Source organism: Actinomyces dentalis DSM 19115 (genome assembly GCF_000429225.1).
Lineage (GTDB): Bacteria > Actinomycetota > Actinomycetes > Actinomycetales > Actinomycetaceae > Actinomyces > Actinomyces dentalis.
On record NZ_AUBL01000013.1, the window covers coordinates 1 to 57,671 of the forward strand.

Sequence of the window (57,671 nt, forward strand, 5' to 3'; positions counted from 1 at the left end):
GCCCTTGCCGTGGACGTACAGGGGGTGGGCTGGAGTGGTCTCCAGGTCGCCGTTGCTGGTGCGGATCCGGATGGTGGGCGTGTGCTCGTGGGTGAAGGTCCTGGTGACCGTGGAGGTGGTGGGTTGGCCGGTGTCGGGGTCGGTGCAGGCGACGTGGTCGCCGACGGCCACGTCCTCGATGGGCCTGGTGGTGCCGTCGGCCATGAGGACGGGTGTGCCGGCGGGGAAGCACGCGTCACGGCCCACTGAGGAGACGGCTCCGACGCCGGCTCCCATGGTCCCGCCCATGGCGGCTCCCCGGCCGGTGGCGCCCAGGAGGCCGCCGACGGTGTGGGGGCCTGGTCCCAGCATGTAGCCGGCGCCGCCATCGAAGGCCCCGCCAGCCGCCCCGGAGGCCCCGCCGATGAGGGTGTTGCGGCCCATGGCACCCATGGCGGCCAGGCGGCTGCCGATGGCGCCGGTGCCGCTGGCGGCGGCCCCCAGCAGTCCTTGAGCGACCCCGCCCCCGATGGCGCCTGCGGCGGCTCCCACCAGCCCGGCTCCCAGGACCTGCCAGGGGTTGACGCCCTGGCCGGAGGCGGCCTGCTGGTCGTAGTTCTGCCAGGCGCCGATGACGGCTCCGGTGATGGCCCCGCCCGCGACCGGTCCCAGGAACGCAGTCGCCAGGCCCCCGATGACGATGCCGGCGGCGACATACTTCCAGTTATTGGCCAGCCAGCTGCCGGCTGCGGCCAGGCCGGTGGTGTGCGCCTCGTTCCACGCCTGCAGGTCCGCGTCGCTCAGCGGCCTCAGGCCGGTGGGGTCGGACAGGTTGACCGGGTCGTTGCCGGCGTAGGAGTACGGGTTGCCCGCCCAGCCGGCTCCCAGGACCGGCTCGAGCGGGTCGGGTGAGAGCAGGGAGTGTGTGGACGGGTCGTAGACGCGTGCGCCCAGCCACGACAGGCCGGCCCCGCCACCGGGCCGGCCGCCGCCAGCTCCGCCGGGGCCCGGCTCCCCGGGCAGGGTCAGGGTCCCGGTGCTGGTGACCCCCAGGCCGCCCAGGCTGGGGCCCGGCGCACCGGTGCCCCACGGGGAGGCGGCGGCGTCGTGACCGGCGCGCTCGGGCAGCAGCCACCCGCCGCCGGGCCCACCGGTGCCGGTGCCGACCCCGGCGACGGCGGTGACGGGCACGTGCCCGACCTGCGCCAACTCACCCCAGGCGGTGTCCCACATGACGCCCTGCCCATCGACGCCAGCCAGCTCACCCAGGGTGTCGACGTCCAGGGTGTGGGTCGACCCGGGCGCCCCGCCGCCGTCGGTCGTATCGGTGTAGGCGGCCAGGAACCCGCGCGGGTCCCAGGTGAACTCTCGCCTGCTGGTCCCGTCGTCCTGGCTGACCCGCCGCCCCGCAGCGTCGTAGGTCAGGACCTGTCGACGCGCCCCACCACCGTCGGCGCCCGCGCCAGCGCGACCGGTGGCGCCGGCATTATGCGCCGGGTCGTTCCCAGCGTCGGTGATGGGGTTCTTGGTGTCGGTGGTCGTGGTGGTCAGCAACTGACCGGCCGCGTCATAGGTGTAGGTGGTGACGATCCCGTCGCTGTCGCCGGCCTCCAGGCGGCCCAGGGCGTCCCAGGTGTAGGTGGTGGTGATGCCCTCGTCGGTGACGGCACGGGTCAGCTGGCCGGCCGCGTCGTAGGCGAAGGCGGTGCGGATCCCGTCCACGCTCTGGGCGGTCACGCGCCCCTGCTCGTCGTACTCCAGGGCGGTGGTGCGCACGAACCCGTCCCGCACCACCTTGTGAGCGACCACGCCGTGGGGCCCCAGGTCCAGGTGGCCTCCACCCCGGGCGCGACCGCCCGCGTCACACGCCCCAGCCAGTCCCGCTGAAGGTCCAGGCGCCCCAGGGCCGGGTGCTCGACCGCCGCCAGCATCTCGTCGGCGTCGTAGACGTAGCGGGTCACGGACCCGTCCGGGTGGGTCATGGATGTGCGCAGCCCGTCCGCGTCATAGGTCCACCTGATGGTCTGGTCCCCGCGGCTGCGGGAGACCAGGTGTCCCATGGCGTCCCAGGTCAGGGTGTCCGTGCGGCCGCCGGGGCCCGTGGCGCTCCAGGTCCGCCCGGCTATGTCCCGCACGATGCTGGCGATGGTCTCCGCCCCGGCGTCCTGCCCGACGGCGTCGCCTCCCTGGTCCTCCAGCCCGCCGGCTGGTCTGCTGATGACTCGTTCCAGGCGCCCGGCGCTCCCGTAGGCCCAGTCCAGGATCCCGGTGGCGTCCGCGCGGCTGGTCACGCGTCCGGCCGCGTCGTACGTGTAGCGGGTGGTGCGCCCCACCTGGTCCGTCATCGCCCTCACACGGCCCATGGAGTCATAGGTGCAGGTGCGCCTGCCCCCGGCCGCGTCGACCATCGCCACCCGGTGGCCCATCCGGTCGTACTCGAAGCGCGTGACCGCCCCCAGGGCGTTGGTCACCGACACGAGCTGTCCGGCGTCGTCGTAGGTGAACCTGCGCAGCCCGTACCAGGCGTCGCGCACCGAGGAGATGCGCCCGCACTTGTCGTAGGTGAACCAGGTGGTGCCCCGGCCCGGTTCCACCCTGCGGGTGATCCGCCCGCACACGTCGAAGGTTGTGGACACCTCCTGCCCATCGGGCCAGGTCTCACCCACCAGGCGGGAGTCGGAGTCGTAACGCATCTCGTAGCGGCGCCCACCCGTGGAGATCGTCGCCACCCACCGGCCCAGGTGGTCGTACTCGTAGGAGAACGACGCCCCCGACGGCTGGGTCACGCGCACCACGCGACCCGCGGCGTCGCGCTCCAGGCGCGTGCACCCGCCGTGCTCATCGACGCGCTCGACCACACGACCGCACGCGTCACGCACCAGCGTCGAGGTGGTGCCGTCCGCGTTGACCGCCCCCACCATGCGACCCAGGGCGTCCCAGGTGGCACCGACCTGCGAGTCGGCGTCGCGCGCCAGCGTGGGCAGGCCCAACGGCCCGGACTCGAAGTCCTGGACCACACCCGTGGGGTCCACCGTCCGGGCCAGGTCCCCATTGGCCGTGTACTCCAGGACCGCCCGCGCTCCTGTCGGGTCCGTCACGGAACGCAACCGCGACAGCGCGTCCCACCCGAACTGCCAGGACGACCCGTCCGGCAGTGTCGCACCGGCCTTGAGCCCCAGGTCGTCATAGACCGTTGAGATCACCCGGCCCACCGCGTCAGTCGTGGACTCCTCAGCCCCGTGGTCTCCATAGGCGACCTCGGTACGGCCCCCGGCCGGGTCCACCAGCGTGCACAGGCGCCCACCGGGCGTGTACTCCCACCGCCACAGGGCGCCGTCGGGGTCGCGGCGGTGGGTGAGGTTGCCCGCCTGGTCGTAGCGGTACTGCGTGCGGTGGCCCAGGGGGGTGGTGGCGGCGGTGATCTGTCCCCGGGCGTCGCGTTCCAGGCGCGCGGTAGCCCCGTCGGCGTTGGTGGTGGCGATCAGGTCGCCGCGGTGGTCGTAGGTCAGGTCCAGGCTCACGCCCACCGGGTCGACGACCCGCACCAGCAGCCCGTGGTCCCATTCCAGGTGGGTCAGGCCGCCGCACGGGTCCGTGATGGTTGTGGGGTTGCGGTCAGCCCCCTGGTAGGCGAATGTCGTGACGCTGGGGGCGGCGTCCGGCTCGGGGGCGACAGTCACTCGCACGACCCTGTCGGCCTGGTCGTAGTCATAGGTGGTCCGAGCCCCGGTGGGCTCGACCCGCATGGTCAGGCGGGACCGCTGGTCGTACTGGTTGATGGTGCGCTGCTTGTCGCGGGCGGTGACCATGACCTTGTTGCCCCACCGGTCCCAGATGACCGACTGGCGTGCCCCGTCGGCGTCGACCATGCCGACCAGACGGCCCCACCGGTCGTAGATCCACGTGTTGGCCCGGCCCCCGTCCTCATCGGCGACCTGCGTGACCCCACCGGGCAGGTAGGTGTAGTGGCTGACCCGCCCGAAGGGGGAGCGCTGTGTGAGGACCTGGCCGGCCTGGTTGTAGGTGTTATCCACCTCCACCACGCCGTCGGCGTCCACCACCCGGCGCACCCGCCCGCCCTCGTCCCACTCATAGCTGCGGCGCCCGCCCTCGCGCTCCACACCCACCAGCCGCCCCGAGGCGTCATAACGGTACGACACCTGCCGCCCGTCGGAGGCCTCCAGGCCCGCGATCCGGTCGGCCTCCTGGTCCCACACCACGGTGACGCGCCCGCCGCGCTCATGGGCCAGGCCCACCAGCCGCCCCGCCTGCCAGACGTAGTCCACCCGGCTCCCGGCCCCCGTGCACGTCCATGCCAGGCGCCCCGAGGCGTCGAACACCCACCGGCCGCCGGCGTTGTCCGACACCACCAGCCACTCGTCGCCGGCCGGCCCAGCGGCGTCGCCTGGCCCGCCGTCGTCACCGCCGGCACCGGCAGCGTCGCCGGTGCCGGCGCGACCGGCGTCGCTGGTGCCGTCGTCGGCCGGCTTCAGGTGCTCGAGCCACAGGGCGTCACCCGTGGCCCGCTCCCAGCCTGTTCCCAGGCGGGGGAAGACCACGTGCCGCCCTGAGGGGCGCACCCACCTCGCCCCCTCCTCGTCCAGGACCAGGCGCTCGTCAGCGCACGAGGCCCACCCCGGCCCCAGGGCCCCCACACCGTCCAGCACCGAGTTGTAGGTGCGCGCAAACCCCAGCGAGGCCAGGCCGCCGGTGAAGCCCAGGTCCACCTCACGCTCCACGAAGTTGCCCGTCGTGGTGTTCACCGGGTCATCGGCGTACCCCGAGGTCTGCGGGTCCCCCGCGATCCGCGGGGACGCCACATCCAGCGGCCTGCGACCACCCACGACCCCCTGGGCCGTCAGGGAGGCCTCCATCGCGGCGTCCGACACGCTCACGATCCCATCGCCACCAGCGGCCTCGAAGGCGGAGGCGACCGCCCCCACCCACGTCACCTCACCAGAGTTGTTCGAGATGAATGACGCCAGGGCGCTGGTGATCCCCGAGGCGTCCACGGAGCACCACGAGCACAACGACGCGAACGAGTCCAGCGCCGACTCCAGCCTCCCCTTGCCCGTGGACACGTTCTCGCTGGCCCCCGATAGGTTCGAGGCGTACGTGCGCAGGTCCGACGGCCTGGCCGACGACACCGCACCAGCCGCCCCCGGCGCCGGCTCCGCCCACGTCGAGACCACCGGCTCATGAGGCTCGGGCAACGGTACCGGAGCCGGGCCGGCAGGCGGCTTGTCCCCGTCGGTCAACCAGTCCCACCCCTGCTTGAACAGGTTCTCCTCGTCCTGACGGTCCGCCCACTCCTTGGCCACCGCCCGACGCCTCCGCTCAGTCGCGGCCGCACTCTTCAGCGCCCGCACCTCACTGACCAGGTCATCCAGAGCGGCCGAGATATTCGTACAGTCCTCCTGGCCCGCCTTGGCGCCAGAGTCGAACACGTCCCCGTAATGACCCTCAAAATCAGCCGACGCCGTCGACGCCCACACTCCCACATCCGACCCCATCGTCGAGATCGTCGACGACAAGCCCGACGCCGCCGTAACCAGAGCATCCGCCGTCGCGTCGTCAAACACCACCGGCTCGTTATACGCCCCCAGATCATCCTTGCACGAACCCACAACAACCCCCAGGGACCAGACCAGGACAGGACGAGAGCCACCCGCACCACAGCGGGATGACCTGCCACACTCTACGCCCACAATGGCTCTGCCGCCAGCATGAGCACGAGACGACGCCACCCCGGGTAGGCCGGCAGCGGGTGGGCGCGCAGCGCCCCGCGGTCGGCCGGCTCGCTCTCGTGCTCGGCGCACCTGGCCACCAGCCGCGGGTGCGCCAGCAGCGCCACCGGGTGGTTGACCCCGGCCGGGGAGTCCCGGACCAGGCGCAGGCGGTCGACGTCGTCGGTGTTCTCCGCCCGGTGGATCATGGCCGGCGAGTAGGAGCCCGCTTCCAGGCCCAGCCCGGCGGCCACCTGCGCAGGGGCGAGCATGGGCGGTGAGCTCGAGGGGCCGGTGCTGCCCGGCGGCCACCTGCGCGGGGGCGAGCAGCAGGTTGGCGGCGTGGTCGGTCGGGACCCGGTTGATCTCCTCGGGCATCTGCCGGCTGAAGGAGTGCGGCCCCGCCTCACCCCGGCCCGCAAGCCATCGGACCCTGCTCTCATACGGCCTGGACTGATCTCGGCGAAGGGGAGGAACTGACCGACCTCGTCGACGGTCTCGACTGAATCGTGAACGTACCTTTCCCGCTTCAACGAACCTCCGTTGACGTTGCCGACTGCCGTCAACCCATGTTGACGGCTGGGGTGCGGCCCGCGCCTCCCGCCGGTACCAGTCCGGAACCAACCGTCCGGCCCATGCCGTTCCGCCGGCGTCGGCCCCGGGACGGAAGACCGCTCCCCGGTCCGCCCGGCGGCCCCGTAAACAGCCGCCGTTCTCCGCACCTGTGAGTGATGCGCGCCATAAGATGGGGGCGGCGTCGCACGTGACGCCAGAAGGAGGAACCATGAAGATCCTGCACTCGCAGTTCACCGCCAAGCCCGGCTTCGAGGACGAGGTCGCCAAGATGATCTGCGGCTTCGCCGACAAGGTCCGCAGCGAGCCCGGCAACCGCGTCTTCGACGTCTACCGTCACAGCGACGACCCCGCGAAGTTCTTCGTCATGGAGGCCTACGTCGACGAGGACGCCTTCCAGACCCACCTGGGCATGCCCTACGGCGGGCCCTTCAACGCCCGTCTGGAGGAGATTATCGAGGAGCCCCACTCCATCCTCACCTTCCTCGACAAGATCGCCTGACGGAGTCCGCCGCGGCGCGCGTTCTCAAGGACGGGGTCCTCAGGGAGCGCGCGCCCCGGACCCGGGACGAGGGCCGGGCGTCCCGGGTCCGGGGATGATGACCAAGACCAAGACCAAGGCCACGGGCGGCGGCCCCCGCCCGTTCCCGTCCGCACCGTTCCGGCGCGGGCGCCGTCGGGCGGGTGGACGGCTCGATCAGTGGTTGGGGCCGCCCGCGCCCTCGTTGAGGCGCTCGGTGAGGATGCGGTTGAAGGACGCGGCGTCGCGGGTGGAGATGTAGTCCTTCACGGCCTGGAAGAAGCCGTCCTGCATCGCCGGGGAGATCACCTCTCCGTAGGAGATCGAGTTGAGGACCGTCTGGCTCCGCAGAGCGTCGGCCGTCTGCTGCTGGTAGGGCGTGAGGGAGGAGACGTCGGCGTCGTTGCGCACCGGGACGCATCCCTTGACCTTGCAGAAGTCGGTCTCGACCTGGGGGTCCAGGGCGGTGGTGAGGAAGGCGTTCGCGCTGTCGCGGTTGTCCGTCGAGGAGGAGGCGACGAACGAGTCGACGACCATGAGGAACATCCCCTCGGTCCCCGGGAAGACGGTCGCGGCCACCGGCGAGGCGCCGGTGCTCGGGGCGTCGGCGCTCGCGCTGGCGCTGGGGGCGGCGCTGCTCGGAGTGTCGACGTTCGTGCCGGCGCTGGGGGCGGCGCTGCTCGGAGTGTCGACGTTCGTGCCGGCGCTGGGGGCGGCGCTGCTCGGAGTGTCGGTGTCCGTGCCGGCGCTGGGGGCGGCGCCGGCGGTGGCCCCTGAGTCGTCGTTGAGGGCGGTGGACTCGGCGAAGGCGCTGTCGTTCATCTGGTAGAAGCCGCACTCGCCCGCCGCCAGACGGCCGGAGGCCTCGGACCACGTGTTGTTCTTGCCGGTCGCGTCCGTGTAGTCAATGAGGCGTCCGAAGGTGTTGAGGGCGGTCTGCACCTCCTGACCGCTCCAGTCGAAGCGGTCGGCCTCGATCCTCTCCCAGCCCTCCTTGCCGACGGTGGCCAGCAGGACCGCCTCGAAGAGCCCCGCGGTGCTGATGGAATCGGCCCCGCCGATGCACAGCGGCGTCGTCCCCTTCGCCTTCAGGGCGTCGAGGTCGGCGAGGAACTGGTCGAGGGTGTAGCCCTCGCCCGGCTCGGCGATCCCGGCGCCCTTGAGGACGTCGCGGTTGTACATCAGGACGTTCGCGCGGTGCGCGGACAGTGGGGCCGCGTACTGCTTGCCGTCGACCGAGACCGAGGACAGGACGTTCTCGGGCAGCTGCGCCTTGACCTCGTCGGTGAAGAGCGAGGAGACGTCGCCGACGGCGCCGGCGTTGTGCCAGGCGGTGATGTTCCCGCCGACGAGGCTCTGCCAGACGTCGGGCGGGTCCCCGTGCGCAATGCGCGTGGCCAGGACGACGTGGGCCTGGGAGCCCCCGCCGCCGACGACGGCGGTCTCGTCGACGGAGGTGCCGGGGTTCTGCTTCTCGTAGCGGTCGACGAGGACGTTGAGGGCGGAGGACTCGGAGGTGGACGTCCACCATGAGAGGACGTCGATGGAGCCGTTCGCGGTGGGGGTCGATCCACCCGAGCAGGCGGTGATGGCGAGGGCGGTCGTCGCGGCGGTGAGAAGGGCGACGACGCGTTGTCTCAGGGTGGTCATTACTGGGCCTTCCTCTTGTCTGAGGTCGTAGCGATTACTCGCGGAGTGGGTGTGCGCAGGTCGTAGATCGCGTAGAGCGTGACCATGGCGAAGCAGAACGCCGGGACGACGAAGGAGGTCGCCGCGCTCGTCATGTCCATGACCCGGCCCTGGACCATCGGCATGATCGCCCCGCCGACGATCGCCATGACCAGGCCCGCGGCGCCGAACTTCGTCGCCTCGCCGAGCCCGGCGAGGGCGACGCCGTAGATCGTGGGGAACATGAGGGACAGGCACAGGGAGATGGAGATGACGGCGATCACCCCGGTCATGTCCGGGCGGAGCACGGCGTAGAGGCACAGGCACACGGCGAGGGTGCCCAGGAGCGCCATGACCTTGGTCGCCCGGATGCGCGCGATGACGGCGGTCATGACGAAGCGGGCGATGAGGAAGACGACGAGGCTGATCTGCAGCATCTGCGAGCCCAGCTGGAGGGAGCCGTCGATCGCCTGCTGCGTGTACTGGATGATGTACGTCCAGCAGCACACCTGGGCGGCCACGTTGAAGAACTGGGCCAGGACGCCGTATCGGTATCTCTTCGAGCGCCACAGGACGGCCGCCGGGTTGGCGGGCCCGGCCGTGGACTCCTCGTCCGGGGCGGCCGAGGGCGGCGCCTTCTGGACGAAGATGATGACCAGGATGACGGCCAGCAGGATCCCGAGCCCGATGTAGGGGCCGGTGACGGCGCGCAGCTGCTCGGCGCGGATCGCGCGCTCCGTCTCGGCGCTGACGTCGGCGAGGTTCACCGGGGTGTCGAGCTTGGGCAGGATGAGGGTCGAGGCGATGAGGACGCCGATGTTGGTTCCCAGCGGGTTGAACGCCTGGGCGAGGTTGAGGCGCCGCGTGGCCGTCTTCTCCGGCCCCAGGGAGATGACGTAGGGGCTGGCGGAGGTCTCCAGGAGGGAGCATCCGGCGGCGATGGCGAACAGGGCGGCGAGGAAGGCCCCGTAGGTCATCACCCGGGAGGCCGGCCAGAATCCGAAGGCGCCCAGCGAGGCGAGGGCGAGGCCGGAGACCATCCCCGCCTTGTAGCCCCACCTGGAGTTGATGAAGGCGGCGGGGATGGCCAGGAGGAAGTAGGCGCCGTAGTACGCCATCTGGACCAGGGAGGCCTGGACCGAGGACATGTGGAAGATGCGTTTGAAGCCCGAGACCATGGGGGTCGTCAGGTCCGCGGCGATGCCCCAGGCGGTGAAGCACCCGATGACCGCGATGAGGAGCATGACGGTTCCCGGGAAGAGGATCCTGGTCTCGGACTCGGAGGGCGGGGCGGTGGGTTCTTTGTCTGTGGTGGCTGGGGCCGTCATGGGTTCTCCGTGGATCTGGTCCGGCGGCGCGGAAGCGGGTCCCGCGCCGGAGTGTGTGCAGCGCGTCACTGCGATGGTACCCGGACTGCGGCGCGCCGTCCGGCTTTACGCGAAAGACTGTGAACGAAGGGCGTCCCGAGAGGGGCGCTCCGCCGTCGGAGGGCCCCGCCCTCACCGCCCTGCGCGCCGGGCGCGGCGCCGTCTGCGGCGCTCCTGGCACCACTGCGCGACGGCGAGGCTGCTCAGGCCGTAGATGCCCAGCACGTACATCGACGTCGTCGCCAGCTCAGGCAGGGACAGGCTGCCCGCAGGCAGGGCGGCCCACTGCCACAGCTGCCCCGTCAGCTGGAGGCACAGCAGCCCGAGCAGGGCGAAGCGGGCCCGGTCGTGACCGCGGAAGGTGAGTGCGATGAGGGCCCCCAGACCCAGGTAGATCACCGCCAGCGAGCCCCAGACGACCGCGTCGAACCGCCCGGCGGGGAGCGGATGGCCCAGTTCCGCGACCATCAGGTCGACGAGCTGGGAGACGTGCGGCAGGTAGGACAGCGCGTCCAGGACGGTGCCGCACACGATGGCCAGCATCGCGCACACCAGCGCCGTGGGGCGGGAGGCCGCCCGTCGCGCCGCCTTCGACGTCGCCGTCACGATGTCGTCGCCGGGGGCCGGCGCCCCGGCGTCGCCGTCGGGCAGGACCGGGGCGGGCGCGGCGCTCAGATCGGCGCCGTCGAGCTCGAGGATCGGCAGGTTCCCGTCGGTTCTCACCGCGTCCCCGCCGCCGTTGCGCGAGTGGTACCCGGTGGAGAAGCGCTCCAGCACCGTTGCGCCGACCGCGGGGACCGCGTCGCGGACCGTCGCCAGGACGTGATCGCGCTCGGCGTCGGTGTCGGCGTCGATCTTGTGGGTGACCTGTCCGGTGAACAGCGACAGGCCGACGGCGCGGTCGTAGGTGCCGGCCGCGAGCCAGTCGACGCGCGCGCCGCCGGGCAGCAGCCAGCCCCCGGGGGTCGGCCAGAACCGGATGTGGTGGCGCCGGGAGGGGCTCCCCGCGACCTCCTGCTCGTAGGCGAAGGCCTGGGGGCGGCCGAAGAGCATGAGGGTGCTCACCGGCGCGGCCCGGTAGGAGCGCCTGGTCAGCGCCGCGCCCACGATGCGCATCGAGCTGCCCAGGCTCAGGGGGTCGGCGAGCGTCCAGCCCGCCGCCTGCATGACCCGGTGCAGGTCCTCTCCGGTTCCGCGCACGGCCAGGTTGATCGGGTCCCCGAGCATGCCGTTGGTGGTGCGGGCGCGCCCGATGAAGTAGTCGGGCACGTAGATCGCCGTGAGGATGCGGTGCACCCGGGGCAGGGCCAGGTAGGACGTCAGCAGCCAGAACCCCAGGAGGTAGGCCAGCTGCGGGGCCGGCCGCCAGCCCTGGCGGGCCAGCGCGAGCGCGAGCAGGGTCACGTACACCAGCGCGATGCCGAAGAAGACCAGGTCCAGACTGTGCCAGCTCAGCAGGCGCCGCCGCACGGGGCGCGGGGCCGCGTCCGGGTCCGCGCGCCCCCGCGCGTCGTCGGACGGGCCGCCGGTGGTCACGCCCCGCACCCTACGCGTCCGCCGGCGGGACGGCCCGCCGCCGGGGCGGGGCGTTTCCGCGCGGCCGCTGCCCGAGCGCGGTCCGGTCCGCGGTCCGGCCCGGGCCCCGGCGCGACCGGGGGACTCGCCTGTGCCGAGCCTCATTTTCCGAGTCAAAGGGGCCGTGCCCTAGGATGGCACGGATCGACGCCACCGATCGGCGTCCGTCGGGGCGCCGTCGCGCCCCGTGCGCCTCACCAGCATCCATGCATCGGAGTAGACCCCCGTGAAGAGCACTGTCGAGAACCTTGACCCCGCGCGCATCAAGCTGACCGTCGAGGTCCCCTACGAGGAGCTCAAGCCCAGCCTGGACGCCGCCTACAAGGAGATCGGCTCCCAGATCCAGGTCCCCGGCTTCCGCCGCGGGCACGTCCCCGACCAGATCATCGACCGGCGCGTGGGCCGCGCCACCGTCATCCAGGAGGCCGTCAACAAGAAGCTCGCCGACCTCTACCGCGAGGCCATCGAGGAGTCCGGGCGCGCGCCGATGATCCAGCCCGAGGTGGAGATCACCGAGCTGCCCAACGTCACCGGCGCCCAGGGCGGGCGGCTCGTCTTCACCGCCGAGGTCACGGTCCGCCCCGAGATCGACCTGCCCGATCTGTCCGGCGCCGAGATCGCCATCGACGCCGTCGAGGTCTCCGACGAGGACGTCGACGCCGAGCTGCAGAACCTGCGCGCCCGCTTCGGCTCGCTCAAGTCCGTCGACCGCGAGGCCCGCACCGGCGACTTCGTCACCATCGGCCTCAAGGCCGTCATCGACGGCGAGGAGGTGGACAGCGCCTCCGGCGTCTCCTACGAGATCGGCAAGGGCAATATGCTCCAGGGGCTGGATGCCGCCCTGGAGGGGCTCAGGGCCGGGGAGTCCGCCGTGTTCACCACCACCCTGGCGGGCGGCGAGCACGAGGGCGAGGAGGCCGCGGTCACCGTCGACGTCGAGGCCGTCAAGCAGCGCGAGCTGCCCGAGGTCGACGACGACTTCGCCTCGATCGCCTCCGAGTTCGACACGGTGGAGGGGATGCTCGAGGACCTGCGCCAGCAGGTGGTCGAGCGCAGGACCGAGGACCAGGCCGTCACCGCCCGCGACGCCCTGCTGGAGCACCTGCGGGCCGAGATCTCCTTCGACGTGCCCGCCGACGTGGTGGACAACGAGATCAAGCAGCACCTGGAGGCCGAGGGCAAGGCCGACGACGCCGCCCACGCCGATGAGATCCGCGAGGACATCACCAACGGCGTGCGCGACCAGATCATTCTCGACACCCTGGCCGAGGCCCTCGAGGTGAGCGTGGAGCAGGAGGAGCTGTTCGACTTCCTCTTCCACACGGCGCAGCAGTACGGCATGGAGCCCGCCCAGTTCATGCAGGGCGCCCAGCGCGCCGGCCAGATCCCGGCCTTCGTCTCCGAGATCGCCCGCAACAAGTCCCTCGCCCTGGCCCTGCGCCAGGTGACGGTCAAGGACTTCAACGGCGAGGTCGTGGACCTGACGAAGTTCATCGGCTCCGACGAGCTCGACGCCGAGGCCCTGGTCTCCGAGGTCGAGGAGGCCGCTGCCGACGACGGCGGTGACGACGGCGCGCCCGCCTCCGGGGACGACGCGACCGGCGCCGGCGATGACGCCGCGCCCGCCGGCGGCGCCGATGACGGGCCCGCGGACGACGTCGCCTTCGTCGCCTCGGCCTTCTCCCTGGCCGACCCGACGTCCTCCCCGGACTCCGCCGACTCCCCGGCCTCTCCGGCCTCCGCGGGTTCCGCCGGCAGCGCGGCCTCCGCCGGCAGTGCGGACTCCCCGGCCTCCGCCGGCAGCGCCGAGTGAGAACGAGCGGGCCGGTCGGCCGGTAGCCCGTGCGCCGGGCCAGCCGCGACGTCGTCCGAGGCTCAGTCGCTTGTGCGAGCGGGCCGCCGCCCTTCGGGGCAGGCGGCCCGCTCGCGCGTTGGATGATCGTTGACGCCGGACGCGCGGACGCCTACCCTATGACTGATCAGTCATATGACTGATCAGTCATAGGAGGTCGTCGTGCCCCGCCCCACCTTCTTCAACCTCCCCGAGGACAAGCGCGCCCGCGTCGTCGAGGCCCTCAAGGCCGAGTTCGCCGCCCGCCCCTACGCCCGGGCCTCGGTCGACCGCGTCATCGCCGCCGCCGGCGTGTCCAAGGGCAGCTTCTACCAGTACTTCGAGAACAAGGACGACGCCTACGCCCACCTGGTGCGCGAGCTCATGAGCGCGCGCGTCGGCCTGATGGGGGCGCCCGCGCCCGATGCCCCCTTCGAGGAGGTGCTCGCCGCCATCGTGCGGGGGAGCCATGACTTCCATCTGCGCGACCCGCTGGGCTGGGCGGTGCTCGCGCGCGCCCTGGCCGACGACGCCCCGCCGGTGCTCGGCTCCGACCAGTCGGTCTCCGGCGGCGTGCACCGGTGGGCGGTCGCCGCCATCGTCGCGGGGCAGGCGTCCGGCGAGCTGCGCGGGGACGTCGACGCCGAGACCGCCGCCTGGATGATCGAGCGCGTGCTGCTGGGAACGCCCCACTACGTCATGACCCGTTTCAACGTGGACCCCGAGCGCGCCGCCGTCGACGGCAGCGCCTTCGACCGGCCCGAGATCGCCCGGGTGGCCGACGTCGTCGTCGCCCTGCTGGCGGCCGCCCTCAGGGCGCCGCGCGCGGACGGTGACGGGGACGGTGACGGGGGCCGGGACCGCGCCCGCGGGAGCCGGGGCGCGCGTGCGGTGCGGGGCGCGGGGCAGGGCCGTCGGGACCGCATTCGTGGGGGCGGGGACCGTGCCTGAGGCGATCGCGGCCCGCGGGCTCTCCTTCACCTACCGGGGCTCGGCCCGCCCCGCCCTGGACGACGTCGAACTGAGCGTCGCCGCCGGCGAGATCATCGGCCTGCTGGGGCCCAGCGGCGCGGGCAAGTCCACCCTCCAGCGGGTCCTGACCGGCCTGCTCACCGGGTACCGGGGCTCGGCGCGCGTGCTCGGCCGCGAGATCGCCGACTGGGGGCGCGAGGTCTACGAGCGCATCGGGGTCGCCTTCGAGACGCCCGTCTCCTTCGGGCGCCTCACCCTGCGCGAGAACCTCGTCTACACCGCCCGCCTGTACCGCGGCCCCGTCCGGGACCCGGAGGGGCTGCTGGCCGCCGTCGACCTCGCCGACGACGCGGATCTGCGCGCCGCGCGCATGAGCAAGGGCATGGGGGTGCGCTTCAATGTGGCCCGTGCCCTCCTGCACGGACCCGAGCTGGTCTTCCTCGACGAGCCCACCTCCGGCCTCGACCCGGTGAGGGCGCGGAGGATGGAGGACCTCATCGCCGCCGAGCGCGCCCGGGGGTGCACCGTCGTCGTCACCACCCACGACATGACCCTCGCCCATCGCGCCTGCGACCGGGTCGGCTTCATCATCGACGGGCGCCTGGTCGAGCTCGGCGCGCCGGGCGAGCTGTGCCGGCGGTACGGCAGGCGGGAGGTCCGCGTCACCTGGGACGGGGGCGGCGGTGTTTACCCGCTGGACGGTCTCGCCGACGACGCCTCCTTCCACGAGGCGCTGCGCACCCGGCGCGTGCGCGCGCTCCACTCGCGCGAGGCCGACCTGGCCGAGGTCTTCGCCTCCGTCACCGGTCGGGAGCTGTCATGACCGGGGCCGGGGCGGGGCGCGCCGCCGCCTGCAGCCGCGCCGCCGTGAGGCGCGCCGCCGCCACCCTCGTGCTCGACCTGCGGCGCCAGGCAGCGGAGGGGTACTGGTTCGCGGCCCTGCTCGCGGGCCTGATGGTCGGCGCCGTCCTCCTCGCGATCGCCGGGGATCCGCGCCGCTGGTGGCCGGTCGTCGTCCTGGCCGAGCTGTCCATCACCTCCTTCTACTTCGCCGCCGTGCAGGTCCTGCGCGAGCGAGGCGAGGGCACCCTCGCCGCCCGGGCCCTCACCCCGCTGGGGCCGGGGGAGTACCTGGCCGCGCTCGCCGCCTCCCTGTGCCCGCTCGCCCTCGCCGAGGTCGGCGCGCTGGTCCTCGCGGCCCACGGCGCGGCGGTGCTCTGGCCGGTCCTGGCCCTCGGCGCGGCCCTCGTCTCCTGCCTCTACGTCCTCTACGGCGTCATCGCCGTCGCCGGCTACGAGACCATCGGGGCCTTCCTGCTGCCCTCGGGGCTGTGGACGATCGTCCTGGGCGTCCCCATCCTGCCCCTCCTCGGGGTCCCGGGCGGGTGGTGGTTGTGGTGCCACCCGCTCCAGCCCGCCGTCGTCCTCATCGAGGCCGCGTTCGGGGCCCGGCCGGTCGGGGCCGTCGCGCCCTGCGCGCTGCTCGGGGCCGCCTGGTGCGCGCTCCTGGCCCTCGTCGCCCGGGCGAGGCTGGTGCGCGCCGTCACCGCGAAGGGGGCGATGAACTCCAGCACTACCTGGAAAGAACTGGCAAGTGCGCGCCGTCACCGCGAGGGGGCGGTCTCATGAGGCCCCGCGCAATGCTGGGACTGCTGCCCGCGGACCTGCGCCGCCTGGCCCGCGACGAGCTGCTGGTGTGGATGCCGGCCGTGCCCCTGGCCATGGCCCTGGCCGCGCGGCTCGGCGTGCCGGCGCTCCTGCGGGCCGTCGGTCCGGGCGGGGCGGGGGCCCGGGAATGGGCCGCCCGCATCGACATGGCCGCCTTCGCCATTGTCGTGCCGGTGCTGGTCGGCACGGTCGTGGGCTTCATGCTGCTGGGGGAGAAGGAGGACGGGGTCTGGTCGGTCCTCGCCGTCACGCCGACGTCCCTGCGCGGCTACCTGATCTGGAGGGCCACCGGCGCGGTGATCGTCGCGGCCGCCGCCGGCGGGGTGTGCACGCGGCTCGCCGGCCTGGACGACCTGGGGGCGGCGCGCACCGCCGTTCTCGCCGCGGCCGGCGCGCCCCTGGCCGGCGCCGCCGCCCTGAGTCTGGCGGCCTGGGCGGCGAACACGGTCCAGGGATTCGCCGCCGTCAAGCTGTCCCTGATCGTCCTCGTCCTGCCCGCCGTCGCGCCCCGCGACGCCGGGGCGTGGCGCTGGCCGCTCGCCGCGATCCCGAGCTGGTGGCCGGTGCGCGCCTACTGGGACCTGACCGGCCCGGGATCCTGGTGGCCCGCCTGGCTGCTGGGGTCCGTGGCGGTCGGTCTGGCGATCATGGCGGCCGGGCTGCGCCGGGCCGCGCCCTGAGCGGCGACGGCATGACGAGGCGAGGCTGGTGGGACTCATGAGGCACTTGGGGTCGGCTCGAGTGCGAGACGTGTCCGAATCTGTTGCAAAGGCGCTCCGGACCAGGATTGGCCGCGAGAAGAAGCGCGGAATATCAACGATTCTCCTCGCGCGTTCCGGCGCGATCGGGGCCTTTGCAACAGATTCGGACACCGGGATTATTCCGGGTGCGTCTGAGCGCGTCTCCCGATGTGATGCAAGGGGTTGTTGAGGGCGGTGGGGCGTGGGGGTCGGTCGTGATGGTCCGTCCGAGTCGCCCCCGGGTGCGCTGCTCGTGCAGCTCGACGGCCGCGTCGTTGTAGATGGCCGCCCCTGGGTGCGCTGGGGGCGCTGGTCGCGGCGGAATCGGCCGGGGTGATCGTCGGGGGCGGTCCGGGCGGCGTCGGGGGCGGTTCGGACGGCATCGGGGGCGGTTCCGGCGCCCCGCCCCGCCGGTTGTCCCGCATGGTGGGACAGCGTCTCGCATGTCGTGACGACGCCGGTTCGCGAGCACGTCACTTAACCCGCGAGATCGTCACTTAACCCGCGAGCACGTCACTCTGGCAGACGTGCTCGCGGGTTAAGTGACGATCTCGGCGGTTACCCGACGATCTCGCGGACCGCGGCGGGGTGCGTCTGGGTGCGTCTCTTAGTGTGGTGGCAATTCCCGCGGGGCCCTCGGCGTCGAGGGGGGTCCGTCGGCCCGTGAGGGCGGCGGGCATCGTGGGAGCCCTGTTCCTCAGCCAGATTCACAAGGAGAGCACCGCCATGAGCCCGCCGGATGATAGCCTTCCGGCGGCCGGATGGCTGGCAGGTTCGCCCGTCATGACGCGTGTTGAGGGAGGTGGGCCGTGGTCCGGGTCGAGGGTCGTGACCGGGCGGCTGCGGGCGGTGCCGGCGGCGGCGCGGGCAGTGCGGGCAGTGCCGGCGGCGGCGCGGGAGACAGCGGCGGCGCTGACGATAGCGGCGGCACCGGCGTCGCGGGCGGGGAGGCGGGCATGCCCGCCGAGGAGGTCCTCGCCGTCGTCGACTGGTTGGAGGCGCGCGGGGCCGTCCACGTCATCACCGGAGGGTGGGCCGTCGACGCGCTCGTCGGGCGCGCCACCCGCCCCCACCGGGACCTCGATGTCATCGTCGAGGCGGGGGCGTGCGACGGCCTGGCCCGGTGGCTGTGCGGGCGGGGCTACGAGGTGGTCGTGGACTGGCTGCCGATCCGCGTCGAACTCAGGCGGGGGCGGTGCGGCGTCGATCTGCACCCCATGGAGGTCGACGGGCGCGGCGACGGCGTGCAGGCGGGCTTCGGCACCCAGGTCTTCGAGCACCGCGCCGCCGACCGCACGCGGGGCCGCATCGGCGGTCGCCGGGTCGTGGTCGCCACCGCGGCCCGCCTCATGGAGCTCCACCGGGGCTACGAGCCGCGCCCCGAGGACCTCCACGACATCGCTCTGCTGCGCCGCCTCCTCCAGTCGGACGAGCCGGCCGGGGGAGGCGGCGAGCCGGCGGGATGAGCGGGGCTCAGCCCTTCGCGTCGACGTCCACCATGACCAGCTGCATGCGGCAGGGGGTCACCGCGGTCAGGGCGTGGCGGTCGCCCGGGGCCAGGTAGATGACGTCGCCGGCCTTCATGCGCTCGGTGCGCTCGCCGATGGAGAAGTCCATCTCTCCCTCCAGGAGGGTGACGACGACGGCCTTGGTGGAGGCGTGCTCGGTGAGCATCTGCCCGGCGTCGAAGGTGAAGACGACGGTGCGCAGCACATCGTTGTTGACCACGACGCGGGAGGTGGTGGCCTCCTCGCTGATGGGCAGGGACTCGTTGAGGCCGAGGCGGAAGAGGGACTCGGTCACGGGGGTGGTGGACATATCGGATTCCTTTCTTGCGGGGATGGTTGAAATTCGGTTGCCGGGCCGCGGTGCGGGGCGCCGGGCGGCGTCAGGTCGAGGGCCGGGCCAGCCTGCGGCGCAGCGGCCCCAGGACGCACAGCTCGAGGGCGAGCGTGAGTCCCGCCATGACGACGGACAGGGCGAAGACGTCGGCCGTCTCCAGGTTGGTGCGCGCCTGCTGGACCTGCGCGCCCAGCCCCGTGGTCGTGCTGAGCAGCTCGGACATGACGGTGACCCGCACCGACTGCCCCACGGCCACGGTCAGCGCCGACAGTACCGGAGGGGCCACCGCGGGCAGAATGATCCGGCGCACGGTCCACGCCCGGCTCCGGGCGAAGACCCTGGCCATGTCCAGCAGGTCGGCATCGACGCCCGCCACGGCGTCGCGCACGGCGGTGGTCAGCAGGGGCAGTGTCACCAGGGCGACCACGAGGACGACGACCCCGGCGGTGGGCCCCAGCCAGATCATGCCCACCACGACGATGACGATCGGCGGCACGGACATGAGCACCTGCACCCACGAGTCCAGCAGCTCGCGCAGCCACGGCCACGTCCCCATCGCCCAGCCCAGCGGCAGCCCGATCAGGCAGGAGATGCCGAGCCCGACGGCGCCGCGCTCGACGGTGAGCAGGAGCGCGGCGCCGAGCTCCTCGTCGCGGATGAGCCCGAGCAGCGCCGTCCAGGTGGTCCGCGGGCCCGGCAGCACGTACTCGGGCTGAGTGCGGGCCGCCGCGTGCCAGATGAGCACCGCCAGCGCGATGCCCGTCCACCACAGCAGGGCGGAGCGCAGCCGCTCGGCCCCGGATCGCCGCCGAGGCATCAGCGCGGGTCGGCGACGTAGAAGTCCGCGGCCGGCAGGGACCCGCCGATGATGTCGGGGTTGAGCGTGGACAGCCTTGTGTAGAAGTCCTCCAGTTCGCTCTTGGCGTCGGCGGCGGCGACGATCTTGAGCTGCAGGCGCGGGATGACCTCCTTGACGACCGGGGCGGGCACGTCGTTGGCGCTCGAGATCGCCGCCACCGTCTCCTCCGACATGGCGTTGACGTCCTCGACGGCCGCCTCGAGCTCGCTCAGGACGGCGCCGACGAGGGCGGAGTTCTCGGTGAGCGCGCTGGGCATGACCAGGCCGGCCATGGGGAAGCGGGCCTCGCCGCCGGTGACCTCGGCCCACAGCGCCTGGAGGTCGACCGTGCGCTCCAGGCTCTTGCCCTGCTGCTGGGCCTTGGCGAGGCTGACGCTGGCCGGGTGCTCGGGCAGGACGGCGTACTCGACCTCCCCGGTCAGCAGCGCGTTCAGCGCCCCCTGACCGTCGGGGTAGGGCGTGATGGTCAGGTCGGAGTCGGCGCTCCACCCCTTCTGCCCGAGCAGGTAGCGGAAGACGAGGTCGGGCATATTGCCCGGCATGGGCACGCCCACCTGCTTGCCGCGCAGCGCCTCCAGGCCCTGGGCGGCCGAGCCCGAGGGGCCGATGACGTAGAGCATGCCCCACACCTGCATGGCGACCAGGCGCACCGGCACGCCCTTGTTGAACAGGTTCGCGGCGGCGTAGGAGGGGGTCGCCGCCAGGTCCGTCTCCCCGTTGACGAGCAGCGACTTGAGCACGTCGACGCTGGCCCAGTTGTCCTTCTTGACCTCCCCGACGACGCCGTCGAGGTGGCCGTAGGTGCCGAAGGAGGTCATGGGGGCGGCGTAGGCGAGGGTGGTGGGGGTGTGGACGCGCAGGACGTCGAGGGGCCCGGCCCCGGTTCCCGAGGGGCCGGCGGATCCGGCGGCCGCCGGGGCGCCCTTGGAGGAGCAGGCGGTCAGGACCGCGGGGGTCAGCAGGCCGATGCCGGCCAGGGAGAGGAGGGAGCGGCGCTTGATCATGCGGGGTTCCTTTCGTTGAGCGGAGTGGTCGGCGGACGTGCGGTCGGGGATCCCGATCGGTTCGTGACGGGGCTGTTGGCGGCGGGTCGGACGGTGACGGGGCCGGGGGCGACGGCGCCCGGTCGCTCAGGCGGTCAGGCGCCAGGTGCCGGGCGGGCCGTCCAGGTGCAGGTGGAGGTGGGAGACCTCCTCGGCCTCCTCGGGGTCGTGGGTCACCCAGACGGTCACCACGCTCTGGTCGGCGAGGAGCTCGATGAGGTCGGTCCGCAGGGCGGCCGCCAGCGGGCGGTCCAGGGCCGAGAAGGGCTCGTCGACGAGCAGGAGGGCCGGCGAGGCGGCCAGCGCCCGGGCGATGGCCACGCGCTGGCGCATGCCGCCCGACAGCCGCGCCGGGGGCAGGTGGCCCGCGCCGGCCAGCCCCACGCGCTCGAGCCACTGCACCGCCGTCAGGTCCGGCGCGGGGCCGTCCACAATGAGCGAGATATTGCGGTGCGCGGAGTACCAGGGCAGGAGGCGCGGCTCCTGGAACACCTGGGACAGGCGGCCGGCGGGGCGCGCGACGGCGCCGCCGTCGGTGGGGGACAGGCCGGAGACGGCCCGCAGGAGCGTCGTCTTGCCCGCGCCCGAGGGGCCGGTGACGGCCAGGGTCTGTCCGGGGCGGACCGTGAGCGACAGGTCGTCCACGAGGGTGAGGCCGCGGCGCACCATGGTCACGTGCTCCAGGACCAGGTCGGCGCCCGTGGCGCCGGAGCCCGCGCCGGCGCCCGCCGCGGGGCCGGTGCGGGCGCCGCGGGCGCGCGGGGCGGCGTCGACGGTCGGCATTTTCCCTCCTTGAGCCGTTATAAATAGGCTGAGGGAAGCCTAACCCACCGACTCCCCCTCCGGCGGGTGCGCTCCCTCACGGCGCGATCGGGGCGGGCGGACCCTGTGCCGTGAGCGAAAGCGTCCGATCGCGGGCATGGGGCCCGCGCCCGCGGCGTTAGCGTTGGCGGGACTGAACATGAGAGGACTGACGTGAGCGAGCACATCACGCCCAGGAGCGCCGAGCCCACCGGCGCCGGACTCGGCCTGACCGACTCCATCTACAACCGCCTCCTCAAGGAGCGCATCATCTGGCTCGGCTCCGAGGTGCGCGACGACAACGCCAACGCCATCTGCGCCCAGATGCTGCTGCTCGACGCGGAGGACCCGGACAGGGACATCTACCTCTACATCAACAGCCCCGGCGGGTCCGTGACGGCCGGCATGGCCATCTACGACACCATGCAGTACGTCAAGCCCGACGTCGTCACCGTCGCCACGGGCCTGGCCGCCTCCATGGGGCAGTTCCTCCTGAGCGCCGGCGCCAAGGGCAAGCGCTACATCACCCCCCACGCTCGCGTGCTCATGCATCAGCCCTCCGGCGGGGCCGGCGGCTCGGCCACCGACATCCGCATCAACGCCGACCTCATCATCGCCATGAAGCACGAGCTCGCCGAGATCACCGCCGCCCACACGGGCCACAGCATCGAGCAGATCCTCGCCGACTCCGACCGCGACCACTGGTTCAGCGCCGCGGAGGCCCTCGACTACGGCTTCGTGGACCACATCGTGTCCTCGTCGCGCGAGATCCAGCAGAACGGAGAGAACTGAGATGACGTCCCGCCCCTACTTCGAGGCCCTGGCCCGCCAGGTCGAGGCCGGCGGCCCGGCCCTGGCCCCGCCCGTGGCGCGCTACGTCATGCCGCAGTTCGAGGAGCGCACCGCCTACGGCTTCAAGCGCCAGGACGCCTACTCCAAGCTCTTCGAGGACCGCATCGTCTTCCTGGGCGTCCAGGTCGACGACGCCTCCGCCGACGACGTCATGGCCCAGCTCCTCGTCCTGGAGTCCCAGGACCCCGACGGCCTGATCACCATGTACATCAACAGCCCCGGCGGCTCCTTCACGGCCCTGACGGCCATCTACGACACCATGCAGTTCATCAGGCCGCAGGTGCAGACGGTGTGCCTGGGGCAGGCCGCCTCCGCCGCGGCCGTGCTGCTGGCCGCCGGCAGCGAGGGCAAGCGCCTGGCCCTGCCCAACGCCCGCATCCTCATCCACCAGCCCGCCATGGAGGGCATGCACGGCCAGGCCTCCGACATCGAGATCGTCGCCAACGAGATCGACCGCATGCGCGCCTGGCTGGAGGACACCCTGGCCACCCATACGGGCCAGCCCCGCGAGAAGGTCCACGCCGACCTGGAGCGCGACACGATCCTGACCGCGCAGGCCGCCAAGGACTACGGACTGGTGGACCAGGTCCTCGCCTCCCGCAAGGCCCCCCGCTCACCGCACTCCGCCTGAGCGGCGGGCGAGAACGGCACCGGCATGAACGCCCTCCGAGCCCGACGGCGCAGCTCGCCTGCGCCGTCGGGCTCGAACGGTTTGCGGAAGTCGACAAAGATGCGGCGAGTGAGCAGTTGCCGGGCGGTTCTCGGCGCGCCCCGCCGTCTCGGGGTGCCGAACACCCTAGGCTTACAGCATCTAAGGGAGGATCCCTCATCCCCACATCCCCCATCCCGCTCAATCAAACGGAGGAATTCTGGTGGCACGCAGCGCTGAGAGTGTCGACCTGCTCAAGTGCTCCTTCTGCGGCAAGAGTCAGAAGCAGGTCAAGAAGCTCATTGCCGGTCCCGGTGTCTACATCTGCGACGAGTGCATAGAGCTGTGCAACGAGATCGTGGACGAGGAGCTCGGGGAGTCCGCCGCCGGCGTGCCCCTCGAGCTGCCCAAGCCGCAGGAGATCTTCGACTTCCTCAATCAGTACGTCATCGGCCAGGAGAGCGCCAAGCGCGCCATGAGCGTGGCCGTCTACAACCATTACAAGCGCGTCCAGGTGCGCGAGCGCTCCGTGGCCGAGGGCGACGGCCTGGAGCTGGGCAAGTCCAACATCCTCCTGCTCGGGCCCACGGGCACGGGCAAGACCCACCTGGCCCGCACGCTCGCCCGCCTGCTCGACGTGCCCTTCGCCATCGTCGACGCCACCGCCCTGACCGAGGCCGGCTACGTGGGCGAGGACGTGGAGAACATCCTCCTCAAGCTCATCCAGGCGGCCGACGGCGACGTCAAGCGGGCGGAGAAGGGCATCATCTACATCGACGAGATCGACAAGATCGGCCGGAAGGCGGAGAACCCGTCGATCACCCGCGACGTATCCGGCGAGGGCGTGCAGCAGGCCCTGCTCAAGATCATCGAGGGCACCACGGCCTCCGTGCCGCCCGGCGGCGGGCGCAAGCACCCCCACCAGGAGTTCCTGGAGATCGACACCACCAACATCCTGTTCATCGCCGCCGGCGCCTTCGCCGGCATCGAGGACATCGTCCGCCAGCGCGAGCGCAAGGAGTCAGGGGCGCAGACGCTCGGCTTCGGCGGGATCCTGGCCGGGGAGAAGAAGGACGTCTTCGCCTCCCAGGTCCGCCCCGAGGACCTGCACAAGTTCGGCCTCATCCCCGAGTTCATCGGCCGCCTGCCCGTCATCGCCACCGTCCAGGACCTGGGGGTGGCCGAGCTCATGCGGGTGATGACCGAGCCGAAGAACGCCCTGGTCTCGCAGTACCAGTACCTCTTCAGCCTCGACGGCGTGGAGCTGGAGCTGACCAACGACGCCATCGAGGCCGTGGCCGAGCTCGCCCTGACGCGCAAGACCGGTGCGCGCGGCCTGACCTCCATCGTCGAGGAGGTGCTGGGCGACGCCATGTTCGAAGTCCCCTCCCTGCCCGAGGTCGGGCGCGTCGTCGTCGACGGCGACACCGTGCGCGGGCGGTGCAGGCCCCGCTACGAGGCGGGCTCGGGGACCCTGGCGGCGACCATGAAGAGCGGCCGGAGCCGAACCGCATGAGCGCGGCGCCGCCCGGCCCGCCCGATCGGCGGGCCGAGGGGGATGCGGGCGCCGTGCCGCCCCGGCTCGCCGCCTACCGCGCCACCATCGACAATCTCGACGCCGCCCTGGTGCACCTGCTCGCCGAGCGCTTCCGGTGCACCCAGCAGGTGGGGGTGCTCAAGGCCGAGCTCGACCTGCCGCCGTCGGACCCGGCCCGCGAGGAGCGGCAGGTGGCGCGGCTGCGCGAGCTCGCCGCGCAGTCGGGCCTCGACCCGGTCTTCGCCGAGAAATTCTTCGCCTTCGTCGTGGCCGAGGTCATCCGCCACCACGAGGCCATCCGTCAGGACGCGGTCCGACGGCGCTGAGCGGCGCCCCGCCCGGGCCGGGGTGCATGCGGCGGGGAGCCAGGACGTGACCGCCGCAGGGCCCCGCCCGGAGGGCCGGGGGTTCGCCGCGCCACGCCGGCGCCCTACTCCTGGGGGCCCTTCTTCTTGGAGGCGTAGATGTCGGCGATGGTGTCGGCGTGCACCTTCATGACCTTCCCGCGCTTGACCTTCAGGGAGGGGGTCAGCAGGCCGTTGGCCTCGGTGAAGTCGGTGGTCAGCACCCGGAAGGAGCGGATGGACTCGGCGCGCGAGACCGCCCGGTTCGTGCGCGCCACCGCGCGGTCCAGGGCCGCCAGGACCCGCGGGTCGGTCGAGGCCTCGACGACGTCCATCTCCGGCAGGCCGTGGTTGCGCAGCCAGCCGGGCAGCATCTCGCGGTCCAGGGTGATGAGCGCGGAGATGAAGGGCTCGCCGTCGCCGATGACGACCACCTGGGAGACGAGCGGGTGCCCGCGCAGCCGGTCCTCCAGGATGGCGGGCGCGACGTTCTTGCCGCCCGCGGTGACGATGATCTCCTTCTTGCGGCCGGTGATCCTGATCCAGCCCTCGGAGTCGATCGCGCCGATGTCGCCGGTGCGGAACCAGCCGTCGGGCGTGAAGGACTGCGCGTCCGCGTCGGGGTTGTTGTGGTAGTGGCTGAAGATGCTCATGCCGCTGACCTCGATCTCGCCGTCGTCGCCCACCCGGGCCCGGGCGCCGCACACGGGCGGGCCCACGGTGCCGATCTTGTTGCACCAGGTGAGGTTGACGCTCACGGGCCCGAGGGTCTCGGTCAGGCCGTAGCCCTCGAGGATGATCAGGCCCAGGCCGCGGTAGAAGTGGCCCAGGCGCTCGCCCAGCGGCCCGCCGCCGGAGATCGCGTAGCGGGCGTTGGGGCCCAGCAGGTCGCGGATGCTGCGGTAGACGAGCCGGTCCGCCAGGGCGTGGGCGGCCCTGAGCTGGAGGGAGGGACCGGCCTCGGCGTCCAGGGCGCGGGAGTACTCGATGGCGACCTTGGCGGCCCAGCGGAAGGTCCTGAGCTTGAGGCCGCCCCCGGCCTTGGCGTCCGCGGCGTTGTAGATCTTCTCCATGACGCGGGGCACCGCCAGCACGTAGGAGGGGCCGAAGCCCTTGAGGTCGGGCAGCAGGGTGGCCACGTCGGGGGTGTGGCCGAGCACGCCCTTGCCGGCGATGGCCAGCAGCTCCAGGCACCGGGCGTAGGAGTGCGCCAGCGGCAGGAACAGCAGCAGGCGCGTGTCCTCGGTGAAGAGCAGGTCGGGGATCCAGCGCACGCCGTTCCAGGCCAGGCCGGCCGCCATGAGGTGGGTGATCTCCACGCCCTTGGGCCTGCCGGTGGTGCCGGAGGTGTAGATGATGGAGAAGACGTCGTCGCCGCTCACGGCCTGTGAGCGCGCGTCCAGGTCCTGGCGGCCCACCTCGCGGCCCGCCTCGGAGATGGTGGTCAGGGCGTCGCGGTCCAGGGACAGGACCCGCACCTCCTGCCCCTGGGGGTGGGCGGCGCGGAAGGCGTCGGCGGCCTGGCGGACGACGTGGGCCAGGGCGACCGACTCGGTGACGACCAGGCGGACCTGCGCGTCGGCGAGGATCCACTCGATCTGCTCGGCCGAGTCGGTCTCGTAGATGGGCACCGAGACCAGGCCCGCGCGGGCGATGGCCATGTCCAGCAGGGTCCACTCGTAGGAGGTGTGCGCCATGATGCTCACGGCCTGGCCCTGCTCCAGGCCCAGGCCCATGAGCCCGGAGGCGATGCGGGCGACGTCCTCGCCGAAGCTGCGGGCCGAGACGGCGACCCAGGAGTTGCCCAGCGGGGACTTGCGCTCGATGATCGTGGACTGCGGGTCGCGGTCGATGCGGTCGGCGAGCAGCCACGGGACCGTCCAGGAGGAATCCGGCTCGGTGATGAGGTTGCTGGTCGCGGCGCCGTCGAGCATGAAGGGCCTGCCGGCGGCGGACACGAGGGGCTGGCCTGAGGAGGATCGTGGACTCACCGGGACATTGTGTCAGGTCGGCCGGGGCGGGCAGGCCGCACCGACCGACAGATCCGACACTCAGTCTTGGGGGAATCCACGAATGACGTCCCCGTCGATCGTGGCCTCCCACAGGGCGGGGCCCGCCGCGGGGCTCACTCGCCCGCCGGGCCGCCGTCGCGCACCGGGCCGCCGTAGATCTCGTCGATCCGGTCGGCGAAGCGCTCGATGGCCACGTCGCGCTTGACCTTCAGGGAGGGCGTGAGCAGGCCGTTGGCCTCGGTGAAGTCCCCGCTGAGAACCGCGATCTTGCGGATCGACTCCGCCCGCGAGACGTGCCGGTTGGCCCGCTCCACCGCTCGGTCGAGGGCGGCCAGGACGTGCGGGTCGCTGGCGGCCTCGGCGACCGTCATCGGGGGCAGGCCGTGGTTGCGCAGCCAGCCGGGCAGCATCTCGGCGTCGAGGGTGATGAGCGCGGCCACGAAGGGCCGCTTCTCGCCGACGACGACCACCTGGCTGATGAGCGGGTGCCCGCGCAGGGGATCCTCCAGGGCGGCCGGGGCGACGTTCTTGCCGCCCGCCGTCACGATGATCTCCTTGGCCCGCCCCGTGATGCTCACATAGCCGTCGCGGTCGAGGGAGCCCAGGTCGCCGGTGCGGAACCAGCCGTCGGGCGTGAAGGCCGCCGCCGTCGCCCCGGGGTCGTTGTGGTAGCCCTGGAACACCGAGGGGCCCTTGACGAGGATCTCGCCGTCCTCGGACACGCGCACGGCCATGGGGGGCAGGGGCGGGCCCACGGTGCCGATCTTGCTCAGCCGGGGCGTGTTGACCGAGATCGGGCCCACGGTCTCGGTCAGGCCGTAGCCCTCCAGGACGGGGATGCCCAGCCCCCGGTAGAAGTGGGCCAGGCGCTGGGACAGCGGCGCCCCGCCGGAGATGATCCAGTCGGCGTTGCCGCCCACGAGGGTGCGGATGCGGCGGAAGACGAGGCGGTCGGCCATGGCCCGCTGGGCCCGCAGCGAGCGGGACGGCCCCTCCGGGGTGTCCAGGGCCCGGGAGTAGTCGACGGCGGTCTTGGCCGCCCAGCGGAACACCCTCCGGGCGCCGCCCGACCCGGCCCTGGCGTCGGCGGAGTTGTAGATCTTCTCCAGGACCCGCGGCACCACCAGCAGGTAGGAGGGGCGGAAGGAGGCCAGGTCGGACAGGAGGTTCTTCGTGTCGGGGGTGTGGCCGATGACGCCCGCCCCGGTGATCTGGAAGACCTCCAGGAAGCGCGCGAAGACGTGGGCCAGCGGCAGGAAGAGCAGGAGCCGCGAGTCGGTCCCCATGGCGATCTCCGGCATCCACCGGTGCGAGTTGACGCACAGCTCGGTGAAATTGCCGTGGGACAGGACGGTGCCCTTGGGGGCGCCGGTGGTCCCCGAGGTGTAGACGATCGTCGCGAGCGAGGAGGCCGTCAGGGCCCCGGTGCGCTCGGCCAGGGCCTCGGCCGGCACGGAGGCGCCGGCCTCGGTGATGGTGCGGATGGCCTCGGTGTCCAGGGACAGCACCGCGGTGCCCTCCCTGCCCGCGGCGGCGGCGGCCGCGCGGGCGAGCTCGGCCATGGTGATCGTCTCGGCGACGACGAGGCTCACGTCGGCGTCGGTCAGCACGTGGGCGATCTGCTCCGACGAGCTCGTCTCGTAGATGGGCACCGGGACCAGGGCGGCGGTCCAGCAGGCGAAGTCCAGCAGCGTCCACTCGTAGCGGGTGCGCGACATGATGGCGACGCGCGCGCCGGCCTCCAGCCCCAGGCCGATGAGCCCGGAGGCGACGGCGTCGACCTCCTCGGAGAACTCGCGGGCGGTGATCGTGCGCCACACCTCGCCCATCTCCTGCTTGCGGGCGATGAGCGGGCGGTTCGCCGAGCGGGAGACCCGCTCGCGCAGCAGGGCGGGCACGGTGGTCCTCTCGTCGATGCGCACGAGGGTGGGGGCGTGCCACTCCAGGGCGCCGCCTCCGGCGGGGGCGACGGGGGAGGGGGAGTCGGGGGGATTCGTCATGGCGGCATTGTGCCCGGACGGCGCCGACGCCGTCACGTCCGGCCCCCGCCCCCGGCCGGTCCCGCTCCGGCGGGCCCGGCCCCGGGGGCCCGCGCGCCCCTCGCCCCGGGCCTCACCCGCGGGGGGTCCTGGCCGGGGCCCGGCCCAGCTCGACGGCGGTGACGGACACGGGCCCGGCGTCCTCGGGGGCCGGCGAGACCTCGAAGGCCCCGGTCACCTTGGCCGCTTCGATCAGGTCCGCGCGCACGGCCTCGACGGCGGGCGCGATCCGGGCGGACACGGCCAGCGAGACCGCCAGGATCGGCGTCTTCTGGCTGGTCCTGGCCTCGGACTTGACCTTGCGCAGGGCCGCCAGGACCAGTCCGGCGCGCTCGACCAGGTCGGCGTCGGCGCCCGCGGCGGCCCCGCGCAGCCCCTCGGCCCGCGGCCAGGGGGAGCGGTGGACGCTGCCGGTGCGGTACCAGCTCCACACCTCCTCGGTGACGAAGGGCAGGAAGGGGGCGAACAGGCGCACGAGGGTGTCCACCGCGATCGCCAGGGCCGCCCGCGCGGAGCGGACCGCCGCGGCGTCGTGGGAGCCGTCGAAGTCGTTGGCCCGGTCCTTGACCAGCTCGATGTAGTCGTCGCAGAAGGTCCAGAAGAAGGACTCGGCGGCCTCCAGCGCGCGGGCGTGCTCGAAGCCCTCGAAGGCGGCGGTGGCCGTGTCGACGACGTCGGCCAGGGCGGCCAGGACCGCCCGGTCGATCGGCTCGACCACCGCCGTGGCGTCCAGGCAGGGGGCGGGCGCGGCGGCCCGGGCGGCCTCGTCGGCGTCCCAGGGGATCCCCATGGACAGGGCGAACTTCGAGGCGTTGAGGATCTTGATGGCCAGGCGGCGGCCGACCTTGATCTGGGCCTCCTCGAAGGCGGCGTCCAGGCCCAGGCGGGCCGAGGCCGCCCAGTAGCGCACGGCGTCGGAGCCGTACTTCTCCAGCAGGCCCATGGGCGTGACCACATTGCCCTTGGACTTGCTCATCTTCTTGTGGTCGGAGTCGAGGATCCACCCCGACAGGCCCGCGTGCCTCCAGGGCAGGGCCCCGAACTCCAGGTCCGCGCGCACCACCGAGGAGAACAGCCAGGTGCGGATGATGTCCTGGCCCTGGGGGCGCAGGTCCATGGGGTAGACGCGCTCGAACAGGTCCTCGTCGTCGAGCCAGCCGCAGACGAGCTGGGGGGTCAGGGAGGAGGTCGCCCAGGTGTCCATGATGTCGGGCTCGCCGACGAAGCCGCCGGGCTCGCCGCGCTGGTCCTCGGTGAAGCCGGCCGGGACGTCGGAGGAGGGGTCCACCGGCAGGGCCGACTCGTCGGGGGTCAGGATCGCGTCGTAGTCGACCTCGCCGTCGGCGCCCACGCGGTACCACAGCGGGAAGGGCACGCCGAAGAAGCGCTGGCGCGAGACCAGCCAGTCGCCCTTGAGGCCCCGCACCCAGTTCTCGTAGCGCACGCGCATGAAGTCGGGGTGGAAGTCCAGCTCGCGCCCGCGCTCGAGCAGCTCGGCGTTCAGATCGGCGCCGGAGGCCGGGTTGACCCACGGCCCGCCGCCGTTGCGGATGTACCACTGGCGCGAGGTGACGATCTCCAGGGGCTTGTCGCCGCGCTCGTAGAAATTCGTCTGGCGGACGGTCGCCACCGGCTCCCCGCGCATCTCGCCACTGGCGGCGAGGGCCTTCACGAGGACCGCCCGGGCGGTGAAGGCGGTCCTGCCGGCCATCTCGCCGTAGACGCGGCGCCCCTCCCGGTCCGTGATCCACTCGGGGGCCTCGGCCTGCAGGCGCCCGTCCCGGCGCAGCACCGCGCGCAGCGGCAGCCCCAGGTCGCGCCACCAGTCGATGTCGGTGGTGTCGCCGAAGGTGCAGCACATGGCGATGCCGGCGCCCTTGTCCCTCTCGGCGGCGGGGTGGGCCAGCACCGGCACCTCCACGCCGAAGACGGGGGAGGTCACCGTGGTGCCGAACAGGGGCTTGAAGCGCTCGTCGTCGGGGTGGGCCACCAGGGCCACGCAGGCCGGCAGCAGCTCGGGGCGGGTGGTCTCCACGCAGATGTCGGCGGTGCCGCCGGGCCCCTCCTCGACGGGGGCGCCGGCCGCCCGCGCCGCGGCGGCGGCGTCGGCGTCGACCAGGTGGAAGGCGATGCGGTGGTAGAAGCCGGGGTACTCGCGCGACTGGAGCTCGGCCTGGGCCACCGCCGTGCCGAAGGTGACGTCCCACAGTCCGGGGGCGGCCGCCTGGTAGGCCTCCCCGCGCGCGAGGTTGCGCAGGAAGGCGGCCTGGGCGACCCTGCGGGCGCGCTCGCCGATGGTCTGGTAGGTCTGGGACCAGTCCACGCTCAGGCCCAGGCGGCGCCACAGCTCCTCGAACAGGGCCTCGTCGGAGAGCGTGAGGCGCTCGCACAGCTCGACGAAATTGCGCCGCGAGACCGGCACCTGGTCGCGGGCCCTGATCGACTTGCCCTCGCCGCCGGCGTGCGGGGGCTCGAAGTCCGGGTCGTAGGGCAGGGACGGGTCGCAGCGCACCCCGAAGTAGTTCTGCACGCGCCGCTCGGTGGGCAGGCCGTTGTCGTCCCAGCCCATGGGGTAGAAGACGGCCTTGCCGCGCATGCGCTGGAAGCGGGCGACGGCGTCGGTGTGCGTGTAGGAGAAGACGTGGCCCACGTGCAGGGACCCGGAGACCGTGGGCGGCGGGGTGTCGATGGAGAAGACCTCGTGGCGCTGCGCGGTGCGGTCGAAGGCGTAGGTGCCCGCGGACTCCCAGCGCTCGCCCCATGCGGTCTCCAGGCCGTCGGTGCTCACCCTGGCGGGCACGCGGGGGCTGTGGAGCTCGGAGGGCAGGAGGCGGGGGGAGCGCTCGGCGGGGGATCCAGACATGGGCCCGATTCTGTCACGGGCCGACGGCGCGGCCGGCAGGGGCCGCCGGGGCCGGCTGTGAGGTGGGCTACGGGCGGGGCGGCCCGGCCGCGGGGGCCGCCGGCCGGATCGGGCTCGCGGGGGCGGGGCCGCGGGCTCAGCCGGCCAGCTCGCGGTCCGCCGCGACGACGGCGCGCACGGCCTCGATGACCGCGCTGGAGAAGCCCGCCCGCTCCATGGCCACCAGTCCGGCCACCGTCGTCCCGCCGGGGGAGCACACGGCGTCGACGAGGTCGGCGGGGGTGCGCCCGGCGCCGCCGTCGGCCCTCGCGGCGGCCTCGACCTGCACGGCGCGGGCCGATCCGAGGACGGTCTGGGCGACGATCTCGACGGCCCGCGCCTTGGGGATCCCGCCGAGCACGCCGGCGCGGGCCAGGGCGTCGATGAAGGTGAAGACGAAGGCGGGGGCCGAGCCCGCCAGGCCGACGAAGACCGGGAAGTCCTCCTCCGCGATGAGGACGGTGCGCCCGACCGAGTCCATGAGGGCGCGCGCGGTCGCCAGGTCGGACTCGTCGGCCGCCGCGCCCGCCGCCAGGGCGGTCATGGACTGGCCGACCCCGGCCGCCATGTTCGGCATGGCGCGCACGACGCGCGCGCCCTCGGGCAGGAGCGACTCCAGGCGGGCCAGGCCGATCCCGGCGGCGATGGACACGACCAGGGGGCGGGAGGCGGCGAGGGCGTCGGAGATCCGGACTGTGACCGCGGGCACGACGCGGGGCTTGACCGCCAGGACGACGACGTCGGCCGCGGCCGCGAGCGCCCCGGCGTCGGGCTCGTGACGGGCGCCCGTCTGCGCGGCGAGGCGGGCGGCGGAGTCGTGGGCGCTGGTGAGGAGGAGGGAGGCGGGGTCGGTGCCGGCCGCGATCGCCCCGCGCACGATCGCGCCGGCCATATTGCCCGCGCCGATGAAGCCGTAGGTCGTCACGGGCCCAGGTTAGCGGCCTTCCGGCCCGCCCTGTGAGGAACATCCCTGTGAAAACTGTTCTCATTAGGTTAGGCTTCCCAACCATTGCGGGGATCCCGCCGGCGGCCCCGCCTGGCCCAGTCATGTCAAGGAGGTAGGGATGAAGGTCACCGTCACCACTCTCATAGCCCCCGCGCGCCGGGCGATGATCGCCTCCGGCGCGCTCACCGCCGCCGGGGCCGTCCTGTCCGTCGGGCCCTACGTGGCGCTGCGCAATATGGCGGCCATCTGGCTGGGGGAGTCCGACCGCTCCGGGTGGGCGGGCAGCCCGTGGGCCTGGGCGGGGCTCGCCGTCGGCTCGCTCCTGGCGGCCCAGCTGCTCTACCTGTGGGGCCTGGCCATCACCCACCTGGCCGAGGCGAGGCTGCGCCACCACCTGCGCGCGCGACTCGTCGACGCCATCGGCCGCCTGCCCCTGGGGCGGGTCGCCCAGATCCCCCACGGGGCCATCCGCAAGATGGTGTGCGACGACACCTCCTCCATTCACACGCTGGTCGCCCACGTGCCCGGGGACGTCACCAACGCCCTCGTCGGGGCCGCGGCCGGGGCGGTCTACCTGGCGTGGACCGACTGGCGGCTGGCCCTGACGCTGGTGGGCGCGTGGTGCCTGGTCCTGGGCGCCGTCGCCGCCACCGCCATGCGCGGCCTGGGGGACATCACCGACCGCTTCGCCGTGGCGCAGACCGGCCTGGCCGCCGCCACCGTCGAGATGCTCGAGGGGATCAAGGAGATCAAGAGCTTCCAGGCCACCGACATCACCCGCACCCGCTTCGACGCCGCCCGCAGGCGCTTCTCCGACCTGTCCTACGAGTGGGTGCTCGCCTCCGGGAGGATGATCAGCCTCATGGGGGCGCTCCTGCGCCCGGCCGTCGTCTTCGCCACGGTCGCGCCCCTGGCCGCCCTGTTCGTGGCCCGGGGCTGGAGCGAGCCGTCCGCGACCCTGGTCTTCTTCCTCCTCGCCCCGGGGCTGCCCGAGGGGCTGCTCACGGTCGTGTCCATGATGCAGCAGATCTACGAGTCGCGCATGGCGGCCCGCGCCACCGCCGACCTGCTGTCCCAGGAGCCCATGCCCGAGGGGTCCTTCGACGACGGCGACGGCCCCGCCCCCGGCCGCGTCGAGGTCGACGACGTCACCTTCTCCTACGAGCCGGGCGCGCCGGTCCTCAAGGGCGTGTCCTTCACCGCCGAGCCCGGGGCCGTCACCGCCCTGGTGGGGCCCTCGGGCGGCGGCAAGTCGACGCTGGCGCGCCTGATCGCCCGCTTCTACGACGTCGAGGGCGGGGCGGTGCGCGTCAGCGGCGTCGACGTGCGCGAGGCGACCTTCCGCTGGCTGGGCTCGCGGGTGGCGATCGTGCTGCAGGACGTGGCCCTGTCGCACGGCTCCGTCCACGACAACATCGCCCTGGGGCGCCCGGGGGCCGCGCGCGAGCAGGTGGAGGCCGCGGCGCGGGCCGCCTGCATCCACGAGCGGATCATGCGCCTGCCCCGCGGCTACGACACCGTCCTGGGGGAGGAGGGCGGGTTCCTCTCCGGCGGGGAGCGCCAGCGCGTCACCCTGGCGCGCGCCTACCTCCAGGACGCCCCGGTCCTGGTCCTGGACGAGGCCACCGCCCAGGCCGACCCGGCCTCCGAGCGCGACATCCACGCCGCCCTGTCCCGCCTGGCGGCCGGGCGCACCGTCATCGTCATCGCCCACCGCCTGTCCACCGTGCGCGACGCCGACCAGATCCTCGTCGTCGACGACGGCGCCGTCGTCGAGCGCGGCCGCCACGAGGACCTTCTGGTGGCCGGCGGCCGCTACGCCGCCATGTGGCGCAGCCAGGACCTGGCCCCCGACGGCGGGGGCGGGGACGATAGCGGCGGGGACGCCGCCGGCCGCGCCGGGGACGCCGGCCCCGTTCGCGGCGCCGAGCGCGCCGGGGCCGTGCCGACCGCCGCCCCCGCCGCCGGGGCCGGGGAGGGGGAGTGAACCATGTGGAAGATGCTGCTGCGCCTGGTCAACGCCGCCGAGATGCGCAGGATCCTGGGCTGGTTCGTCGCCTCCGCCGTCCTGCAGGGCGCGACCCTGGCCCTCATGGTCCCCTTCCTGCGCGCCTTCTACGCCCGCTCGGCCGACCTGGGCGCGTGGCTGGCGGCCGTCGTCGTGCTCGGGGTCCTCACCGTCGTCGTCGACACCGTCGCCATGCTCCGCTCCTACCGGGTCAGCGTCTTCGAGGTCTGCGACGCCATGATCGACCGCGTCGCCGAGCACGTGCTCGCCCTGCCCCTGGGGTGGTTCAACGCCCAGCGGGAGGCCGCCGTCGTCAATGCGACATCCAAGGAGGTCAACACCCTGTCGCACCTGACCTCCATGGTCATCCCCGGCCTGTGCAACGCCTTCATCGTGCCCCTGGTCATGATCGCGGCCACCGCCGTCGTCGAGTGGCCCCTGGCGCTCATCATGGCCGTCACGGCGGTGGTCCTCTACCTCGTGTGGCGGCGCATGTCCGCGGCGACCGCCCGCGCCAACGAGCTGGAGGACGGCGCCTCGGCCCTGGCCGCCGGGCGCCTGGTCGAGTTCGCCCGCCTGCAGCCGGTCCTGCGCGCCACGGGCGCGACCCGGACCGGCTGGGAGCCCGCGCGCGTCGCCCTGGAGGCCGAATCCGAGGCCACCCTGGCCGGACTGCGCATCAAGGGCCGCCCCGGCCAGGCCTTCAACATCATCGCCAACTCCGCCTTCGCCGCGGTCATGGCCGCGGGCCTGTCATTCGTGGGCGGACACCGCCTCGACGTCGTCGGGTACCTGGCGGTCATGGTCGTGGCCTCCCGGATGCTCATGCCGCTGACCAAGGCCGCCATGATGTCCAGCGAGGCCGACAACGCGCGGGTCGCCCTGACCGCCATGAACGCCATCCTCGACGCCGAGCCCCTGCCCGAGCCCGCCCCCGGCGAGCGGGCGCGGGCCGAGGGGACCGCGATCGCCCTGGACGGCGTCTCCTTCTCCTACGAGCGGGGCCGCCCCGTCCTGGACCGGGTGTCGCTGAGCGCGCCGCAGGGGCGGGTCACCGCCCTGGTGGGGCCCTCGGGGGCCGGCAAGTCCACCATCCTGCGCCTGGCCGCCCGGTTCTGGGACGCGGGCGATGGGACCGTGACCATCGGCGGCGCCGACGTGCGCGCCCTGCCCGCCGCCCAGATCATGGCCATGACCTCCATGGTCTTCCAGGACGTCTACCTGTTCGACACCACCATCCGGGAGAACCTGCGCATCGCCCGGCCCGGGGCCACCGACGCCGAGCTGGAGACCGCGGCGCGCCGCGCCCGCCTGGACCGCGTCATCGAGGCGCTGCCGCACGGGTGGGACACGCGGGTCGGCCCGGGCGGGCTGAGCCTGTCCGGCGGGGAGCGCCAGCGCGTGTCCATCGCCCGCGCCTTCGTCAAGGACGCCCCCATCCTCCTGCTCGACGAGATCACCTCGGCCCTGGACGGGGAGAACGAGTCGGCCATCACCGAGGTGGTGCGCGAACTGTCGGCGGGCCGCACCGTCATGGTCGTGGCCCACCGCCTGTCCACGATCCGCCGGGCCGACGAGGTCGTCTTCCTCGCCCCCGCCGAGCGGGGCGCGCGCGTGGCCCAGCGGGGCGCCCCCGCCGAGCTGGCGGCCGAGCCCGGGCCCTTCCGGGACTTCCTGGAGGCGTCCACGACCGCCTCCAGGTGGCGCATCCTCCGGGACTGAAGCGCGGGGTCCGGCGTCGGACCGGGCGCGCCCGAGTCGCATCCGGCCCGACGCCGGCGTGCACGCGATCATGCGGGAAATCGGGGGGCTATTCCAGGTTGAGTGCACTAACCTGGAATAGCGGCCCCGCTGTTCCGCCTTGGCAGGGCCTGGCGCGCGGAGAGAGGAGGACGGCGGTGACCTGGCCGATGTGGACGACCCGCACCCTGCCCTGGGTGCCGCGCAGCCGGGGACCGCGCGCCGATCGCACCCTGACGAGTTACCGAGCCGCCGTCGCCCCGCGCATCGCCCATTGCACGCCGGCGCCGGGGGAGCCCGTCCAGCGGGCCGTCGAGGAGGCCTCGCTCGCGCTCGCCCGGTTCGAAGGCGCTTCGACGCGCGGCGGCACCGTCCTGGCGCCGATCGCGGACCTCCTCATGCGGGGCGAGATGGTCGCCTCCTCCAGGATCGAGTCCGTCAACGCCCCCCTCGACATGGTTGCGGCCGCCTCGCTCGGCGTCCGGGTTCATGTCAACGCCCGCCTCGTCGCCGCCGCGGGGGACGCGACCCGCGCACTCAGCGACGTCGCGGACCGGCGCCACCTCGAAGCGGATGATCTTCTCTCGGCCCACAGAACCCTCCTGGCGCCGCTCGCGGCCGACGTCGAAGAACAGGTCGGTCGTCTGCGCAGCGTCCAGAACTGGATCGGCGGCTCCGACTACTCGCCCCGCGGCGCCCTCCACGTCCCTCCTCCCGCCGATGAGATCGCCGCCGACGTCGACGACCTCATCGTCTTCCTCCGGCGACAGGACCTTCCCGCCCTGGCGCAGGCCGCCATCGCCCACGCCCAATTCGAGGGCATCCACCCCTTCGTCGATGGGAACGGGAGGGTGGGGCGCGCGCTCATCCACGCCGTTGTGCGCAGGCGCGGCCTCACCCGGCAGGTGACGGTCCCCGTCGCCGCCGCGATGATGGCCCAGGGGGAGCGGTACACGCGCGCACTCGATCTGTACCGCGCGGGCGACCCCGACCCCATTATCGAACTCGTGGCCCGGGCGGTCGGCCGCGCCACCGCGGCCGCGCAGGAGTCCAGCGCCCGGATTCTGGCACTGCCCGAGGCGTGGCGCGCCCAGACGGACGTACGACGGGGATCCGCCCAGGAGCGGCTGCTCGACTCTCTCCTGGAGCATCCGGTCCTGGACGCCGAGGATGCGCAGGCGCTCACGGGTGCGTCGTCGTCGGCCACTTACGGCGCTCTCGACCGCCTGGTGGCCGACGGCGTCCTGCGCATCGCCGTGGCGCGCAAACGGGACCGGGTCTGGGTGGCGGCGGCGGTGATCGACGAGGTCGAAATCCTCCTCGACGCCCTGGCCGAGTAGGGCCGCCGCGTCCCGGCGCCGGCGCGCGCCGCCGGGCCCGCGAACGCGCAGGTTTCCAGTCGAACGCGCGGGCGGGAGGAGCGCGTTCGACTGGAAACCTGCGCGTTCGCGGAAGCGGAGGACGACGGGGCCGGGGCCCGCCCCTCAGGCCAGCGCCCGGCGCAGGACGTCCAGGCCCACGCTGCCCAGGCGCAGCGCCCGGGTGTGGAAGTCCTTCAGGCCCGTCCCGTCCGCCAGCGCGCGATCGCGCGCCTCCTCCCACAGCCGCTGGCCCACCGCGTAGGACGGCGCCTGCCCCGGCAGCCCCAGGTAGCGGTCCAGCTCGAAGCGCAGGAACGACTCCTCCATGGCCACGTTGTGGCGCAGGAAGGCCCAGGCGCTGCCCGCGTCCCAGGCGCCCTCGCCCACCCCGGGCAGGCCCGCCAGCTCGGGCGGGCGCTCCTTGCCCAGGTGCACCCCGATGTCGAGCACCACCCGCGCGGCGCGCAGCCGCTGGGAGTCGAGCATGCCGAAGCGGTCGCCCGGGTCGTCCTGGAAGCCCAGGTCGGCCATGAGCCTCTCGGCGTACAGCGCCCAGCCCTCGCCGTGCCCGCTCACCCAGCAGGCCAGGCGCCGCCAGGAGTTGAGCTCGCCGCGCAGGTGGGTCTGCATGCCGACCTGCAGGTGGTGGCCGGGCACGCCCTCGTGGAACACGGTGGTGCGCTCCTGCCAGGTGGCGAAGTCCTCGGTGCCCGCCGGCACCGACCACCACATGCGGCCCGGCCGGGAGAAGTCGTCGCTCGGCCCGGTGTAGTAGATGCCGCCGGTGGCCGACGGGGCGATGCGGCACTCCAGGACGCGCAGCGGGGCGGGGATGTCGAAGTGGACGCCGTCGAGCGCCGCCATGGCCCGATCCGAGGTCTGCTGCATCCAGTCCCGCAGCGCCGCCGTGCCGTGGACGGTGCGCGCGGGGTCGGCGTTCAGCCGGTCCATGGCCTCGCGCACGCCCGTCCCGGGCCCGTAGAGCCGCTCGGCGATGGCCCGCTGCTCGGCGTCGATGGCGGCCAGGCGCTCCCGGCCCCATTCGTAGGTCTCGTCCAGGTCGACGACGGCGCCCAGGAACTCCCGGCTGAATCGCTCGTAGCGCTCGCGCCCGACGGCGTCGGCCCGGCCCGCTCCCGGCAGGATCTCCTCGGCGAGGAAGTCGGCGAGGCGGGCGTAGCCCCGCCGGGCGACGGCGGCGGCCTCGCGCAGCTCGGCGGCCAGGGCGGGCGGGAGGGGCGCGCCGTCGGCGGTGGCGGCGCCGTCGATGAGCGCCGTGTAGGAGCTCGTGGCCTCGCCGGCCTGGTCGAGGGCCTGGGAGATCGCCGCCCCGACCTGGCGGCGGGCGGCGACGTCGCCGCGCGAGCGCGCCAGGCGCAGGCTCCGGGCGTACTGGTCCAGCGCCCGGGGGACGGCGCGCAGGGCGGAGGCGAAGTCGGCCCAGTCCTCCCCGGTGGCGGTGGGCAGGTTGTCGAAGCCGTCGCGCAGGGTCTGGACGGGGCTGTCGATGTTGTTGAGGCTGCGCAGGTCCTCGCCAGCGTCGGCGAGGTCCAGGCCCACCCCCAGGCGCTCGCGCATGGCGGCGACGGTGACGCGGTCGACGTCGTCGGCCGCCTCGACGCCGTCCAGCTCGCGCAGGGTGGAGCGGTCCAGGTCGCTCAAGGCGGCCAGGCCCTCCGGCGAGTAGTCGTCGAGCTCGCCGCGCCGGCCGGGCAGGCCGTTGTAGACGGCGAACTCCGGGGAGAGCCCGGCCAGGCGGGTCACGTAGCGCTCGGCGATCGCGTCGACGGCGGTGGCGGGGCGGGCGGCGCCGGGGGCTTGGTCAGAGGAGTGGGGCATGGGCCGAGCCTAGCGGAGCGCCGGCGCGCGCCCTCCCGGCCCCGGTCCGCCCCGGGCGACCCGCGCCCGCCACGGCCCCGCGTGTATCCGCGTCCGGTGCCCGCCGTGCCCCAACGCACCCCCGCGACTCCCGCGAACAGTCCCACGCGAGGCGCCGGGCCTTCTTCGCGTGCATCCCCGATGAGTCCCGTCGGGCTCTTGGCCCAACTGGTTTTGCCGCGCATTCTCGTACGAGGAAGGTTATTCGGGGGTGGTTTTGAAGACGTGGAGCGTGAAGGTCGTGGTGGCGGTCTGCTCGGGCGGGTCCTCCTCGTCCGGAGGGTTGTTGCGGAGGCGTCCGAGTACGTCTCCCCGCTTCGCCTCGACGGCGCATCCCGCATGGTGGGACGGCGTCTCGCATGTTGTGACGCGGCCGGCTCGCGAGCACGTCACTTAACCCGCGAGATCGTCACTTAACCCGCGAGCACGTCACTCTGGCAGACGTGCTCGCGGGTTGAGTGACGTGCTCGGCGGTCACCCGACGATCTCGCGGACCGCGGCGCCCGACGCCGCTGCGCCCCGGGTGCGTCTCTTAGTGTGGCGGCAATTACCGCGGGGTCCTCGGCGTCGAGATGTGTACTTCGCCCTCGAGAACGACGGTCGGACGGTGGTCAAACGGAATTCAAGTGGTCCAAGGAGAACGCCGCCATGAACCCGCTGAATAACCTTCATGAGCGCGCTGACGCTCCCCGAGGCCATCAACGTCATCCCCCACGCATGCACCGGAATCACCTTCGGCGCCCTGTACGTCGCGAGCGGCCGCAACCTCTGCTACTCGTCGACCATCCACGTCTTCAACAATCTCACCGGGCTGCTCGCCCCGGTCCTCTGAGCCGAGGGCCGGGCCCGCCCCGGCCCCTCCGCGGGGCCCCGTCCGGCGAGTTGCGAGACGAAAGCGGTGAGGACCTCCGTCTGACGGGCTGCGGGACGAAAGTGAAGGGCATCGGCGGGCCGTGGGATGAGAATGGGGGCATGAGCCAGATCCCGGAGCCCGCATCCACCGCTTCCGCCTCCGTCCCCGCACCCGGCCCCGAGTCGCCCGCGCGCCGCGCCCTCGTCACCGGCGCCTCCACCGGCATCGGCGCGGCCGCCGTCCGCCTCCTGCGCTCCCACGGGTGGGACGTGGTCGCCACCGCCCGCTGCGTCGAGCGCCTGGAGGCCCTGGCCGCCGAGACCGGCTGCACCTGGGTCGCCGCCGACCTCCAAAGGCCGCAGGACGTCGAGCGCCTGGCCGCCGAGGTCCTCGCCGACGGCCCCGTCGACGCGGTCGTCAACAACGCCGGCGGGGCGCTGGGCCTGGACCCCGTGGCCGACGCCGACCCGGCCGAGTGGCTGACCATGTACGAGCGCAACGCGCTCGCGGCCCTGCGCGTCACCCGGGCCTTCCTACCGGGACTGCGCGAGCGCGGGGGCGACGTCGTCTTCCTCACCTCGACCGCCGCCCACGGCACCTACCCGGGCGGCGCCGGCTACGTCGCCGCCAAGCACGCCGAGCGCGTCATCGCCAACACCCTGCGCCTGGAGCTGGTCGGCGAGCCGGTGCGGATCATCGAGATCGCGCCGGGCATGGTGGCCACCGAGGAGTTCTCCCTCAACCGCTTCCACGGGGACCGGGCCGCCGCCGACGCCGTCTACGCGGGCGTCGAGGCCCCGTTGACCGCCTCGGACGTGGCCGAGTGCATCGTGTGGACCCTGGAGCGCCCGGCCCATGTCAATATCGACTCCCTCACCGTGCGCCCGCGCGCCCAGGCCTCCAACACGGTGGTCGCGCGCCGCTGAGCCCTGAAAGGACCACTCATGAACGAGCCCGCCCCGCCCCCGCACGGCCCGCGCGGCCGGCGGCCCGACGACTGGTCGTCCGCCGATTGGCCGCCCGACGCCGCCGACGTCTCCGACACCTCGGTGCTTCCCGGACCCGCCTCCACCGCAGTCTTCCCGCCCGACGCAGGCGACGCCGCCTCGGCCAGGACCGCCGAGTTCGCGGCCGACGAGGCGACCCGGGCCCTCCCCCCGGCCGTTCCCCGGGTCCCCGCCGCGCCGTCGTCCGGTCCCGGGCCGGCGGGAGCGCCGAGCGCCACGACGCCCCTGATGCCGCCGGAACCCGCGAGCCCCGCACTTCCGCTCGGTGTCGCGCCCTCCGCGAGCGCCGCACCCCCTGTGGGCGCCGCGCCCCCGCCCGGCGCCGCGTCTCCCGTGGGCTCCATGCCCCTGCCCGGCGCCCCGGCCGCTCCGGGCGCCGGGACCGGACGGCGAGCCGGGGCTCCGGGCGGCAGGCGGCGCACCGCCGCGATGGTCGCGGGGGCCGTCGTTCTGGTCGTCGCGGCCTTCGGCGCGGGCGCGCTCACCGGGTGGTTCGGCCGGGATTCCGATGGCGCCGGCACGGTCGTGCCGCCGGCATCGGTGCAGCCGACGCCGGCGCCGGGGGACTCTGCCGCGGACTCGGACTCCGACGTTCCGCTGGCGCCCGCCCAACAGGCGACCGGGGACTCGGATGACGGCTCCGATGACGACTCCGCCGACCGCGCGCCTTCGACCGATGACTCTTCGCGGCAGGGGGACGGGCGGCACGACGATCGCCCCGGCGCGCAGACCGGCGACTCCGACCCGCGGCGGGACGCCACCCGGCCGGCCGCCCCCGACCCGCGGGGCGGCGCTGGCGGCGACCACGGCTCCGGCCGCTCCCCGAACGACGGGGGCGATGACGACGATGACGACGACGGGGACTGAACCGAGCGGTTTCGAGGCCGGCGGAAACGTCCCGTGAAGTCCGGGGATGCGGGCGCGCTTCTTCCGGGGTCCTCCGGATGCCGGCGGCCGCTCTCGAGGGCCCGGCCCCGGCCGGGCGGCGCGCGCCGGCGGCGACGCCCGCGAAGATGGCGCCCTGGGAGGATCGTTCCGTCCCGCTCCCGATGACCGCGTCGCACGAACCGCGGAATCATGCGGAAACCTCCGGACGCCTCCGGCGTGCCGGTGCGAACGATCCTCCCAGGGCGCCAGAATTCGGCCTCGCGCCGGAATGGCGGGGCGCAGTGGACGTGTCAACGTCGTCCGCGCCCCAGCGCCTCGGCCATGAAGCCCAGCAGGCGCGTCTGCGCGTCGGCGGTGCCGGTGCTCTTGCCGCGCACCGGGTCGTGGAGCTGGATGAGCGCGCCCGTCGGGGTGCTCCGGCTCTTCGCCGTCCCGGCCAGTGCGGCGCCGACGCCCTCCCCCCGCGCGTCCTCCAGCCGGGAGGACACCCACCACAGACCGGGGGCGTTCGGCGGGGGCGCCGCGAACTCGCCCGGCAGCGGCAGGATCATCTCAATGCCGGCTCCCGCGTAGAGCGCGCCCGCGCCCTGCGCGAGGGCGCGCAGCAGTCTGACGGCGAGGCTCCAGCGGTTGCGGGCGTACGAGCGCTCGCGGCCCGAGCGGGCCCCGGGCTCCAGTCCCAGCGTCCCGGCGGCCATGACGAGGTCGACGAGCAGCAACTCGGGCTCCGGGGGGCGGCAGATGCTCAGGGCCATCGGTCCGCCGCCGCGGCGGCTCCACCCCGTGCGCACCACGTGGCGCCCCGTTCCGCCACTTGCGCCGCCGCCCGCTCCGGCGCGCCGTGCACGAGCTCCTCCTCGAGGTCCGGGGCCCGCCCCCACCGGTCCGGGTCCTCCCCGCGCGGCGCGGAGACGATCTGCCCGGTGAAGGCGCAGCCGGCCGCCGTCATGGCCTTCGCGGCGCGGCCCATGAGCTCGTCCGGCCCGACGCCCGCGACCGCGGCGGCCACGGTCAGTACCTCGCCCACGGGCAGTCTCATGCCGGTTCACCGTCCTTCGCCCTTCGAAGAGCGCGCCCGACGGCGGGAGCCGGCGCGCTTCTCCGTTCTTAGCCGCGCCCCCCAACCGTATAGCGGCGGGGGAGCCCGGCGGGGGCTGCGGGCTTGCCCGCGGGGCGCCCGCCGTGATCTACTTGTGTACACAAGTCGCCGGGCACTGGGGCTGGCGACGGAGGCACAACCCCGGGAGCAGACCGCATGTCCTTCCACGACGCCGTCGTCTACCAGATCTATCCCAAGTCCTTCCGAGACTCCGACGGCGACGGCGTGGGGGATCTGCGCGGCATTATCGACAAGGTCCCCTACATCGCCTCCCTCGGCGTGGACTACGTCTGGTTCAACCCCTTCTACCCCTCGCCCGGGCACGACAACGGCTACGATATCTCCGACTACTGCGCCGTCGACCCCGCCATGGGCACCATGGAGGACTTCGACGAGCTCGCCGCGGCCCTGGGGGCCCACGGCATCAGCCCCATGCTCGACATGGTCCTCAACCACGTCTCCACCGAGCACGAGTGGTTCCGCCGCGCCCTGGCCGGCGAGCAGCGCTACCGCGACTACTTCTACATCCGCCCCGCCCGCGCCGACGGGACGGCGCCCACGCACCTGCCCACCAACTGGGTGAGCAAGTTCGGCGGGCCCGCCTGGGCTCCCTTCGGCCCCGTCGACGCGGGCGGACGGCCGCTGTCCGGCGAGTACTACCTGCACCTGTACGACCCCACCCAGGCCGATCTCGACTGGCACAACCCCGAGGTGCGCGCCCGGGCCGCCGAGGTCGTCAACTTCTGGCGCGCCCACGGTGTGAGGGCCTTCCGCTTCGACGTCATCAACGTCATCGGCAAGACCGAGCCCCTCGCCGACGCCCCGGACGGCACCGACGACCGGCGCGTCTACACCGACGGGCCGCTCGTCCACGACTACATCCACGAGCTCAACCGCGCCAGCTTCGGACGGGACCCGGACTCGGTGACCGTGGGGGAGATGTCCTCGACCTCCATCGAGGCCTGCGTGGGCTACTCCAGCCCCGAGCGCCAGGAGCTGTCGATGGTCTTCAACTTCCACCACCTCAAGGTCGACTACGAGGGCGGGCGCAAGTGGACCCTCGCGGACCCCGACATCCCCGAGCTCAAGCGGCTGCTCAACGAGTGGACGCTGGGCCTGCAGGCCGGCGGCGGGTGGAACGCCCTGTTCTGGAACAACCACGACCAGCCGCGCGCCCTCAACCGCTTCGGGGACCCCGGGCGCCGCCGCTACGAGTCCGCCACCATGCTGGCCACCGCCATCCACCTGCTGCGGGGCACCCCCTACATCTACATGGGGGAGGAGATCGGCATGACCGACCCCCTGTACACCCGCATCGAGGACTACGTCGACGTCGAGGCGCGCAACGCCTTCCGCGCGCTCGTCGACGCCGGCCGCCCGCCCGAGGAGGCCTTCGCGATCGTCCACTCCAAGGCCCGGGACAACGCCCGCACCCCCATGCAGTGGGACGACGGCGAGCACGCCGGCTTCTCCGACGTCGAGCCCTGGCTGCGGCCCACCAACCAGGCGGAGATCAACGTGGCCGCCGAGGAGGCCGGCGGGCGCATCCTGCCCTACTACAAGCGCCTCATCGCGCTGCGCAAGGAGCTGCCCGTCATCTCCGAGGGCCTCTACGAGCCCTGGGAGCTGGACGACCCCGACGTGCTGGGCTACATCCGCGAGCACGCCCCCGAAGGCGGGCGGCCGGGCGCGCGCCTGCTCGTCCTGTGCTCCTTCCGCGACCACGACACCGAGGTCCGCGTCCCGGCGGACCTGGCCGTCGGGCGCGTCCTCATCACGAACTACCCGGACCGCCACCCCGACTCCTACGCCGAGCGCCCGCTCGGCCCCACCGTGCGGCTGGCGCCCTACGAGGCGCTCGCCCTCATCGTCACCTCCCCCGACACGCTCTGAGAGGAGCACTCCTTCATGTCATCCACCCAGACACTGGTCGCCCCGACCGCGGGCGAGGCCGTCCCCCTCGCCTCCGTCCCCGATCCGGTCTTCTCCACCGGCGCCCTCGGAGAGGGCTTCGGCGTGCGCCCCGGCTCCGGCGACGTCGTCGCCCCCGTCGGCGGGGCAGTCACCATGGTCGCCGGCACCGGTCACGCCGTGGGCATCACGACCGACGACGGCCTGGAGGTCCTCCTCCACCTGGGCGTCGACACCGTCGAGCTCGAGGGCCGCCCCTTCGCGCTGACCGTCGCCGCCGGACAGCGCGTGCGCGCCGGCGAGGCGCTCGGGACGATGGACCTGGAACAGATCCGCGAGGCGGGCAAGGACACGACGGCGATCGTGGCCGTCACCAACTCCGCGGCCAAGGGCGTCGCCCTGGAGCTGACCGCGGGGCCGGTCGCGGCCGGCGACCGCGTGGCCGCCCTCACCGCGGCCGAGCCCGCCGCGGCGTCCGCTCCCGCCCGCCCCGCCCCGGCGAGCGCGGACGACGGCCTGACCGGCTTCGACGCCACCGCCCGCGACATCATCGCCGGCATCGGCGGGGCCGACAACGTCAAGAGCGTCATCCACTGCATCACCCGGGTGCGCTTCTACCTCAAGGACGAGTCCCTGGCCGACGACGACGCCGTGTCCGGCACCGACGGCGTCATCGACGTCGCCAAGGCGGGCGGCCAGTACCAGGTCGTCATCGGCGCCGAGGTGGGGGACGTCTACGACGCCATCGTCGCCCAGCTGCCCGGCCTGGGCGGCGGGGAGGTCGACTCCGAGGCGGAGGCGGCGCCCAGGCCCACCACCGCCGTCGGCTGGATCAAGTTCGGCTTCTCCTCCCTCATCGGCGTCATCACCGGCTCCATGATCCCGGTCATCGGGGTCCTGGCGGCCTCCGGCATCCTCAAGGGCATCCTGGCCCTGCTCGTCCAGTTCAAGGTCGTGGCGGACTCCAGCGACACCTACCAGATCATCTCGGCCATGGCCGACTCGATGTTCTACTTCCTGCCGATCATCATCGGCTTCACCGCCGCGCGCCGCCTGGGCTCGGACCCCATTGTCGTGGCCATTATCGGCGGCGTGCTCGCCTACCCCTCGCTCGCCCACATGGCGAACCCCGACTACATCGTCAAGGCCGACAACCCCGCGGGGTACGAGTCCCCGTACCACGTCGTCGCGCAGCTCGGGAACACGATCTTCAACACCGACTTCTTCGGCATCCCGGTCTCCCTGCCGCAGACCAACGCCTACGCGTACTCGATCTTCCCGATCATCGTGGCCGCCTGGCTGGCCGCCAGGATCGAGCCGTACCTCAAGAAGTGGATCCCCGCCGTCGTGCGCTCCATCTTCGCGCCCCTGCTGGAGATCTTCATCGTCTCCACCCTGGTCCTGGTCGTCTTCGGCCCCATCGTCATGTTCATCTCCGGGGCCATCGCCTCGGGCGTCAACGCGATCCTGGGATTCAACCACGCGCTCGCGGGCCTGATCATCGGCGGCTTCTACCAGTGCCTGGTCATCTTCGGCCTGCACTGGGCGGTCATCCCGATCATCTCCCAGCAGATCGCCGGCCCCGACGCATCCTCCCCGCTCAACGCGATCGTCTCGGCCACCATGATCGCCCAGGGCGGCGGCGCCCTGGCCATCTGGCTCAAGGTCAGGAACGCCAAGATCAAGCGGATGGCCGGCCCGGCCACGATCTCCGCCTTCTGCGGGGTCACCGAGCCCGCCATGTACGGCCTCAACCTCAAGTACGGGCGCGTGTTCATCACCGCCTCCATCGGCGGGGCCGTCGGCGGCCTGCTCACGGGGCTGCTCAAGGTCAACATGTGGGGCTTCACCGGCGCCTTCGTCGGCTTCCCCTCCTTCGTCAACCCCAAGGGGATCGACGGCTCCTTCACCGGGTTCTGGATCGCCTCGCTGGCGGCCCTGGCCGTCTCCTTCGCCTGCACCTACTTCTTCGGATTCAAGGAGTCCGACTTCGAGACCGGGCGCACGGTCGAGAAGGTGCGCCTGGGCAACCGCGAGCCCGTCGCCAAGTAACGGGCAGTAACGGGTCAAGGCGGCCGCGTCCGCACCCGCCCGCCCGGCGCCATCCCGGCGCCGCCTCCGCCCGACGCCGCCCCGCAGTCGAAATGCCGGCTGCGGGGCGGCGGCGTCGGCCCCGTCGGGCGGGCGGCGTCCGGCCGGCCCGGGCGGCGGGTCCGATGACGCCGCCGTCGGGCGGAGCTCGCCCCGGGCCCTTCAGGTGCGCAGCGGGAAGCGCTGGGCGACGGACACGAAGCCGAAGGTCTGCGGCACGTGGTGGGACAGGGTGTACTCGAAGGGCGTGCCGCTCGCGTCGAAGCCGAGGGCCTCGACCACGCCCACGCACTCCAGGCCGCGCAGGTCCAGGTGCCGTCGGTCCAGCTCGTCGGCCGCCTCGATGGTCACGATGCGGCAGGAGGAGTGGGTGCGCACCCCCAGCTCGTTCTCCAGGTAGTCGTAGATGGAGGACACGGCGGCCTCGTCCGGGATGGAGGGCACGACGTCGGTGAGGAACCAGGAGCGGTCGACGATGACCGGGCGCCCGTCGAGCAGCCGCAGCCGCTGGATCGACAGCGCCCCGGCGCCCGCGGGCAGGCCCGAGACGGATGCCAGCGCGTCGTCCACGACCGTGCGCCGCGAGGACAGCAGGACGGTGCGCGGCGTCATACCCATGCGCTCGCTGGCCTCCGCGAAGGACTCGATATTGGACAGGAAGATGCGTGGGGAGGTGCGGGGCCGGTAGATCACCTGGACGCCGCGCCCCTGCATGGACTGCACATAGCCCTGGCTGGACAGGTGCCGCAGGGCCTTGCGCAGCGTGTTGCGCGTCACCCCGAACTCCGCGGTCAGCGCCTTCTCGGAGGGGAGGAACTGCCGGAAGGCGTACCGGCCGCCCTCGATGCGCGCGCGCAGGGCGATGTAGATCTCCGTGTACTTGGCCGCGGCCACGGCGCGTCACCTCCGGTCCGGGCGGTTTCGGGGCGCGCCGGCGGGGCGCAGGTGCAACCCTAGTCGGTGCCGTCGGCGGGCGTCGGGGGAGGGGGCCGTCGCGCGGGCGCGCCGGTGTGTCGAGGACGACGCCGCCCGCCGGGCCCCGGGCTGGCCCGGCGTCGTCGCGCCCGGCTAGAATCCGCAGCACCAGGCACTGACCCGGCCGGCGCCGCTGGACGCGGCACCGGGCATCACCGGCGAGCCTCTCGGAAGAACAGGCGCGCCGCGGGCCCGGCCCGCGGCGCCGCCCCACTAGACCCGGGCGGGAGGGGCCCGCACAGCCCCGCACGAGCGGTCGCGCACCGCCCGTCGCCGCGGTCCGCCGCGACGACGGCGCGCGGAGGCCCCTGCGGGTCTTCGCGGCGAGGCGCGGCAAGCGAGGTGGTACCGCGGTGCCGCCCGCCGCCGACCGGCGCGACCGGACGGGGGAGGGACCGGCGTCGTCCTCGTGGCAGGAAGACGTTTACGAGCAGCACGCGAGGCACCCCACCCATGGCCGACACCGCCGATAAGACCGCCGCCCGCACGGGCGAGTCCTTCTACCCCCTGCACCGGCCCGGGCGGGAGGTCGTCCCCTCGCCGTCCTTCCCCGCCATCGAGGAGGACGTCCTGGCCTACTGGAAGGCCGACGGGACTTTCCAGGCCTCCATCGACAACCGCGGCGAGCCCTGCGACGAGTTCGTCTTCTACGACGGCCCGCCCTTCGCCAACGGCCTGCCCCACTACGGGCACCTGCTGACCGGCTACGTCAAGGACGCCGTCGGGCGCTTCCAGACCCAGATGGGCAAGCGCGTGGAGCGCCGCTTCGGCTGGGACACCCACGGCCTGCCCGCCGAGCTGGAGGCCCAGCGCCTGCTCGGCATCGACGACGTCACCGAGATCACCCGCCCCGGCGGCATCGGCATTGAGAAGTTCAACGCCGAGTGCCGCTCCTCGGTGCTGCGCTACACCAAGGAGTGGGAGGACTACGTCACCCGCCAGGCCCGCTGGGTCGATTTCGCCGGCGACTACAAGACCCTCGACCCCACCTACATGGAGTCCGTCATCTGGGCCTTCAAGTCCCTGTACGACAAGGGCCTGGCCTACCAGGGCTACCGCGTCCTGCCCTACTGCTGGCACGACCGCACCCCCTTGAGCAACCACGAGCTCAAGATGGACGACGACATCTACGCCGACCGCCAGGACAACACCGTCACGGTGGGCCTGCGCCTGGAGGAGCCGCTGCGCGCCGGCGCCGAGCGCCCCGAGCTGGTCCTCATCTGGACGACGACGCCGTGGACGCTGCCCTCCAACGTGGCCATCGCCGTGGGGCCCGACGTCGAGTACGCGATCGTCCACGTCGATGAGGACCTCGACTCGCCGGTCGCCGGCCAGGACGTCGTCATCGCCGCCGACCTGGTGGGCTCCTACGCCCGCGAGCTCGGCGAGGACCCCGCCGTCCTCGCCCGGTGCAAGGGCTCCGACCTGGTGGGGCGGCGCTACCACCCGATCTTCGACTACTTCGACGACGCCGCCCACCGGGCCGAGGGCGCCGCCCCCGGACCGAACGCCTGGACCATCATCGCCGCCGACTTCGTCACCACCTCCGACGGAACCGGACTGGTGCACATGGCCTCGGCCTTCGGCGAGGACGACATGATCGCCTGCTCCGGGGCCGGCATCGAGACGATCGTTCCCGTCGACGAGGGCGGCGTGTTCACCGAGGAGGTGCGCGACTACGCCGGGCTGCAGGTCTTCGAGGCCAACAAGCCCATCGTGGCCGACCTGCGCGACTCCACCGGCCCGCTGGCCCGCCGCGACGCGGCCCGGCGCGCCGTCCTGGTGCGCCAGGCCTCCTACGTGCACTCCTACCCGCACTGCTGGCGCTGCCGCAGGCCGCTGATCTACAAGGCCGTCTCCTCCTGGTTCGTGCGGGTCACCGCCATCCGCGACCGCATGGTCGAGCTCAACCAGGACATCGACTGGTACCCCGGCCACATCAAGGACGGCATCTTCGGCAAGTGGCTGGCCGGGGCCCGCGACTGGTCCATCTCCCGCAACCGCTTCTGGGGGGCGCCCATCCCGGTGTGGCGCTCGGACGACCCGCGCTACCCGCGCGAGGACGTCTACGGCTCCTTCGCCGAACTCGAGCGCGACTTCGGGGTGAAGGTCACCGACCTGCACCGGCCCTTCATCGACGAGCTCGTGCGGCCCAACCCCGACGACCCCACGGGGCGCTCCATGATGCGGCGCATCCCCGACGTCCTGGACTGCTGGTTCGAGTCCGGCTCCATGCCCTTCGCCCAGGTCCACTACCCCTTCGAGAACGTCGAGTGGTTCGAGTCCCACAACCCCGGGGACTTCATCGTGGAGTACATCGGCCAGACCCGCGGCTGGTTCTACACCCTCCACGTGCTGGCCACCGCCCTGTTCGACCGGCCCGCCTTCACCTCCTGCGTCTCCCACGGCATCCTGCTGGGCAGCGACGGGGCGAAGATGAGCAAGTCGCTGCGCAACTACCCCGACGTCACCAGGGTCTTCAACCGCGACGGGGCCGACGCCATGCGCTGGTTCCTGCTGTCGAGCCCGGTCATGCGCGGGGGCGACCTCGTGGTGACCGATAGGGCCATCCGCGACACGGTGCGCCAGGTGCTGCTGCCGCTGTGGAACGTCTGGTACTTCTTCGCCCTGTACGCCGGACAGGCCCGCGACGGCGCCGGGTACGTCACCGGCGGCGTCGACCTGGACGATGCCGCCCTGTTCGGCAAGGGGGGGCGCCTGCACGTCATGGACCGCTACGTCCTGGCGCGCACCCGCGACCTGGCCGACACGGTGCGCGCCCAGATGAGCTCCTACGACATCACCGGGGCCACCGCCACGGTGCGCGAGTTCCTCGACGTGCTCACCAACTGGTACCTGCGCACCTCGCGGGGGCGGTTCACCTCCGGCTCCGCGCAGGTGTGCGAGCCGGCCTTCGACACCCTGGCCACGGTCCTGCGGGTCCTCATGGAGGTCATCGCCCCGCTGGCCCCGCTGGTCAGCGAGGAGATCTGGCGGGGGCTGACGGGGGGCCGCTCGGTGCACCTGACCGACTGGCCGGTGCTGCCCGCTCACGTGGCCGACCCGGGGCTCGTGGCCGCCATGGACGAGGCGCGCGACGCCGTCTCGGCGGCCCTGAGTCTGCGCAAGGCCGAGAAGCTGCGCGTGCGCCAGCCGCTGCGCTCGCTCACCGTGGCCACGGCCGAGCCGAGCGGGCTGGCGCCCTTCCGCCCCCTCATCGCCGGGGAGGTCAATGTCAAGGAGGTGCGGATCCTCGACGCCGCCGACGCCGGCTACGATGTGGTCCAGGAGCTCTCCCTCAACCCGCGGGCCTTCGACCCGGCCGTGCGCAGGCTCACCTCCAGACTGTTCGCCGCCGTCAAGGCGGGGGAGTGGGAGCTGACCGGGGACGGCGACGTGCGCTTCGAGGGCGTGCTGATGGACGACGGCGCGCCCGTGGTGCTCGAGGCCGAGGAGGGATCCTTCTCCCTGACCAGCCGCATCGAGGTCGACGACGAGTCCCTGTCGGCGACCATGCTGCCCTCGGGCGCCTTCGTGGTCCTGGACACCGCGCTGGACGAGGAGCTGGAGGCCGAGGGCTGGGCCCGCGACCTGATCCGCCTCGTGCAGGACGAGCGCAAGGCGGCGGGGCTGCACGTGGGCGACCGCATCGAGCTGACGCTCACGGTCCCGGCGGACAGGGGCGCGTGGACGGGGGCGCACCTGGATCTCATCAAGCGCGAGACCGGCTGCGCCGTCGCCGATGTCGTGGCCGACCCGGCGGCCGGCGGCCCCAGCGCCGCCGTCGTCAAGGCGGAGGGCTGAGCGCGGCGGGCGCTGGGGCGGACCTTCATATTCACGCCGCGAACTGCGCCAGCGCCCGTCGGATCACCTCCGAGCGCGTCACCCGCTCACGGGCGACGACGGCGTCGAGCGCTGCGATCTCGTCGGCGCTCAAACGCACCGCGACCACCTGCATGGGCTGCGCGCCGCGCCCCGGGCGCCCCCGGCCGCGACGCTTGAGGGCCTCGACGTCGTACCCGGCCTCCGCCTCGTCGGCCCACGCCCGGATCTGGGCCTCGCTGATCTCGTCCTCACGCACGAGAATATCGTAAACGAAAACAGGGCGGTTCGGGGGGATGCAGTTGAGGATGCAGTGCGGAGGACGAGGCGCTTCTCCTGGCGTCAGGTGGGGTACTCCAGCGCGATGAGGATCATGGTGTTGGAGTCGGCGCAGATGACGGCCTCCCTGAGGTGGGGTACTCCAGCGCAATGAGGATCATGAGGCTGGAGTCGGCGCAGACGACGACCTCCTTGACCTCGAAGTAGTGGCGCTGGGCGTTCGGGTCGTCTTGAATCATGTGCTCGACGTCGAGGATCTCCTTGGCCCTCTCCTTCGGGACGGCGGTGAAGACGTCGGCCTGGGGGACGTACTGGCGCAGGTCGGGGTGGATCCCCGGCAGCGGATCGGCCGCGCCGGTCGAGGCCTCGGCGAGGGCCCGGGCGCCGTCGGGCTCGAGCGTCGCGACCACGTGGGTCCAGATGGGGCGGTCCGGCGCGGGCAGGAGCTCGCGCTCCCGCTGCTGGTACTGCGCGACCCAGTGGGCGCTCGAGAAGCGGATTCCGGGCATCCGCCTCTCGAGCGGCTCCAGATCGGTTCTGATCTCCAGTTCCTTGGGAACGTACTCGGTGAATTCGGCGAAGCGCCTGTCCTGCTCCCGGGTCCGAGTCGACTCCCGCCGCCCGAGCCCCGGGAGCGGGGCGCAGCCGCCCAGCGCCAGGGCGGCGCCGGCGAGGACGCCCAGGCCGACGACGGCGCGCCGTCCGTATCCAGTCATGTTCACTCGACTCCTGGAGGATTGTTCGAAGGGCGGTGCGGATCCGCCGGGCTCCGGCGCCGCCTCGCGCACCGCGGCCACGTCCTTGAGGAGGAGCCGCTCGTCGTAGAGGCCGCCGACGACGCGGTCGCGCCAGTACAGGACGTACTCGCCCATCATGGGGCGCGTACGCGCGCCCGGGCCCAGGAGGCGGGCGAGGCGCTCCGCGGTCCGCGCAGTGGTGGCCATGCGGCGAGTCTATCCTGCCGCACGGCCGCGCCCGCCGTCCGCAGACGATGCGCCGGGCGCTCACCAGTCGAGTTCTTCGCGGGCGCCGTCGAGGCCGTCCGCGCGCGCCTCGCGGATGGAGCGGGTCAAGCCCGGGATAGAGGCGAGGCGGAGCGTCTCCTGGATGGCGCGCCAGTCGTCCTCGCCGACGAGGACGGCGTTGCCGCGCCGCCCGGTGATGGTCAACGGCTCGGACTCGTCGTTGACCTGATCGATGATGCGGTGGAGATGGGCGCGGGCGGCGGCTGCAGATATAGCGGACACAGCAAGAGCGTGCGTTAAAACGTACGTTATCGTCAAGGAAGATTATTCGGTGGGCCCTCTTCACCAGGAAGATCCCCGGATCGGCCGGGATCGGCGCGGTGACGGGGCCGGGCGGGCGTGGGGTGGTGCTGGTGGGGCTCCTGGGACTATCCGGGGCGGGGGCGTGTCCGAATCTGTTGCAAAGGCGCCCCGCGGCGGGATCGGCGGCGAGAAGAAGCGCGGAATATCAACGTTTCTCTTCCGGCGTTTCGGCCCGATCCGGGCCTTTGCAACAGATTTGGACAAACGGCGCCGTCGCGGGCCCCTGCGCGGACGGCGGTCCCGGCGATCACCCCGGCGCTCGGGCCAGCCCGGCCCCGACTGGGTGCCGAGACGTGCACTTTGCACTCGAGCGATGCATTTTGCCCTCGAGAGGTGCGGTTAGAAGTGCCCGCTCGAGTGCAAAATGCACGTCTCGAGAGCAGAATGCACATCTCGACAAGCACAGGGCCGACCCGCCCCCACCGCCCCGGGCGGATCCCGCCCGCGTCGCCCGCGTCGCCCGGGTCGCCCGGGTCGCCCCGGGATGACCGACCCGTCGATCCCATCGCGTCTGACGCCCTTCAGCACACCCGAAGGCGGCTCGAGCGGGTCATCGCGGTCGATCTTCCGCACCCTGCGCCCCCACCGTCACCCGGGCGCCCCGCCCGCGGGGCGTGAGGCACAGGCTCCGCACCCCGCGCCCCCCACCGTCACCCGACAACCCTCTGCATCACACCCGGCAAACGCACTCAGACGCCCGCTGAATAACCTTCAAGGGGCGGGACCGCCGAACGGGGATCCACCCGGGGTCTGCGCCTGCTCGCCGCCGGGGGACACTGGCCCTGTGAGAAGAGATCTGCTGCCCATCCCGATCCGGGTGCCGCGGGCGCGCCGCTCGCGGACACGACGACCATGGGCGCGCCGGTCGTGGATGGCGGCCGCGTACCTCGTCGCAGAGACGACGGCCGGCTGGCTCACCTGGCTGTTCGCGGGCACCGTCGTGCTGCTGCCGACGTGGGCGACCGCGTGGGCGAGCATCGAGCGCCGGCTGGTGGTGCTGGCGGGCCTTCCGCCGATCGCACCGCGAGCGGCAGGCCGGGCCGGTCGGCTGCGCGAGGTGGCCTTCGCCCTGGTCCTCGCGGTGGTGGCGATCCTGGGAACGGTTGCGGGGACGATTCTGCTCACCGCGGGGGAGGTGATGCTCATCGACCCGTTCAGGGCCCGGACCTCCGCGCCCGGCGGCCCGCCGGTCTCACCGCCGGGACGCGCCCTGACCCTCCTTATCGGCCTGATCGGCGCGTGCCTGGTCCCGCGGCTCGTCACCGGGGCGGCCTCGGGCCTGGCACGCCTGTCCACGGCGCTGCTCTCCCCGCGGCCGGAGCAGCTGAGCAGGCAGGTGGACGCCCTCGTCGACGGGGCCGTGGCGGCCGAGGACCGCCTCGTCCTGGAGCGCAGGCTCATGGAGCAGCGTCTGCACGACGGCGCCCAGTTGCACCTGAGTGCGGCCGGGTTTCGCCTCGGGCTCCTCGAGCTCCAACTCGCCGATGTCCAGGGGGCCGCCGGTGCGGCGGCGCGCCGGGCCCTCGGCGAGTTGCGCGAGCAGATCGACGCCGCCGCCGACGCGGTGCGGGAGGTCGCCCATGGTCTGTCCCCGAGGATTCTGAGCGAGCAGGGGCTGGGCCCCGCCCTGGAGGAGCTCACCGCGGGCCTGCCGGTCGAGACGGACGTGAGCTGGGAGGGCCGAACGGGCTCGGGAGCGCCGTCGCCCTCCGATGAGGCGTCCGAGGATCTGTACCTCATCGCCTCGGAGGCGATCACCAACGCCATGAAGCACTCCGGGTGCAGCCGTATCGAGGTGGACGTGGCCCGGCAGGACGACGTCGTGCAGCTGACGGTGCGCGATGACGGCGCGGGCGGGGCGGCCCCCACGGGACGGGGCATCTTGTCCATGGCGGCCCGCGCCCGCCGCCTGGGCGGTACCTTCGAGCTCGTCAGCCCCGACGGCGGGCCGACCACCGTCATGGTGCGCATCCCCTCAGGAGGACCGCGATGAGAATAGTCCTGGCCGAGGACGAGGCGCTTCTGCGCGAGGGCCTGGGCCTGTTGCTCGAGCGCGCCGGGCACGACGTCGTCGCCTGCGTCGCGACCGCCACCGAGCTGCTCGACGCGGTGAGACGCAGCGATCCGATGGACCCGCTCGACATTGTCATCACCGATGTGCGCATGCCCCCGGGCAGGACCGACGACGGGCTGCGCGCCGCCATCGAGCTGCGCCGCGACCGCCCGGGCCTGCCGATCCTGCTGCTGTCCCAGTACCTGGGCAACGAATATCTGCAGCGGCTCCTGGACTCCGCCGAGGACGACCCCCGCTCCGGCGGCGTCGGGTACCTGCTCAAGGACCGGGTGGCCCATGTGCACGAGTTCATTCGGGCGCTGGAGACCGTGGTCGGCGGCGGGGTGGTCGTCGACCGCAAGGTCATCACCGCGCTCATGCGCAGGCGCGAGGACCGCCTGGAGCGCCTGACGCCGCGGGAGCGGGAGGTGCTGCGCCACGTCTCGGCGGGGGAGACGAACCGCGCGATCGCGCAGGAGCTGCACCTGTCCGAGGGCGCGGTGGTCAAGCACGTCGGCGCCATCTTCGACAAGCTGGGCCTTTCGCAGCGCGAGGGCAACCGCCGGGTCCTCGCCGTGCTCGCCTTCCTCGACCGGCGCTGAGAGCATGCGCACGCCCGCGGCGCGCCTGGGAGGCGCCCGGTGGAGGAGGCGGGGCCCATGGGCGGGGACGCTCAGGCGGAGGCGCTCGGCGCGCTCCGCCCCGGGGCTCCGGGCGGCAGGGCCGGGAGCCGGGGCCGGAGGTGGGGATTCCCCCACCATGAGCGGGCCGGAAGACTCACTGCGCCCGCGGGGCCGGCGGACCGACACTGCGGCCATGACACCCATTGCGGCCGTCGAGGCCTATGCGCTGCGCAAATCCTTCCCGACGCCCGGCGGAGAGCCGATCGAGATCCTGCACGGCGTCTCCTGCGCGATCGGGGCCGGCGAGATGACGGCCCTGGTCGGGCCCAGCGGGTCGGGCAAGTCGACCACGCTGCTGTGCCTGGCGGGGCTGGAGCCCGCGACCTCGGGGCGGGTGGCCCTCATGGGGCGCGACCTGGCGGCGCTGTCCCCGGCGCGCGCGGCGGAGCTGTACCGCGATCGGGTCGGCTTCGTCTTCCAGGCCTACAACCTCGTGCCGTACCTGAGCGTGCGGGAGAACATCGCCGTCTCCGACGTCCTGGCGGGCAGGCGCCCCGACCGGGCGCGCGTGCGGGAGATCCTCGCCTCCCTGGGCCTGGGCGCCCGCGCGAACGCGGTGACGGCCACGCTCTCCGGCGGGGAGCAGCAGCGGGCGGCCCTGGGCCGGGTGCTCTATCGGCGCCCCCCGGTCGTGTTCGCCGACGAGCCGACGGGGGCGCTGGACACGCGGTCGGCGGCCTTCGTCCTGGCCGAGTTGCGGCGCCTGGCCGACGAGGGGGCCGCCGTCGTGCTCGTCACGCACGATCCGGGCGCCGCGGCGCTGGCGGACTCGGTGCTCGTCATGCGCGACGGGGCGATCATCGACCGGCGTCGCGGCGCCGCGCCCGATGAGCTGCTGGCCGCCATGAACCGGATGGGGGAGGCGGCATGACGCGCTATACGCTGCGCGCCCTCGCCGCCCAGTGGCGGATCTGGTCGGCAACGGTGGCGGTACTGGCCCTGGCGGCCGTGCTGGTCGATGTCTGCCTGACGCACCGGTTCGCCGTCACCCGACCCGAGGTCGTGGCCGCGGCGCGGGCCGTGGGCGTCGGACCGGCGGAGCTGGAGGCGAGCGGAACCTCGATCTACGTCTACTCGGCGTTCACGGCGATCCCGGTGGTGGCGATCGTCGGACGCTCCTGCGTCCAGGCCCTGCGCACGAACTGGGCCGGGTGGCGACTGGCGGGAGCCTCGCCCCGACAGGTGCTCGTCGGCGTCGTCACGACCGTCGCCGTGCTGGGGCTGGTGGCCTGCGCACCCGGGGTCCTGGT

General features: G+C 73.1%; 43 protein-coding genes and 2 pseudogenes (1 of these 45 running past the window's edge). 24 read left to right on the forward strand and 21 right to left on the reverse strand.

Features of this window, described 5'->3' with window-relative positions; genetic code table 11:
- The 3 genes and pseudogenes from G446_RS0104265 to G446_RS21485 form a co-directional block, all read right to left on the reverse strand.
- The coding region (locus G446_RS0104265) for an RHS repeat-associated core domain-containing protein (protein WP_281170207.1) at positions 1 to 1,788 on the reverse strand (1,788 nt) is incomplete at its 3' end.
- Positions 1,713 to 5,426, reverse strand: a complete 3,714-nt coding sequence (locus tag G446_RS0104270) for a DUF6531 domain-containing protein (protein WP_156916515.1) — start codon at positions 5,424 to 5,426, stop codon at positions 1,713 to 1,715. The genes G446_RS0104270 and G446_RS0104265, both read right to left, overlap by 76 nt.
- 302 nt (positions 5,427 to 5,728) lie before the next feature.
- A pseudogene (locus G446_RS21485) lies at positions 5,729 to 6,113 on the reverse strand (non-hydrolyzing UDP-N-acetylglucosamine 2-epimerase); the annotation flags it as partial.
- Positions 6,114 to 6,489: 376 nt separating this feature from the next.
- On the opposite strand from G446_RS21485, the gene G446_RS0104280 reads away from it, so the two are divergent.
- Positions 6,490 to 6,780, forward strand: coding sequence for a putative quinol monooxygenase (locus G446_RS0104280; protein WP_026409208.1), 291 nt, complete (start codon positions 6,490 to 6,492; stop codon positions 6,778 to 6,780).
- 195 nt (positions 6,781 to 6,975) lie between these two features.
- Here G446_RS0104280 and G446_RS0104285 read toward each other — a convergent pair whose 3' ends face one another.
- The 3 genes from G446_RS0104285 to G446_RS15920 all read right to left on the reverse strand — a co-directional run bounded on the left by G446_RS0104285 (position 6,976) and on the right by G446_RS15920 (position 11,369).
- Positions 6,976 to 8,448, reverse strand: a complete 1,473-nt coding sequence (locus G446_RS0104285; protein ID WP_026409209.1) for an ABC transporter substrate-binding protein — start codon at positions 8,446 to 8,448, stop codon at positions 6,976 to 6,978.
- A complete protein-coding gene (gene fucP, locus G446_RS0104290; protein WP_026409210.1) occupies positions 8,448 to 9,794 on the reverse strand; it encodes an L-fucose:H+ symporter permease in 1,347 nt (448 codons plus the stop codon). Before fucP ends, G446_RS0104285 begins: the two co-directional genes overlap by 1 nt.
- 171 nt (positions 9,795 to 9,965) lie before the next feature.
- Positions 9,966 to 11,369: an LssY C-terminal domain-containing protein gene (locus G446_RS15920; protein WP_051285642.1), complete on the reverse strand. Its 1,404-nt coding sequence runs from the start codon at positions 11,367 to 11,369 to the stop codon at positions 9,966 to 9,968.
- A gap of 265 nt (positions 11,370 to 11,634) precedes the next feature.
- Here G446_RS15920 and tig point away from each other — a divergent pair.
- From tig to G446_RS15940, 6 genes and pseudogenes are all read left to right on the forward strand, one after another.
- A pseudogene (tig, locus tag G446_RS15925) lies at positions 11,635 to 12,975 on the forward strand (trigger factor); the annotation flags it as partial.
- A 447-nt stretch (positions 12,976 to 13,422) separates the two neighbouring features.
- Positions 13,423 to 14,190, forward strand: coding sequence for a TetR/AcrR family transcriptional regulator (locus G446_RS15930; protein ID WP_084778991.1), 768 nt, complete (start codon positions 13,423 to 13,425; stop codon positions 14,188 to 14,190).
- Positions 14,183 to 15,034 carry an ABC transporter ATP-binding protein gene (locus G446_RS0104310; protein ID WP_051285649.1) on the forward strand — a complete coding sequence of 284 codons (852 nt, stop codon included), beginning with the start codon at positions 14,183 to 14,185 and terminating at the stop codon, positions 15,032 to 15,034. Before G446_RS15930 ends, G446_RS0104310 begins: the two co-directional genes overlap by 8 nt.
- On the forward strand, positions 15,031 to 15,840 hold the full coding sequence (locus tag G446_RS15935) for a fluoroquinolone export ABC transporter permease subunit (RefSeq protein ID WP_211228240.1): 810 nt from the start codon (positions 15,031 to 15,033) through the stop codon (positions 15,838 to 15,840). The genes G446_RS0104310 and G446_RS15935 overlap by 4 nt, the downstream gene beginning before the upstream one ends.
- Positions 15,837 to 16,559 (forward strand): Rv2686c family ABC transporter permease subunit, encoded by a 723-nt coding sequence (locus tag G446_RS0104320; protein ID WP_026409212.1) that lies wholly within the window; start codon positions 15,837 to 15,839, stop codon positions 16,557 to 16,559. Before G446_RS15935 ends, G446_RS0104320 begins: the two co-directional genes overlap by 4 nt.
- Before the next feature lie 1,016 nt (positions 16,560 to 17,575).
- A complete protein-coding gene (locus G446_RS15940; protein WP_051285643.1) occupies positions 17,576 to 18,085 on the forward strand; it encodes a nucleotidyltransferase domain-containing protein in 510 nt (169 codons plus the stop codon).
- 7 nt (positions 18,086 to 18,092) lie between these two features.
- Here G446_RS15940 and G446_RS0104330 read toward each other — a convergent pair whose 3' ends face one another.
- The 4 genes from G446_RS0104330 to G446_RS0104345 all read right to left on the reverse strand — a co-directional run bounded on the left by G446_RS0104330 (position 18,093) and on the right by G446_RS0104345 (position 21,146).
- Positions 18,093 to 18,437, reverse strand: coding sequence for a cupin domain-containing protein (locus G446_RS0104330; protein ID WP_026409213.1), 345 nt, complete (start codon positions 18,435 to 18,437; stop codon positions 18,093 to 18,095).
- Positions 18,438 to 18,507: 70 nt separating this feature from the next.
- The gene (locus G446_RS0104335) at positions 18,508 to 19,278 is read right to left on the reverse strand and encodes an ABC transporter permease (RefSeq protein WP_026409214.1); all 771 of its coding nucleotides are present in this window, start codon (positions 19,276 to 19,278) and stop codon (positions 18,508 to 18,510) included.
- Positions 19,278 to 20,324, reverse strand: a complete 1,047-nt coding sequence (locus G446_RS0104340; protein ID WP_034469113.1) for an ABC transporter substrate-binding protein — start codon at positions 20,322 to 20,324, stop codon at positions 19,278 to 19,280. The genes G446_RS0104335 and G446_RS0104340 overlap by 1 nt, the downstream gene beginning before the upstream one ends.
- A 126-nt stretch (positions 20,325 to 20,450) precedes the next feature.
- Positions 20,451 to 21,146 carry an ATP-binding cassette domain-containing protein gene (locus G446_RS0104345; protein WP_026409216.1) on the reverse strand — a complete coding sequence of 232 codons (696 nt, stop codon included), beginning with the start codon at positions 21,144 to 21,146 and terminating at the stop codon, positions 20,451 to 20,453.
- 192 nt (positions 21,147 to 21,338) lie between these two features.
- Here G446_RS0104345 and G446_RS0104350 point away from each other — a divergent pair, with 192 nt between their 5' ends.
- The 4 genes from G446_RS0104350 (at position 21,339) to G446_RS0104365 (ending at position 24,528) form a co-directional block, all read left to right on the forward strand.
- A complete protein-coding gene (locus tag G446_RS0104350) occupies positions 21,339 to 21,956 on the forward strand; it encodes an ATP-dependent Clp protease proteolytic subunit (RefSeq protein WP_273117287.1) in 618 nt (205 codons plus the stop codon).
- Between the two features lies 1 nt (position 21,957).
- Positions 21,958 to 22,647, forward strand: a complete 690-nt coding sequence (locus tag G446_RS0104355; RefSeq protein WP_026409218.1) for an ATP-dependent Clp protease proteolytic subunit — start codon at positions 21,958 to 21,960, stop codon at positions 22,645 to 22,647.
- A gap of 241 nt (positions 22,648 to 22,888) precedes the next feature.
- Entirely contained in the window at positions 22,889 to 24,181 is a 1,293-nt protein-coding gene (clpX, locus tag G446_RS0104360) for an ATP-dependent Clp protease ATP-binding subunit ClpX (protein ID WP_026409219.1), read from the forward strand.
- A complete protein-coding gene (locus G446_RS0104365) occupies positions 24,178 to 24,528 on the forward strand; it encodes a chorismate mutase (protein ID WP_026409220.1) in 351 nt (116 codons plus the stop codon). Before clpX ends, G446_RS0104365 begins: the two co-directional genes overlap by 4 nt.
- Positions 24,529 to 24,632: 104 nt before the next feature.
- On the opposite strand, the gene G446_RS0104370 is transcribed toward G446_RS0104365, so the two are convergent.
- The 4 genes from G446_RS0104370 to proC form a co-directional block, all read right to left on the reverse strand.
- Positions 24,633 to 26,480 (reverse strand): AMP-dependent synthetase/ligase, encoded by a 1,848-nt coding sequence (locus G446_RS0104370; protein WP_034469131.1) that lies wholly within the window; start codon positions 26,478 to 26,480, stop codon positions 24,633 to 24,635.
- Between the two features lie 191 nt (positions 26,481 to 26,671).
- Positions 26,672 to 28,558 (reverse strand): AMP-dependent synthetase/ligase, encoded by a 1,887-nt coding sequence (locus G446_RS15945; protein WP_051285645.1) that lies wholly within the window; start codon positions 28,556 to 28,558, stop codon positions 26,672 to 26,674.
- Between the two features lie 112 nt (positions 28,559 to 28,670).
- Entirely contained in the window at positions 28,671 to 31,460 is a 2,790-nt protein-coding gene (gene valS / locus G446_RS0104380; RefSeq protein WP_026409222.1) for a valine--tRNA ligase, read from the reverse strand.
- Between the two features lie 136 nt (positions 31,461 to 31,596).
- Complete coding sequence (gene proC / locus G446_RS0104385; protein WP_026409223.1) at positions 31,597 to 32,424, reverse strand: pyrroline-5-carboxylate reductase; 828 nt, start codon at positions 32,422 to 32,424, stop codon at positions 31,597 to 31,599.
- Between the two features lie 139 nt (positions 32,425 to 32,563).
- On the opposite strand from proC, the gene G446_RS15950 reads away from it, so the two are divergent.
- The 3 genes from G446_RS15950 to G446_RS0104400 all read left to right on the forward strand — a co-directional run bounded on the left by G446_RS15950 (position 32,564) and on the right by G446_RS0104400 (position 37,533).
- Positions 32,564 to 34,432, forward strand: a complete 1,869-nt coding sequence (locus G446_RS15950; RefSeq protein ID WP_084778992.1) for an ABC transporter ATP-binding protein — start codon at positions 32,564 to 32,566, stop codon at positions 34,430 to 34,432.
- Between the two features lie 3 nt (positions 34,433 to 34,435).
- Complete coding sequence (locus G446_RS0104395) at positions 34,436 to 36,175, forward strand: ABC transporter ATP-binding protein (RefSeq protein WP_026409224.1); 1,740 nt, start codon at positions 34,436 to 34,438, stop codon at positions 36,173 to 36,175.
- A gap of 176 nt (positions 36,176 to 36,351) precedes the next feature.
- Positions 36,352 to 37,533 (forward strand): Fic family protein, encoded by a 1,182-nt coding sequence (locus G446_RS0104400; RefSeq protein WP_026409225.1) that lies wholly within the window; start codon positions 36,352 to 36,354, stop codon positions 37,531 to 37,533.
- A 144-nt stretch (positions 37,534 to 37,677) separates the two neighbouring features.
- Here G446_RS0104400 and G446_RS0104405 read toward each other — a convergent pair whose 3' ends face one another.
- Positions 37,678 to 39,393, reverse strand: a complete 1,716-nt coding sequence (locus G446_RS0104405; protein ID WP_026409226.1) for a DUF885 domain-containing protein — start codon at positions 39,391 to 39,393, stop codon at positions 37,678 to 37,680.
- Between the two features lie 709 nt (positions 39,394 to 40,102).
- Between G446_RS0104405 and G446_RS19785 the strand changes: the two genes are divergently transcribed.
- The 3 genes from G446_RS19785 (at position 40,103) to G446_RS0104420 (ending at position 42,159) form a co-directional block, all read left to right on the forward strand.
- On the forward strand, positions 40,103 to 40,264 hold the full coding sequence (locus G446_RS19785; RefSeq protein WP_156916516.1) for a hypothetical protein: 162 nt from the start codon (positions 40,103 to 40,105) through the stop codon (positions 40,262 to 40,264).
- A gap of 140 nt (positions 40,265 to 40,404) precedes the next feature.
- A complete protein-coding gene (locus G446_RS0104415; protein ID WP_026409227.1) occupies positions 40,405 to 41,211 on the forward strand; it encodes an SDR family NAD(P)-dependent oxidoreductase in 807 nt (268 codons plus the stop codon).
- Between the two features lie 18 nt (positions 41,212 to 41,229).
- Positions 41,230 to 42,159 carry a hypothetical protein gene (locus tag G446_RS0104420; RefSeq protein ID WP_026409228.1) on the forward strand — a complete coding sequence of 310 codons (930 nt, stop codon included), beginning with the start codon at positions 41,230 to 41,232 and terminating at the stop codon, positions 42,157 to 42,159.
- 311 nt (positions 42,160 to 42,470) lie between these two features.
- Here G446_RS0104420 and G446_RS18620 read toward each other — a convergent pair whose 3' ends face one another.
- Positions 42,471 to 42,935, reverse strand: a complete 465-nt coding sequence (locus G446_RS18620; RefSeq protein WP_026409229.1) for a hypothetical protein — start codon at positions 42,933 to 42,935, stop codon at positions 42,471 to 42,473.
- The gene (locus tag G446_RS0104430; protein WP_156916517.1) at positions 42,926 to 43,219 is read right to left on the reverse strand and encodes a hypothetical protein; all 294 of its coding nucleotides are present in this window, start codon (positions 43,217 to 43,219) and stop codon (positions 42,926 to 42,928) included. Before G446_RS0104430 ends, G446_RS18620 begins: the two co-directional genes overlap by 10 nt.
- Before the next feature lie 216 nt (positions 43,220 to 43,435).
- On the opposite strand from G446_RS0104430, the gene G446_RS0104435 reads away from it, so the two are divergent.
- Both G446_RS0104435 and G446_RS0104440 read left to right on the forward strand, forming a co-directional pair.
- Complete coding sequence (locus G446_RS0104435) at positions 43,436 to 45,172, forward strand: alpha,alpha-phosphotrehalase (RefSeq protein ID WP_026409231.1); 1,737 nt, start codon at positions 43,436 to 43,438, stop codon at positions 45,170 to 45,172.
- Between the two features lie 15 nt (positions 45,173 to 45,187).
- Positions 45,188 to 47,242 carry a PTS sugar transporter subunit IIABC gene (locus G446_RS0104440; RefSeq protein ID WP_026409232.1) on the forward strand — a complete coding sequence of 685 codons (2,055 nt, stop codon included), beginning with the start codon at positions 45,188 to 45,190 and terminating at the stop codon, positions 47,240 to 47,242.
- A gap of 201 nt (positions 47,243 to 47,443) precedes the next feature.
- Here G446_RS0104440 and G446_RS0104445 read toward each other — a convergent pair whose 3' ends face one another.
- Positions 47,444 to 48,175: a GntR family transcriptional regulator gene (locus G446_RS0104445; RefSeq protein ID WP_026409233.1), complete on the reverse strand. Its 732-nt coding sequence runs from the start codon at positions 48,173 to 48,175 to the stop codon at positions 47,444 to 47,446.
- A 534-nt stretch (positions 48,176 to 48,709) separates the two neighbouring features.
- On the opposite strand from G446_RS0104445, the gene ileS reads away from it, so the two are divergent.
- Positions 48,710 to 52,060 carry an isoleucine--tRNA ligase gene (gene ileS, locus G446_RS0104450; RefSeq protein ID WP_026409234.1) on the forward strand — a complete coding sequence of 1,117 codons (3,351 nt, stop codon included), beginning with the start codon at positions 48,710 to 48,712 and terminating at the stop codon, positions 52,058 to 52,060.
- A 31-nt stretch (positions 52,061 to 52,091) separates the two neighbouring features.
- Here the strand turns inward: ileS and G446_RS0104455 are convergent, their stop codons facing one another.
- The 3 genes from G446_RS0104455 to G446_RS0104465 all read right to left on the reverse strand — a co-directional run bounded on the left by G446_RS0104455 (position 52,092) and on the right by G446_RS0104465 (position 53,604).
- Positions 52,092 to 52,337 carry a ribbon-helix-helix protein, CopG family gene (locus tag G446_RS0104455; protein WP_026409235.1) on the reverse strand — a complete coding sequence of 82 codons (246 nt, stop codon included), beginning with the start codon at positions 52,335 to 52,337 and terminating at the stop codon, positions 52,092 to 52,094.
- Between the two features lie 112 nt (positions 52,338 to 52,449).
- On the reverse strand, positions 52,450 to 53,301 hold the full coding sequence (locus G446_RS15965; RefSeq protein ID WP_245574583.1) for a hypothetical protein: 852 nt from the start codon (positions 53,299 to 53,301) through the stop codon (positions 52,450 to 52,452).
- A 60-nt stretch (positions 53,302 to 53,361) separates the two neighbouring features.
- Positions 53,362 to 53,604, reverse strand: a complete 243-nt coding sequence (locus G446_RS0104465) for a type II toxin-antitoxin system Phd/YefM family antitoxin (RefSeq protein ID WP_026409236.1) — start codon at positions 53,602 to 53,604, stop codon at positions 53,362 to 53,364.
- Between the two features lie 865 nt (positions 53,605 to 54,469).
- Here G446_RS0104465 and G446_RS0104470 point away from each other — a divergent pair.
- From G446_RS0104470 to G446_RS0104485, 4 genes are all read left to right on the forward strand, one after another.
- A complete protein-coding gene (locus tag G446_RS0104470) occupies positions 54,470 to 55,678 on the forward strand; it encodes a sensor histidine kinase (protein ID WP_169721271.1) in 1,209 nt (402 codons plus the stop codon).
- A complete protein-coding gene (locus tag G446_RS0104475) occupies positions 55,675 to 56,340 on the forward strand; it encodes a LuxR C-terminal-related transcriptional regulator (RefSeq protein ID WP_026409238.1) in 666 nt (221 codons plus the stop codon). The genes G446_RS0104470 and G446_RS0104475 overlap by 4 nt, the downstream gene beginning before the upstream one ends.
- A gap of 214 nt (positions 56,341 to 56,554) precedes the next feature.
- Positions 56,555 to 57,292, forward strand: a complete 738-nt coding sequence (locus G446_RS0104480; protein WP_026409239.1) for an ABC transporter ATP-binding protein — start codon at positions 56,555 to 56,557, stop codon at positions 57,290 to 57,292.
- A protein-coding gene (locus G446_RS0104485) for an FtsX-like permease family protein (protein WP_026409240.1) crosses the window boundary here: on the forward strand, positions 57,289 to 57,671 show its 5' end (the start). It continues 1,021 nt past the right edge of the window; the window shows 383 of its 1,404 coding nt (coding positions 1–383); the start codon lies at positions 57,289 to 57,291; the stop codon falls past the right edge of the window. The genes G446_RS0104480 and G446_RS0104485 overlap by 4 nt, the downstream gene beginning before the upstream one ends.

Excerpts from the sequence above, each read along its gene's own strand:
- G446_RS0104440 (WP_026409232.1), top strand. The coding sequence starts at position 45,188 with ATGTCATCCACCCAGACACTGGTCGCCCCGACCGCGGGCGAGGCCGTC.
- G446_RS0104475 (WP_026409238.1), top strand. The coding sequence starts at position 55,675 with ATGAGAATAGTCCTGGCCGAGGACGAGGCGCTTCTGCGCGAGGGCCTG.
- G446_RS19785 (WP_156916516.1), top strand. The coding sequence starts at position 40,103 with ATGAGCGCGCTGACGCTCCCCGAGGCCATCAACGTCATCCCCCACGCA.
- fucP (WP_026409210.1), bottom strand. The coding sequence starts at position 9,794 with ATGACGGCCCCAGCCACCACAGACAAAGAACCCACCGCCCCGCCCTCC.
- G446_RS0104355 (WP_026409218.1), top strand. The coding sequence starts at position 21,958 with ATGACGTCCCGCCCCTACTTCGAGGCCCTGGCCCGCCAGGTCGAGGCC.
- G446_RS0104405 (WP_026409226.1), bottom strand. The coding sequence starts at position 39,393 with ATGCCCCACTCCTCTGACCAAGCCCCCGGCGCCGCCCGCCCCGCCACC.
- G446_RS0104480 (WP_026409239.1), top strand. The coding sequence starts at position 56,555 with ATGACACCCATTGCGGCCGTCGAGGCCTATGCGCTGCGCAAATCCTTC.
- G446_RS0104345 (WP_026409216.1), bottom strand. The coding sequence starts at position 21,146 with ATGCCGACCGTCGACGCCGCCCCGCGCGCCCGCGGCGCCCGCACCGGC.
- G446_RS0104420 (WP_026409228.1), top strand. The coding sequence starts at position 41,230 with ATGAACGAGCCCGCCCCGCCCCCGCACGGCCCGCGCGGCCGGCGGCCC.
- G446_RS0104370 (WP_034469131.1), bottom strand. The coding sequence starts at position 26,480 with ATGCTCGACGGCGCCGCGACCAGCAACCTCATCACCGAGCCGGATTCC.
- G446_RS0104415 (WP_026409227.1), top strand. The coding sequence starts at position 40,405 with ATGAGCCAGATCCCGGAGCCCGCATCCACCGCTTCCGCCTCCGTCCCC.
- G446_RS0104340 (WP_034469113.1), bottom strand. The coding sequence starts at position 20,324 with ATGATCAAGCGCCGCTCCCTCCTCTCCCTGGCCGGCATCGGCCTGCTG.
- G446_RS15945 (WP_051285645.1), bottom strand. The coding sequence starts at position 28,558 with ATGACGAATCCCCCCGACTCCCCCTCCCCCGTCGCCCCCGCCGGAGGC.
- G446_RS0104320 (WP_026409212.1), top strand. The coding sequence starts at position 15,837 with ATGAGGCCCCGCGCAATGCTGGGACTGCTGCCCGCGGACCTGCGCCGC.
- G446_RS0104430 (WP_156916517.1), bottom strand. The coding sequence starts at position 43,219 with ATGAGACTGCCCGTGGGCGAGGTACTGACCGTGGCCGCCGCGGTCGCG.
- G446_RS0104330 (WP_026409213.1), bottom strand. The coding sequence starts at position 18,437 with ATGTCCACCACCCCCGTGACCGAGTCCCTCTTCCGCCTCGGCCTCAAC.
- G446_RS0104365 (WP_026409220.1), top strand. The coding sequence starts at position 24,178 with ATGAGCGCGGCGCCGCCCGGCCCGCCCGATCGGCGGGCCGAGGGGGAT.
- G446_RS18620 (WP_026409229.1), bottom strand. The coding sequence starts at position 42,935 with ATGGCCCTGAGCATCTGCCGCCCCCCGGAGCCCGAGTTGCTGCTCGTC.
- G446_RS0104395 (WP_026409224.1), top strand. The coding sequence starts at position 34,436 with ATGTGGAAGATGCTGCTGCGCCTGGTCAACGCCGCCGAGATGCGCAGG.
- G446_RS15950 (WP_084778992.1), top strand. The coding sequence starts at position 32,564 with ATGAAGGTCACCGTCACCACTCTCATAGCCCCCGCGCGCCGGGCGATG.
- G446_RS15965 (WP_245574583.1), bottom strand. The coding sequence starts at position 53,301 with ATGGCCACCACTGCGCGGACCGCGGAGCGCCTCGCCCGCCTCCTGGGC.
- ileS (WP_026409234.1), top strand. The coding sequence starts at position 48,710 with ATGGCCGACACCGCCGATAAGACCGCCGCCCGCACGGGCGAGTCCTTC.
- G446_RS0104335 (WP_026409214.1), bottom strand. The coding sequence starts at position 19,278 with ATGCCTCGGCGGCGATCCGGGGCCGAGCGGCTGCGCTCCGCCCTGCTG.
- G446_RS15935 (WP_211228240.1), top strand. The coding sequence starts at position 15,031 with ATGACCGGGGCCGGGGCGGGGCGCGCCGCCGCCTGCAGCCGCGCCGCC.
- G446_RS0104280 (WP_026409208.1), top strand. The coding sequence starts at position 6,490 with ATGAAGATCCTGCACTCGCAGTTCACCGCCAAGCCCGGCTTCGAGGAC.
- valS (WP_026409222.1), bottom strand. The coding sequence starts at position 31,460 with ATGTCTGGATCCCCCGCCGAGCGCTCCCCCCGCCTCCTGCCCTCCGAG.
- G446_RS0104285 (WP_026409209.1), bottom strand. The coding sequence starts at position 8,448 with ATGACCACCCTGAGACAACGCGTCGTCGCCCTTCTCACCGCCGCGACG.
- G446_RS0104435 (WP_026409231.1), top strand. The coding sequence starts at position 43,436 with ATGTCCTTCCACGACGCCGTCGTCTACCAGATCTATCCCAAGTCCTTC.
- G446_RS15940 (WP_051285643.1), top strand. The coding sequence starts at position 17,576 with ATGCCCGCCGAGGAGGTCCTCGCCGTCGTCGACTGGTTGGAGGCGCGC.